The sequence below is a fragment of the Mesonia profundi genome (assembly GCF_031085155.1).
Classification (GTDB): domain Bacteria; phylum Bacteroidota; class Bacteroidia; order Flavobacteriales; family Flavobacteriaceae; genus Mesonia; species Mesonia profundi.
The window spans coordinates 57672-115342 of record NZ_JAVHUL010000002.1; the positions used below are offsets into that span (position 1 = coordinate 57672).

Consider the following 57671-nt stretch of genomic DNA (forward strand, 5'->3'; position numbering starts at 1 on the left):
GATAATAGAGCTGCTTTTTATTAAATCTTAAAAAGACTCTCTAAACAATAAAGACCGCTATTTTAGCGGTCTTTATTGTTTTACTGTAGGTATAGAAATATTCTTAACCTGAATTCGACCTAAGAAAATCGAACTGACAGTATTTGAACTTTATTAGGTCGAACTCAGGTTCTTAGTACTTGCGTTTGGAGGAAAATATCATTTCGGAAAAAGGAATGACGGTAGTATAACCTAAGTCTTTAAAATAAGACATCATTTCTTGCGTTCCTGTGGCTAAAACGAAATCTCCTCCCCAACCGCCTAGGCTTTTAATACTGTCCTTATAATCGCTAAATAGCTGCTTTTTGATGCTGGGAGTTTGTAAAACTTTAGAAAGAACCTCTTCGTGTCTATTGATTTGTGTTTCAAATTCAGATAAACTGAGGTTCGGCTTTAATAAAGAAGTTGTAATCTGATTTATTTCTGCTATGGAAGATGCTTTTTTTATCGCTTCCAAAGAACGATAATGCCGAATCGCTTCTCGGCTATTTTTCTTCTGATTTAAATAAACAAAAAACAATTGATCGCTGAAGTTAGGCTGAAAATTCACCGGAGCTATTTTTGGGTCTAGCTTGTTTCTTTCATAAATAATAGGAGTGTCAAATTCCGCGCAAGCGATATCATAACCGCTACCGCCAAAAGTTTTTTCTAGCAATTGGTACGGATTGATTTGCGCCCACTGAGATAAATTCTGAATTAAAGTAGAAGAGGAACCCAGTCCCCAATTTCTTGGAAACTCCAAAAAAGAATTGATTTCATAACCTTGTTGAAAATCTAAATGGAAAGAAAGCGTAGCCACTTCTTGTAAAATTTCAGCCAGATTTTTTACAACTTCTTCATTCGTATTATTTTTCTCCTCAAGTTGGTAGCCAATTTTTTCTTCAGTAAAAACAAATTCCTGCGAAAACCATAAACTGCCATCAGCTAAAAAGCTGCTCCATTTAATTACGGGATCTCCAATTTCTTTTACCGTCATTTTTTGACCAAATTTCGTGGGTATCGCTAAAGCTTTGGCTCCATCGAGCACCACATATTCTGCGGTGAGTAATAATTTTCCGTGAGCGTAATAGTTTTTAGGCATTTCTCAATTGTTCTAGAACTTCTACTACAGCGCTATGGGTTACGGTATGTGTTTTAAAATGTGCTTTCACCGTTTCTTTCTCGCTGGGGGTGGCCTTAAATTGATTGAGGATATTCATGAGGTGCATTTTCATATGGCCTTCTTGAATTCCTGTGGTGACCAAAGATTTTATAGCGGCAAAATTTTGCGCCAATCCCGCTACAGCCACAATTTTCATCAAGTCTTTTGCAGTAGGATTTCCTAACATTTCCATCGCCAATTTTACTAAGGGATGTAAGTTCGTAAGTCCGCCAACGGTTCCTAATGCTAGGGGAACTTCGATAGAAAACGTAAACTGACCGTCTTCCACTTTAGCTGAAGTCAGGCTACTGTATTGTCCGTTTCTCGCGGCATAGGCGTGTATTCCAGCTTCCACGGCTCTAAAATCGTTTCCGGTGGCCAAAACCACCGCATCGATGCCGTTCATAATTCCTTTATTGTGCGTCACGGCTCGGTAAGGTTCTACTTTGGCGATATTCACAGCTTCCACAAACTTGTGGGCAAAATGTTCGGCTTCCGCAGTATTGGGAAGCAAATCTTTTACGGGGCAAGATACTTCCGCTTTAGCGAGGCAATTAGGAACATAATTAGAAAGTATGCTCATAATCACTTCTAGCGGTTGATGTGTTTCGGAAAAATTAAAATAAGTTGCAGCTTCTTGTTTTAAGCCTAGAGCGATTTCTTCTAAGCAAGAGTTGATAAAATTGGCGCCCATCGCGTCTAAGGTTTCAAATTCTACGTGAATTTGATAATAGTTCGCTAAAGCGGAAGTCTTATCTCGAAGTTCTAGACTTAAAATTCCGCCGCCTCTTTTTTCCATATTTTTGGTAAGCGGTTGAAGGCGTTCTAAGAGCAAAGTCTTCGTTTTACGGAAGAATTCCTCTAATTTAGAAAAGCCTTCGGTAAATAAAAAGTGTACTTGACCTACTTTTCTGGTATCAATCACTTCGGCTTTAAAACCACCTTTGTCTCCCCAAAATTTTGCAGCATTACTCGCCGCAGCAATTACCGAACTTTCTTCGATTGCCATAGGAATGACATAAATTTCTCCGTTAATATTAAAGTTGGGAGCTATCCCAAAAGGCAAGTAGTAGTTAGAAATGGTATTTTCTGTAAACTCATCGTGGAGTTTTTGTAGCTTCTCGTCGGGATTCCAATAGTTTTGTAATAACTGGGCTGCTTCCTCCCTGTTTTGAAAATAGTTTTGGGTAAGCCAAGCTATTTTTTCATCTTTATTGAGTTTAGAAAATCCTAAAATTTGCTTCATGGGTTGTAATATCAACCGCAAATATACGATACTGATTTTTTAATCTGTCACTGCTTCTGTAATTCCGTAAAGTAAGAGTAGAAATTAGGATTTAGATGAAGGTATAATCAAAATAAGGAGTCATAAAAATCCCACCCGATTCCATGAGGCTTTTGTTTCGGTAACTTTGAGTGGTGAGATATTAACTTGTTCTTAGTATTTAACACTAAAGAGACCCTGTTTTTAAGGATTTTTTAGTAAACTTGAAACTCTAAAAATTCGATTTCCGAAACCTATGAAAATTTTCAAATTTGCCTTGGTAGTTTTTCTAACTACTACTAGTATATTAAGCGCTCAAGACAAGCAAGTTACCTTAGATGAAATATGGGGCGGAGCCTTCCGTCAAGAGTACTTACAAGCCTTACGTTCTTTAAATAACGGAGAGGAATATGTGGTGCAAGATTACGATCGCAGCGCAAAAACGATGAACGTTGATGTTTACAGTTATAAGACTGGAAAAAAAACCAGAACTTTAATTTCTTCTTCCGCGATTGGTGGATTAGACATTTTTCAAACCTATTCTTTAAATGATACTGAAGAAAAAGCAATTTTAGGAACCAATATCGAGGGTATTTTTAGAAGATCTACCAAAGGTATTTTCTATGTGTATGATTTAGGTTCTAAAAAACTGGTTCAGATTTCTGAAGATAAAATACAAGAACCTACACTTTCTCCAAATGGGAACCAAGTAGCTTATGTATTTGAAAATAATATCTACACGAAAGATTTAGCATCAGGAAAAGTTACCCAAGTAACCAAGGATGGTGTCGATAATGAAATAATTAATGGGGTAACCGATTGGGTGTATGAAGAGGAATTTATGTTTGTGCAGGCATACCAATGGAATAAAGACGGAAGCAAAATTGCTTTCTTAAGATTTGATGAAACGCAGGTGCCAGAATTTTCTATGGATTTGTATGGAACCTACGGAAAGCAGCTTTACCCAACTCAAGAAGTGTTTAAGTATCCTAAAGCAGGAGAAAATAACTCGGATGTGAGTTTGCATATGTATGATGTGAAATCAGGAAAGACTTCTGCAGTAGATTTAAAGAAAGAATATGAGTATTTACCAAGAATCAAATGGAGCAATGATGCAAATATTCTAACGGTTCAGGCGATGAATAGACATCAAAACAATTTAGATCTTATTGCCGTAAATGCTACGAATAATGAAGCTAGTGTGATTTTAAACGAGCAAGACGACGCGTATATTGATGTGACCGATAATCTTACTTTCTTAAATGACAATAGCTTTATTTGGACGAGCGAGAAAAATGGATGGAACCATATTTACCATTACAATAAAAACGGAAAGTTAATCGACCAAGTAACCGATGGGAAATGGGAAGTAACCGATTATTATGGTTTTGATCCCAAAACGGGAAGAATCTACTTTCAAAGTACAGAAAACGGAAGTATTAATAGAGACGTATTCTCTATTCGTTCTAACGGAAAAAATAAAGTGCAGTTAACGCAAAAAAGAGGAACCAATAGCGCCGATTTTAGTACAGACTTCACTTACTTTATCAATACGTATAGTAGCGCAACGACGCCTAGTGAGTTTACGTTGCATCAAGCTAAAAACGGAAAAAAGCTAAGAGATATCAAAGACAACAAGCAGTTGTTAGAACAATTAGAACCTTATAATTTTTCTGAAAAGGAATTTTCTACCATTTCCGTTAACGGAAATGATTTGAATATGTGGATGATCAAACCTTCTAATTTTGATCCTAATAAAGAGTATCCTTTATTTATGTATCAATATTCTGGACCAGGTTCACAATCGGTTTCCAATACATTTTCTGGAAGCAACGATTACTGGTACCAACTCTTAGCAGATGAAGGGTATATCATTGCTTGTGTTGATGGTAGAGGAACTGGATTTAAAGGTGCCGAGTTTAAGAAAGTAACTCAAAACGAATTAGGAAAATACGAAGTAGAAGATCAAATTGATGCTGCAAAACTTTTGGGAGATAGAGACTATGTAAATGCTGATAGAATTGGTATTTGGGGATGGAGTTATGGAGGTTTTATGTCTTCTAATGCGCTTTTAAAAGGAAACGATACCTTTAAAATGGCGATTGCAGTGGCTCCGGTAACCAGCTGGCGTTTTTACGATAGTATTTATACAGAGCGTTATATGACAACGCCTCAAGAAAACGCTTCGGGATATGATGAAAACTCTCCTATTAACCACGTAGATAAACTTAAAGGAGCTTACCTTTTAGTTCACGGCGGAGGAGATGATAATGTACACGTACAAAATTCAATGCAAATGATAGAAGCCTTGGTTCAAGCTAACAAACAGTTTGATTGGGCGATTTATCCAGATAAAGATCACGGTATCTATGGCGGAAATACAAGGCTTCACTTGTATACCAAAATGACCAATTTTATTAAAGAAAATTTATAAATAAGTATAACAATCCCTAATATATGGCAACAGTAATCAGAGAAAGAAGAGAATTATTTGGACACCCAGTAGGTCTTTTTATTTTGTTTTTCACCGAGATGTGGGAGCGTTTTTCCTACTACGGAATGCGTGGAATTTTAACCCTATACATCGCCGCATCGGCCACAGCTGTAGATCCTGGTTTAGGATGGAGCAATAAAGATGCCATTTGGCTTTACGGTTGGTATACCATGTTGGTGTACGTAGCTTCCATTCCTGGAGGTTGGATTGCCGATAAATTTTTAGGTCAGAAGAAAACAGTACTATGGGGTGGAATTCTTCTCTGTTTAGGTCACGGTATTTTGGCCATTCCTCAAGATTGGGCATTTTTCACCGGATTGATTCTTATTATTTTAGGAGTTGGTGGTTTAAAGCCTAACATTTCTACGATGGTAGGTGGTTTATACGAAGACGGAGATATTCGTCGGGATAGTGGATTTACTATTTTCTATATCGGGATAAATGTTGGAGCTTTCCTTGCGAGTATTTCGGTAGGTTTAGTAGCCTATTACTACGGATGGCATTACGGATTTGGTCTTGCAGGAATAGGAATGTTACTAGGACAAGCGGTTTACATTTGGGGACAAAAATTCTTGAAAGGTATTGGAGAATTTACTGGAGGTGCTATGGTAAGTGCCGAAGAGAAAGAAGCTGCTAAGAAACCACTTAGCAAGATTGAAAAAGATAGAATCGTTGTGTTACTGATTTCTTTCTTAATCGTTATCGTCTTTTGGGGCGCATTTGAACAAGCCGGTGGGTTAATGAACCTATACACCGATGCTAAAATTGATAGAACTATTGGATTAAGCTGGTTAGAAGAAATTCCTGCAGCTGTATTCCAATCGCTTAACGCAGCATACATCATTATTTTTGGAACTATCATTGGTGGTTTCTGGATCTGGTGGAAAAAGAAAGGAAGAGAATCTTCTTCTTTATTTAAAATGGCTATAGGAACCATTATTATGGGACTTGGGTATGTATTTATGATGTATGCTTCTCAAGAAGCTAGCTCAGAAACCTTTGGGAAAGCAGCGATGTATTGGATTTTCTTAGCATACTTATTCCACACCTTGGGAGAGTTGTGTACTTCACCGGTGGCTTTATCTTTTATTACCAAGTTAGCGCCGTTAAAATATGCTTCTATCATGATGGGAGTCTTTTTTGCAGCCACAGGTTTTGGGAACAAATTGGCAGGTAGTATTGGCGAGTCAGCTCAATTAGAACCTTATAATGGAGAGATGCTTTATACAAAACAGCAGGTGATTCCATTTATGGAAAAAGACAGTATCGAGTTTAAGAATGATCAAAAACAGATTGAAACAACGTATGATTACCCTATCAATGAGGATAAAAACTTCTCTATAAAAACAACTGTATTTGTAGATGGAGGAGATTTGGTATTTAAACGTTATGAGTCTGATGAAATACTGAATCCAATTTTCAGCTTAGATACAAAAGCAGAAGAGGGTTTAAAAGCTACTTTGAAAGAGGAAGGAGTTACTCCAGAGAAACCATTTCATGCTAACTTGACTTTTGAAAAAGATGCAGATGCAGCTCAGGATATTGCTAATAAAGGAGATGGGAAGAATTACGGAGTTTCTTTTGTGCTTTCTGAAGAGCAAAACGAACAAGAGTATCAAACCTTTTTATGGTTGACTATCTTTACCGTTGCTTTTGGATTCCTAGTGCTTCTTTTCTTAAAGAAATTAAAGAAACTAACCCACGGAGCTGAAGATCATGAGGTAGATAAAATGGAACAAGAAGGTTATGAAATAGCCGATGAGAATATTAAAGATTAATTACAGAAGATAGAATATGTCAACAGTTAGTTCAACTCAGCATGATGAGTTTTTCAAGAGTAAAGTTTTAGGGCATCCCGCCGGATTATTTGTTTTATTTTTTACTGAAATGTGGGAGCGCTTTTCATTCTATGGAATGCGTGTATTGCTTATCAATTTCCTAACCATGGCCGCCGTAGGTTACAACCCGGGTTGGGAATGGACTACAGAAAATGCGGGAGCTCTCTTTGGGACCTATGCTATGTTGCTCTATATTACGCCGATTATTGGAGGATTGATAGCTGATAAGCTCACTGGTTACCGTTGGGCAGTTGTTATTGGGGCCGTAATTATGACCTTAGGACACGCGGCTATGGCTGTAGAGACAGAGTTTTGGTTGTATATGGGCTTGGGATTATTGGTAATAGGTACAGGCTTTTTTAAGCCTACCATGACTTCTATTATTTCTGAAATGTATAAGGACGTTCCTAAAAAGAAAGATGGGGCATATACCATTTTCTATATGGGCGTAAATGCAGGAGCTTTCTTTGGAATGATGCTTTGTGGTTATCTAGCAGAGCGTATTGGTTGGTCTTGGGGATTTGGCCTTGCAGGAGTTTTTATGCTTTTAGGAACACTACAGTTCTGGTTGGCTAAACCCTTATTTGGTAAAATAGGAGATGTTCCTTCTAAAAGGGATGAACAAGAGCAAGAAATCAATGAAAATAATGAAAAAGAGGATATTAAGTACAATCCATTTACCTCTTTAGATAAGATTTTAATTGTAATTACCTCAATCATAGGATTGGCTTATGCTATAAATGATCCTTTATCTAAAATCGCTAACTTTAATTTATTCCCATTTGAATTTCAGGGTATTGAAGGGCAATATGTGGTAGTTCTTTTTGGGTTAATTCTTTTCTTGTATCTAGTTCTTAGTCGGATTAATCGCTACGCATCTGTAGTTAGAAATAGAATGTACGCTGTTATTGTTTTTGCTTTTTTTACGGTGTTGTTTTTCCTTGGATTCGAGCAAGGAGCAACCTCATTGGTTTTATTTGCTAGAGATTATATAGATAGAGAGCTTATAGGAAATGCTGCCGTTATATTTAATATTGTAAATGCCCTATTAACCGTTGTTCCCTTGGGGATTGTTTCTTACGTACTATATCTTTTAGCAAAGAAAACTTATGGGAGGATACCTGGTTCTAATATTATTCTAGCGATTTGTTTTATAGGGATATGGGCCGTAGTGATTTATATGTTAAACAGAGACTTTAATACTACAGCCTATGAAGTAGAATTTGACGCTCAAAAAGTGGCAGTAATAGATCAAGATACAGGAGAACAACGTGTTTCTAAAAATGGTGATTTAATTTTCTTAGATACCCCAATTTCTGAGCAACAAGATGTGAACCAACTAAAGAATGAGTCGTTCAAGAAAAAAATGATAATAGGAGAGGCTTTTAGTGATTTTAAAGAAGGTCAAGAGATTAATATTATTACTAAAGATAAAGGCTTTAACAAATTTGGCTACCTTACTCCAGAAAGATTGAAAGATGCCAAAGAAAATGCAGCTAGTCTAGGAATAGATAATGGTGTAATTAAAGCTAAGGTAACCGAGGTGAAAAACCACTGGGTGGAGATTACGGCTTCTTGGTTTAGCATTCTAAACTCGTTCTTCATCATTGCTTTTGCCAGTTTATTTTCTAAATGGTGGGAAAGTAAATACAACCCTTCGGCGCCACAAAAATACGGAATTGGTCTTATTTTATTAGCACTTGGTTTTGGAATGCTTGCATTTGGAAGCTTTGGTGTAGCTGATGGCGTTAAAGTAAGTATGATTTGGCTAATATTAGCTTATCTGTTTCATACTTTTGGAGAACTTTGTATATCACCCGTTGGCTTATCTTATGTAAGTAAATTGGTGCCAGCACGTATGATTGCTTTTATGTTTGGAATGTGGTATTTAGCGATTGCTATTGGGAATAAATTTGCCGCAGTATTAGGAGGACAGTTAGAAAATATACGAGAAGAATATTCACTTTCTACATTCTTCTTAATTTTTACAGTGGTGCCTATTATTGCTGGTTTGCTGATTATAGCTGTAAATAGACCTATAAAAAAACTTATGAAGGGCGTAGAATAATGAAGCTGAATCTTTTGGAACAATGTTTGTATAAATGATGATTATGAAAAATATTTTAAGCTTGTGTATTCTGTTTATTGGTTGGAGTGCTTCGGCGCAAGAGATTCAATGGATGAGTATGAATGAAGCTTTAGAAGCTCAAGAAAAAGAACCTAAGAAGATTTTTATGGATGTGTACACCACTTGGTGTGGCCCCTGTAAACTATTAGATAAAAATACTTTTGCGAATAAAGATGTAGCCAACTATATCAATAAGCACTTTTATGCGGTAAAATTTAATGCCGAAGGAAAGGGAGAGGTACACTATAAAGATTTTACCTACACCAATCCAAAATATAAGGAAGGGCGTAAAGGTAGAAATAGTCAGCATTTGTTTGCTCATGCGTTAAAGGTTTCGGCTTATCCTACCATGGTGTTTTTTGATGAAAATTCAGAGGTTATTTCTCCGATATTGGGTTATCATACGCCAGAGCAATTAGAGCTTTACTTAAAGATGATGGTGAGTGATGAGTATAAAAAGCTCACCACGGCAGAAGCTCGGCAAAAGTATCAAAAAAACTTTAAAGGAACATTTAAAAATTAAAATTGATGAGCTTAATCTGTTAAGATGCTCAATAATCAATTACGAGAGTCCCTTTTTTACCAGTATGGTGAAAAGGGATTTTCTTTTTTAAGGCCGTTTCTCTCCAACGCTTTATGTACGAATAGTAATTACTTCCGTCTGCAATAATTAGTTGGGGTTGAAGCACGTTGATCACTTGTTCTAAATTTACTTTGGGAGAATTTTCTAGAAGTAAATAATGAATGGGAGCTATTTCTGGTATTTGATAGATTCCCATACTATCAATCATAAATAGGCTTTCGCCGAAAATAGCATAGTAATTTTTCTTCTGATTTTTAATCTGAAGAGCTTTCAGGTGTTGTTTAATTTCTAAACCCTCATAGTTTTTTATCCGTAAAGAATCTGAAGTGACCAATGTGAGTTTGCCATGCTGCTGAAACCCAATCACACTTTTTTTATGCTCATGAAAAACATAGAAGCGTTTTTGCTTCCGTAAAGTATCCGTTTCGTAGAGATAAACTACTTCCATTAAAAATAGACTGCCGCTAAATAGCCATAAGTACATCCATTTTTTCTGATATATAAAAAAGACAAACATCAGTAAAGCTATTAAAGAAAGAACGAGCATGTTGGGAGAGAAATAAACCTTTTCTAGGATGAATTGATCTTGAGAAGCTACAAGATGCACAAAGTCTAAAACAAGCTCTATAATAGCTTCAAATACATTTTTAAATAGATTAGGAATAGGAGTTATGGAACTCCAAATAATACTAAGAAGACAAGCTCCCAATATCAATAGTAGAAAGGGAAGAAGCAGTAAATTAGTAAGTAGAAACAGACCCGGAACTTGATGAAAATAATAGAGCGAAAGTGGGAAAACCCCAAGTTGAGCCGTTAAGGTCACACAAAAAATACTCCATGCTTTTTTAGAAACTACATACTTAAAATAAATTTTCTCGTGCAAAATGGGGTAGAGCGTTACAATAGAAAATACCGCGGCATAACTTAGCTGAAAGCCTATTTGGTAGATGAAACAAGGATTGTAGATCAATAAAACCACGGCCGAAAGAAAGAGCAAACTTAGGCTGCTGCTGTCGCGTTTAGAGATTCTGGCAAAAGACAAAAAGCTAAACATCGTAACCGCCCTAATAATGGAGGGCGTAAACCCAACGAGAAAAGCATATCCCCACAAGATCATTACAATGCAAATGCTGCTGAATATTTTTCCAGTCTTACTTTTTGATATAGGTTTAAAAAGAAATAGTAGAATAAGTAATATAAGTCCTACGTGTAATCCCGAAACGGCTAAGACATGCAAGACTCCAGCTTTAGAAAAATCTTGATACGTGTCTTTAGAGAGTAAGTCTTTTTTACCCAAGACGAGCGATTCTATAAACGCAATATGCTTGGATTCAAAACCAGACTGGTATAAATTTCTCCTAATTTTTTGCTTGAGCTCTACAGAATACTGTGTCCAAGAAACCTCTGCAGAGGGGATAGTGACTATCTCGTTTCGGTTAAAAATAATCTTTCCGTAAACATGCTGGTGCTCTAAAAATTCTCTGTAATTAAATTGATACGGAATTTTAGGCGCATTCACCAATTCGATTTTCTCCTGAATAAACACCTGATCGCCTATGCGTAAATGTGGCAACAACGAATCGCCATGAAACTCGGTGAGAAGAATCTTAAAAGCAGGAGTATTTCGGTGACCCGAAATTACTTCCGCAATATAATTATGTGTAAACGGATTGGGTTTTAATGTCTTTTTAATCTTTAATTGAAGCTGACTTTCTTCCTCAAATAAATTTGAATTAATTTGGTGATGGTCTAAAACATGCCATCCAGAAATAGAAAAGCCAAGTCCTGCAAAACTAACCGCAGCGACCACCATAAAAGGATACGAAGTGATCAGCTGCTTTTTAGTATACAGAAAAGTGAGACTTAGAACAACTCCAGAAAGAACCGCTATGAGTACTAATGTGTGTTCAGAAACCGGAAAGAATAAACCTAAAACAATTCCTATAATAAGGAATAAACAGGTGATAATCAAAGGGGTATTGAGTAACTTCATGATTAAAGTTACTCAAAAAAAAGAGTTTATACCAATTTAAACACGTTAGGTCGTATTAGAATAGTCTTCGAGCCATCACGTAAGCAGAATTCCAATATTTTTCATTGAGAGAAGAGACGATAACACCCCTAGAGGTGGTAGAATGTATAAAACTCACTTTACCAGGAATTATTTCTACGACCAATCCCACATGATTGATGGATCTCTTGCGTTTGTTGGTCTTAAAGAAGAGCAAATCGCCTACATTCACTTGGTTAGTATGTATTTTATAACCCTCTTTAGCCATCTCTCTAGATACCCGTGGTAGTTCAATATCCTCTTGCATAAAAGAAGTGTAAATTAAACCAGAACAATCCATTCCTCTCTTATTGGTTCCTCCATATTTATAACGCGTTCCTTGAAAACCTAAAGCATAATCGGCAATACGGCTCGCTTCAGGGACAGGATCATATTTATAAGAGTTACTGTTTTTAACTTGACCGCTGGCTGCTTTTCGACTAGAGCCACACGAAGCTATACTTGCTATGAATACTAGGAATAAAAGTTTTTTAATCATGGGATGGGTTTAGTTTTTCATAAATCAAAGCGGCAGTTTTATCGCTAGCGCCAATTCCGCCAAGCTTCTTTTTAAGCTCAATATATGCATTTAAAATGTTTTCTCTCTTCGGATTCTTTAAAATAAGATCGAGTTCCTCTTGAAGCTTCTTTGGATTAAATTCTCCTTGAATCAATTCTTTCACCACTTCTTTATCCATAATCAAGTTGACTAAAGAAATGTAATCTAAGTTAATGATGCGTTTTGCGATTTGGTAAGAAATAGAACTTCCTTTATAACATACCACTTCGGGCACGTTAAAAAGAGCAGTTTCTAAAGTTGCGGTTCCAGAAGTTACCAAAGCGGCGGTAGAAACACTCAGTAAATTATAGGTTTTATTGCTGATAAGAAAAACCTGATTCTTCTTTAAAAATTGCTGATAGTATTCTTCATCTTGGCTAGGTGCGCCCGCAATAACAAATTGATAAGCGGGGTAATGCGGCGTGATGCTTAGCATAGTTTCTAGCATTTTAGAAATCTCCTGCTCCCTGCTGCCTGGTAATAATGCAATAATGGGTTTGTTGGGAAGCTTATTGGTTTCTATAAATTGCTCAAAAGAAATCTCTTCTCGTTGGTCAATTGCGTCCAATAGAGGATGCCCCACAAAATGAACGGGAAATTGATGCTTCTTCTCGTAAAAATCTTTTTCGAAAGGAAGAATGACATACATTTCATCTACATCACGTTTTATGGCTTTAATGCGGTTTTCTTTCCACGCCCAAATCTGGGGAGAAATATAGTAATGCGTAGGGAAACCTTGTTGCTTTGCCCATTTAGCAATACGGAAATTAAAACCAGGATAGTCTATAAAAATAATGACATCGGGTTGATACGCTAAAATGTCTTTTTTGCAGATCGAAATATTCTTAAAGATGGTTCTTAGGTTGGCCACCACTTCGGCAAACCCCATAAAAGCGAGTTCACGGTAATGTTTTACTAAAGTACCACCTGCCACTTGCATTAAATCACCTCCCCAAAACCTAAAATCTGCCTCCGCATCTTTTTCTTTGAGGGACTTCATCAGGTTAGAGGCGTGTAAATCTCCAGAAGCTTCGCCAGCAATAAGGTAATATTTCATAAGCTATAAAATTTTTCCAATCACGTTAAAATTTATCAGTGCGATTAAGACCCCTGTAAGAATGGTAAAAAGAATCACTCCTCTTGCTCTGTAAATTTTATCCTTCTTTAAAAAAATAAAGAACGGAAGAAAATTAAGAAGGGCACCCAAAGCCATGACACTTCCTAAACGATCATTGGCTTGAGCTATTTTTAAAGACTTCATAAAATCGTCGCCTAAAAAAAGGGTGGAGTATAAAAATATTCCTGCGCTAGTCGCCAATAATGCCACTAAAAAACCTATTAAAATTTCTTTTTTAATCATCGAGTTTCCAGTCGTTTAAATCTTGTATCACATGATGCGCGGTTAAGTCAAACTGTACGGGAACTACAGAGACGTATCCATTTTCCAAAGCCCACTCATCGGTGTCTTCCCCACTATCTTCGTTGATAAACTCGCCAGAAAGCCAGTAGTAATCTCTTCCTTGCGGATTCATTCTCTTGTCAAATTTCTCTTGCCAATTTGCTTTTGCTTGTCGGCATACCTTAATTCCTTTTATTTCTTTTGCCGAAAGTCTAGGGATATTAACATTAAGAACTACTCCCTTGGGGAGTCCATTTTTAATCACATTTTTAGTGATGGTTTCAATAAATTTCGTGGTGTGCTCAAAGTTGGCGGTAAGCGAATAGTCTAACAAAGAAAATCCAATTGCAGGAATTCCTTGGGTTCCCGCTTCTACAGCCGCACTCATCGTACCAGAATAAATCACATTAATAGAAGAGTTAGAACCATGGTTAATGCCACTCACACATAAATCTGGTTTTCGTTTTAAAATCTCTTGGGTGCCAATTTTCACACAATCTGCAGGCGTACCAGAACAACTAAACTCTAGTTGACTTTCGCTTTGATCTAATTTTACAGGATCACAATATAGATTGTCGTTAATGGTGATGGCGTGACCCATTCCGCTTTGCGGGCGATCTGGAGCAACCACGACCACTTCTCCAATTTTTTTCATAATAGAAATAAGATGACGTATTCCAGGAGCGGTAATACCATCGTCATTGGTCACTAAAATAAGAGGTTTCTTTTGGGGCATATAAAATTTTTACGCTAAAATACGGAAATTTGAACACTTTTTATGCCTAAGAAATGCAGCATCTATTAATTTAGTTGCGAAGTCTTTTTCATAAAATGAACAAGTTTGGGTGTTAGTTTTTAGGCTTATATGGTTGTAAAAGGAACTTAACACGAATTTGGGTCGGTGGCTATAAAAAAAATATTAATTTAGGTCGTTCTTTGCAGAAGATAAATAAATGTAGAAATTAATGATAAATGGCATACTTTTTAATGCTATACTGATAGAATGCTAATGAAAATAAAAAGATTTATGAAAAGGAATTATAAGATTTTCTTGTTAGGCTTATTATTGGCAGTTGCCTCTTGCAGTTTTACAACGAATAAAATTGATACCGATCAAGATTCAGATAGGGATCAGGTTTTAATCGAACTAATCTCTCTGGTTTTAACTCGCGGTCACTATAGTCCAAAGGATATTAATGATAATTTCTCTCAGGAAGTTTATAAGGATTACCTTAACGGAATTGATTCGCGTAAGCGTTACTTCCTAGAGAGCGATCTAAAGGATTTTGAATCTTTTGAGCATGAAATAGACGATGAAATTTTAGGACATAAAATAGATTTCTTTAATCTAACCTACGATAGATTACAAGAGCGTATGGAAGATACAAAAGGTTTCTATGAAGAATTGTTAGAAAAGCCTTTTGATTTTTCAAAAGATGAAAGCATCAATACCAAGTATGATGAGTTAGAGTATGCAGCCAATAAAAAGGAGCTAAAACAAAGATGGAGAAGTCAGCTTAAATTTTCTGCGCTATCTACCTATTACGATTTAAAAGAACAGGAAGAAAAGAAGCAGGAAGAAGATAAGTCTTATGAGCCTAAAAGTGATGTAGCCTTAGAGCAAGAAGCAAGAGAAACCACTAAAAAATCTATGGACGAATTTTATAGTCTTAATAATGATTTAGAAAGAAAAGATTGGTTTACAATTTACATTAATTCAATTGTAGAAGTTTTTGATCCTCATACCTTTTATTTCGCGCCAGAAGATAAGGAGCGTTTTGATATTCAAATGTCGGGTAGCTTAGAGGGAATCGGAGCACGTCTTCAAAAGAGGATGGACGAAATTAAAATTGTGGATGTGATTTCTGGAGGTCCGGCTTGGAGAGGAGAGGAGCTGGAAGTAGGTGATGTAATCCAAAAAGTAAGACAAGAAGATGAGAAAGAATCTGTAAGTCTTATAGGAATGCCATTAGACGATGCAGTAAGTTTAATCAAGGGGCCAAAAGGAACCAAAGTGATATTAACCGTAAAAAAAGTAAGTGGTTCTATAGAAGAGATTGTTATTATTAGAGATGTAGTAGAGATTGAAGAGACCTATGCTAAAAGCTCTATGGTAGAAAAAGAAGGAAAAAGCTACGGAGTGATTAACCTTCCGAAGTTCTATTTTGATATGGAAAACAGCAACAATAGAAATGCTGCTACAGATATTGAAAAAGAAATTATCGCCCTCAAGAAAGAAAATATGGAAGGCTTGGTAGTCGATTTAAGAAACAATGGAGGAGGTTCGCTATCTTCCGTAGTAGATATTGCGGGATTGTTTATTAAGGAAGGACCTATAGTTCAAGTACGTTCTGGAGATAATAAAGTAGAGATTTTACCAGATACAGATGATTCTATTCTTTGGGACGGTCCTCTAGTGATTTTGGTGAATGAATTATCGGCCTCTGCTTCAGAAATTTTAGCTGCAGCGATGCAAGATTACAAGCGTGCTATCATTATAGGAAGCAAGCAAACCTACGGGAAAGGAACCGTACAAGGCGTTGTAGACCTTAACCGATGGATGAGAAATAGCGAACTAGGAGATATGGGAGCTTTAAAAATCACCAGACAAAAATTCTACAGAGTAAACGGTGGTTCTACGCAGTTAGAAGGTGTGAAGAGTGATGTGGTCGTGCCAGACCGTTATAGCTATATTGATTTAGGAGAAAAGGATATGAATAATCCATTGCCTTGGGACCAAATAGACTCGGCAGATTATGACGTTTGGGAAGGTTACATCGATTTTGATGAAACCATTAAAAGCAGTAAAGAGCGCATGGCCAAAAACGAGCAATTAAAGATAATTGATGAGAGTGCACGTTGGATCAAAGAACAAAGAGGAGTAGATACTTTTAGTTTAAACTACGAAGAATATAAAACTCAACTTAAGAAAAGCGAGAAAACAGCAGAACGTTTTGATGCGATTAACGATTATAACAGCAACCTTACTTTTACGTCGCTGCCTTACGAGGAAGAGTTATTTAAAACGGATTCTACCTTAGCGGAAAAAAGAGTGCGTTGGCACGAGAATTTAAGCAAAGATGTATATGTAGAGGAAGCCATTCATGTCTTGGAAGATTTAAAACTGAACAATTTTAAAAAGTCTAAGGTCGCGACCATTAAAGACTAGTTTTACATGAATAAGCAGAAATCCAATTCATTAACTCAATTAGCGCTCCAAAAGTTTAAAAAGAACTTTTGGGGCGTTTTAAGTTTCTGGTTTGTAGTTTTTTGTTTTTTCTTAGCGGTTTTCGCTTATGTTGTAGCTCCAGATGACACCCAGAATTCCAATCAAATGCATTTGGCAATTCACTCCAAGAACCCTGGATTTTCGGTGAAGATGCTGAGTTTTCCGATACAGAAATCCTCACAAAGTGGGTTTTCTTCTTTTTTCTTCGGAAATAAAATCTCTTCCGCAGAAATTCCTATCAGTAGCTATAAGATTGCAAAAGATACGCTTTATGCCAATCCTTATACGGGAGAAGGAATAGAAGGGCTTATCAAGACATACACTTTAGCTAAAGATTTTGAAGGAGTGGGAAGTTGGGAAGAAGTAGAAAAAGAATTCCTTCAGCAAAAAACCTTTTATCTAGGAACTGATAAATACGGAAGAGATATGCTTAGCCGGATGTTGGTGGGGATTCGTATTTCCTTATCTATTGGATTTGTGGCGGTGTTTATTTCTTTGGTGATTGGAATTTCCTTAGGAGCCATTGCAGGTTATTATGGCGGAAAAGTAGATCAAGCCATTATGTGGCTCATCAATGTCACCTGGTCTATTCCTACCTTATTGTTGGTGATTGCGATTACGCTCGCGTTGGGAAAAGGCTTTTGGCAAGTGTTTATAGCAGTAGGTTTAACGATGTGGGTAGAAGTCGCCAGAGTGGTGCGCGGACAAGTGATGGGCGTGAAAAAATTGGCTTATGTAACCGCCGCAAAAGCGTTGGGATTTAGCAATTTCAGGATTATTCAAAAACATATTATTCCCAATATTATCGCACCGGTAATTGTGATTTCGGCCGCTAATTTTGCCGCAGCAATTTTGGTAGAAAGCGGCCTTAGTTTTTTGGGAATAGGAGCACAACCCCCCACGCCTAGTTGGGGCGGAATGATTAAAGACCATTACAGTTACATTATCTTAGGAAAACCCTATCTAGCCATTATTCCTGGGCTTGCCATTATGAGTTTGGTGATGGCGTTTATGTTGATAGGGAATGCATTGAGAGACGCGTTAGATGTAAGAACCTAAACTTCATTGAAGGTTTAAAATTCTAAATTTTTATGGTTCAGCTTAATCTCCAGTGAAATAATTAACTTCTTTATGCGCTGCTTTTCAACATAGATAGAAGATCCTCATCGGATTTGCTTTTTAATTTGCTTTTTATAGTTTAGATTTAAAATTGATTACTGATTTAGTCTTTCATCTAAAGTCTAGTAGTCTTACGGTCTAATTTCTAATCCTATACAACTCACCTTTAAAACAAAAAACATATGCCTACTTTATTCACAAAAATAATTAACGGAGAACTGCCTGCTTACAAAGTAGCAGAAAACGATGAATTTCTAGCCTTTTTGGATATCAACCCTAATGCTAAAGGACATACCCTTTGTATTCCTAAAAAGGAAGTCAATAAGCTGTTCGATTTAGATGAAGAAACCTATGATAGGCTGATGAAGTTCTCTAGAAAAGTAGCTTTGGCTTTACGGAAAACAATTCCGTGTAAACGCATAGGAATGGCGGTAGTTGGCTTAGAAGTGCCTCACGTTCACGTGCATTTAATTCCCTTACACGAGATGGACGACATGCGTTTTGAGCGAAAAGTAAAAGTAAGTGATGAGGAGATGGAAGAATTAACTCAACGAATTCAAGCTAATTTTTTTTAAACCTCTCGAGAGGTTATAACGCTTGGTATCAAAGGATTAATATTTTTGTAGCTTACAGTCTTCTAAGTTGCCAGAATTGTTCGGTCGAAATTTCTATTTTCTAAGAACCTTCCACTCTCTTTTGAAGCTTAATCTCGAATGTGGTGCCTTGATTGATTTCACTTTTTAAGACCTTAATTTTGCCTTCGTGGTAGGTTTCAATAATTCGCTTGGCGAGGGAAAGTCCGAGTCCCCAGCCTCTTTTTTTAGACGTTACTCCAGGAGAAAATATCTTTTTAAACTGACTTTTCGGAATTCCTTTTCCGTTATCGGTAATTAAAATGTGCACCCATTTAGCCTCTTCATACATTTCAATTTTAATATCTCCTTTTCCTTTTAAAGCATCGATGGCATTTTTAACCAAATTTTCAATCGTCCAGCTATAAAGTTCTTCGTTGAGGTCTACGATAATCTCATGGGAGGGAAGATTAATCTCAAAATTTATAAGCCTAGAAGAACGGGCCTTAAGGTAATCGTAGGAATCTTGTGTGGCTTTGATGATGTTGGTAGGCTCTAGCTTGGGCAAAGATCCTATTTTAGAAAAGCGCTCGGTGATGGTTTGCAGTCGGCTTACATCTTTTTCAATCTCAATCAAATAATCTGGATTTACGTTTTCACTGCGTAAAATTTCTGTCCATCCTACCAAGGAAGAAAGCGGAGTTCCTATTTGGTGCGCTGTTTCTTTAGCCATTCCTGCCCACAACTGACTTTGTTCATGAGATTTTGAAGTAGAAAAGAAATAATAGATGACCCCTAGAAATAAAAGAATAATGAGAATGATGATGATGGGGAAGTACTTTAGGCGTATTAGTAAGTCTGAATAGCCATAATAAACAATACTCACCATCGTCTCTCCGTCATAAACTTCTATGGGGTCGTATTGGGTTTTAAAATCTTCGATGAGACTGAGTTTCTTGTCTAGCGAATCTATGTCTTCATCGGGAATATTCCTAGAACTATAACTTTCATCATTTACTCCATACACAATCATTGGCGTGGTGCTGTTAGAAGATAAGATTTCTACAATCACATCATTGATGTTGTCGTCGTTGTCACTTCTAGAAATTTCGGAATAAGCACTTCCTAAAATTTCCATTTTATTACGCTCTTCCTCCTTTATCTTATCAAAAAAGATAGAGACATTCCATAAGAATAAACCTATAATGACCAGCGAAGAGAAAGTGATGAACCACCTAAAAAAAGTACGCTCTTTCGAGTAAAACATATATCAACCTATAAAGATGTTGAAATATAATCTTTTTTATAAAACTAAGCTCATTTTTTCATTGGTCATAAGATTAATTATCTTTGCCGAAAAGAAATATACATGCTCACAATAGATCCTCAAAAAGTACCGGTTAAAAAAACCTACGGACTCATGACAAGCGCTGTTGGTCCTAGACCTATAGCCTTCGCAAGTACTGTAAATGAAAAAGGAGAGCCTAATTTGGCCCCTTTTAGTTTTTTCAATGTATTTAGCGCTAATCCTCCCATTTTGGTTTTCTCTCCTTTGTTAAGAATTACAGATGGTTCTAGAAAACACACTTTAGAAAATGTAGAAAACAATAAAGAGGTGGTGATCAATATTGTAAATTACGATATGGTACAGCAAATGTCTTTAGCAAGTACAGGTTATGGCGACGGTGTAAATGAATTTAAAAAGGCAGGATTTAGTATGTTAGAATCTGAAGTGGTGAAACCTTTTAGAGTAAAAGAATCGCCTGTTCAGTTTGAATGTAAGGTAAAGGAAGTTAAATCGCTAGGAAAGGAAGGCGGAGCTGGTAATTTGATATTTTGTGAAGTGGTGAGAATTCATGTGGGAGAAGATGTGCTTGCAGAAGGAGAGAAAATAGATCAGCATAAGTTAGATCCAGTAGCAAGAATGGGCGGTAATTTATACTCCAGAGCCAATATGGGAATTTTTGAAATTCCGAAACCACAAACCACTTTGGGAATGGGTGTAGATTGTATTCCTAAAGAAATTAGAATTAGTAGAGTGTTGACTGGTAATGATTTGGGGAAATTGGGGAATGTTGAAAGTTTACCAAGCGATCAAGAGGTAAAAGATTTTTTATCTAAAAATAAATTGGTAGATTACGTTAAAGAAAGTTCAGAAGAGAAAATACATGCGATAGCTCAAGAATACCTAAAAAAAGAAGAGGTAATGAGCGCATGGAAAATATTATTAGCAAAAAATAAATAAGAGAAATGGAAATTGAAGGAAAAATTAAAAAGATTGATGAGACTAAAACCTACGGGAGTAATGGTTTTAGAAAAAGAGAAGTGGTAATTACTACAGAGGAGCAGTATCCTCAACATATTTTGGTAGAATTTATTCAAGATAAATGCGATTTATTAAATTCTTATCAAGAAGGACAGCCTGTAAAAATAGGCATCAATATTAGAGGAAGAGAATGGGTAAGCCCTCAAGGGGAAACCAAATATTTTAATTCTTTAAATGGTTGGAGAATTGAGAATTTACAAGCAGGAGGAAGTACTTCAAATGCTGCCCCAATTCCTCCAGCAGATCAATTTGAACCTGCAACGAATTTTAAAGACGAAGAACACGACGATCTTCCTTTTTAAAACAGAAAACAGCATTGTTTTTAGCAGAAAATCCGACTTAAAAAGTCGGATTTTCTTATTGTGATCGTTTTGATCTTCTGAAAAACAAATTCAAAAAAAAAGCAATGATGAACAAAAATTTATCTCAAAAGATCATTTCAAATATCGTTAAAATTTTGAAAACGAGCAATTTAAATTCAGAATAAATGATTAATTTTTCTTTTCTATGATAATTCTACGCGACCAAGAACCTTTTCCTCCAATCCATAAAACGGATGAAGGCGGATTATTAGCCATGGGCGGAAGTTTAACACAGCAACGTTTATGGGAAGCCTACAATTCGGGAATATTTCCTTGGTATGAAGAAGAGGGGCCTGTGTTGTGGTGGAGTCCAGATCCAAGAATGGTACTTTTTCCTCAAGATCTTAAGGTTTCTAAAAGCATGAAACAACTTTTTAAAAAGCAAGCTTTTAAAGTAACCTACAATCAAAATTTTGAAGACGTTATGAGAAACTGTGCTCAAATGTATAGAGAAGGACAAGACGGCACTTGGATCACCAATGAAATGGTATTGGCTTACATCAAACTTCATCAATCGGGCCATGCGGTATCTGTTGAGGTTTGGCAAGAGAATAATTTGGTAGGCGGCTTATACGGAGTTTACCTTAAAGAGAAACAGGTTTTTTGCGGAGAAAGCATGTTTGCTAAAGTTAGTAATGCTTCCAAATATGGTTTTATTTCTTTGGTAAGAGAATTAGCCAAAGAGCAGGTGAAACTCATAGATTGCCAAGTGTATACCGCACATTTAGAAAGTTTGGGCGCTAAAGAAATAGATCGGGAAGTCTTCTTGAGTTATCTAAAAACTTAGATAGAAATCTTTACGCCGCTAATAAGGTTTAATTCCACATAGGGGTTGATGTTATACGCACGGTAACGATACTCTAATCCGAAGTCTAAGCGTGTATTTTTAAATAGTTCATAACTAATTTGTGTAGAAGCACGTTGCCCCAAACTTGGCTTTTCATTTTTTCCAAATTCCAAAACGGCTTCAGTGGAAGCGACCAAAGAAAGTTCTTTGGAGGTTACTTCTTCTTCTTGTAGTGGAAATTCCATTTTAAAACGATAGCGCGTTCTAAAGGAGGTACGCTCTCTAAACCGTTGCGAAAATCGAACCCGATGATCTATTTTATTACGGTTCACTTTTTTAGCATACGCATATTGTTGTACAAGTCGGGTTTCATCTTGTTTCCCTGTAAAGGTTTCTTTAAAACGGTACCGAATTCCTGCACTTATTTTGCCATGAGTACCAATTTTTCTATTGGTGTAGTGACTTAACTCTAGGTATTCGCCTTCAACATTGAACTTATTATTAAAGCCACTTTCTTTTTTAAAATCGGTGTAGACCACATTTTTATGTGATATTCCAAAGGAATAAGACCAAGGAGTGTCATTTTTAATACTCAAGGTGACTTCAGGGTTGATGTAGCCTTTAAAATTGGTTTGAGAAAAGGAAATACTAGTGATCAATAAGAACACAACGCAGGTAAAATTTCCAGAAAACGAAATGTTTAAATAGCGCTTGGTTAAGCTTCTTTTAAAAGCTTTCGTGGGCATGGTATAAAATTTCATAGTATAAATTAACTTGCTTTAAATGGCCTGTAAACTAGGTTTAAAATAATGTCTTTTATGGTATTTTTTCTCTAGAAATAAGCGCTGTAATTTCTTATTACTTTAAAGCTGCAATAGTACTCAAACTAACTATGATAATGAAAAGATAATAAAGATTTTACAACTAGATTTAAGAGACTTGAACCTCTTGATGTCTAAAACAAGAAACTTCATGATCATTAACCATGCCTACCGCCTGCATATAGGCATAGATAACCGTAGGGCCCACAAATTTAAAGCCTCGTTTTTTTAAATCTTTGCTCATCTTTTCACTTAGCGGAGTCGTAGGAGGTGCGGTAGTGTAATCTTCTACTTTATTCTGTATGGCCTTGTGATTTACATAATTCCAGATGAATTTACTGAAGCTTCCATATTCTTTTTGAATTTCTATAAAAGCTTGAGCATTACTAACTGCAGATCTTACCTTGAGTTTATTTCTTATAATGCCTGGGTTTTGAAGTAGCTCCTGGATTTTTTCTTCAGAATAGTGAGCTACTTTTTCTACCTCAAAATGATCAAAGGCTTTACGGAAGTGTTCTCGTTTTTTTAGAATGGTAATCCAACTGAGTCCTGCCTGAAAACTCTCTAGAATAAGAAACTCAAACAAGGTTTTATCATCATAAACCGGAACTCCCCATTCTAGATCGTGATATTTCTCATATAATGCATCTCCTACGCACCAAGGGCATTGTTTCTTGCTCATAATTGCTTAAATTTGGAATGAATGTAATACAAATAATTAAAATTTCCTGAAAAGGACAAAATAAAAAAGAATGGATACTACAACAGTTTTAAATACAGAAATCACCGATGCGCTTCAAAAAAGCATGACTTACCAAGATTTTCTTGATAAGGTCACTACACTTCACGAGGAAGGAAAAGTAACAGGAGATACACAATCTGAAGATTTACTAAACTATACCAACCTTAATTTAAGACGTCTTAAACGTTGGAACAAAACCTTAAAAGTGAGTGATGACGTAAAAGAGACCATTGCAAACTATTCTAAGAAAGTACATTGGATTGTGGTTGCCGAAGGTTGGTGTGGAGATGTTGCTCATATTTTACCGGTGATTCATAAAGCCGCAGAACTCAATGATAACATTAATTTACGAATCGTGTTACGCGATCAAAACGTAGCTTTTATGGATCACTTTTTAACCAACGGGGCTCGTTCTATTCCTAAATTAGTGATGGTAGATCAAGAGACTTTAGAGGTTCTTCATGTTTGGGGAGAGCGTCCTGCCCCTGCTATAAAACTGATTAAAGATTATAAAGAGGAGCATGGGATAGTAGATGAGACCGTAAAAGAAGAGCTACAGCATTGGTATAATTCAGATAAAGGTCAAACTACCTTAAAAGAATTGACAGCTTTGTTATAGATTTTCTGTTCTAAATGGAATAATAAACGACTAAAACCAACTATAAGTATAATGACTGATCTATAATAATTTAATAAATATTCAAAATGAAAAAATTTGCAATTGCGCTCCACGGGGGTGCCGGAACCCTATTAAAGGAAAATATGACGTCATCTCAAGAAAAAGCGTACAAAGAAACGCTTTCTGGGGCATTGCAAAAAGGATTTGATATTTTAGAGAAGAAGGGAAGTGCCATCAATGCGGTGCAAGAAGCTGTAATGCATATGGAGAATTCCTCCTTATTTAATGCAGGCAAAGGCAGTGTTTTTTCTGCTAGCGGAACCCATGAAATGGAAGCTGCAATTATGGAAGGGAAAAAACGCAAAGCCGGATCGGTGGCATTACTAACGGGAATTAAAAACCCCATTGCCTTGGCTAGAGATGTGATGGAAAAAAGTCCGCATGTTTTTATGATAGGCCAAGGCGCTTTAGATTTTGCTCAATCTTTAGGATATGGTTTAGAGAAACCCGATTATTTTTATGATGAGTTAAGATACAAGCAATGGCAAGAGATTAAAGATTCTAGCAAGTTTCAATTGGATCACAGTGCAACTAAGAACTCAAAATTTGGTACGGTAGGCGCAGTAGCTTGTGATGGTTTTGGTAATCTTGCGGCGGCTACTTCTACTGGAGGAATGACCAATAAAATATCTGGCAGACTTGGAGATAGTTCAGTTCCTGGCGCGGGAAATTATGCACATAACAAAACATGCGCCGTGAGTTGTACGGGGAGCGGAGAATATTTTTTAAGAGGTGTAGTGGCTTATGATGTCGCTTGTCTTATGGAAATGAAGAACAAGCGCTTAAAAGAAGCCGCAGAAGAAGTGATTCATCATCGCATTTTAGAAATTGGCGGTGATGGTGGTCTCATAGCAGTTGATGCCCAAGGAAATATCACGTTGCCTTTTAATACAGAAGGTATGTATAGAGCATATCAAACCTCTACGGGAGAGAAATTAATCGCTATATACAAAGACTAGTTAAGTTGCTTTTTCTTTTTATCAATAGGAATAACTCGAATATTTCTTTTTTCAATATCGAATTGATAGCCATTGGCAAGTACATGAGTTTTTAAATGTGCGATAGTCATAGGGTTACCTACCTCTGTAGTAGCTTGATTATTATAGGATAATTCACTAGCATCAAAAATCACAACCATCCCAGAACCTATAATTTCAAAGGAATTACAATTTTTAATGATCAATCCAGTGTCTTCGGCTAAACCAATGCCAATCAAATCTGTAAATCGGGCTGTCGCTTCTGCCAAACGGCCAAACCTACCGCGACGTATAAAATGAGAATCAATAATAAGATCTGGCATAAATCCTAAACCTTCTCCCATACGAACGGCTCCCTTATTAAAAAACTCTTTTCCACCCCCGCCAGTAATCATTTCTTTAGACATACACATGGCTCCGGCGCTGGTACCTGCAATAACAAAATTGCCCTCTTGATATTTTCTCATTAAAATTTTGTGAATACTACTTCCGCCAATTTTATGCGTTATTTTGGATTGACTTCCACCAGAAAATAAAACACAATCAGCATCTTCTACCAATTCAATATTTTCTGTACTTTCAGCATCATCTCGATTTCGGATATCAGCAATACTAATATTTTCACAACTTAAGGTTTTAAAACTGTCAATATAATTGTCTGCGACCTCAAGGGGTATTCTTGAGGCGGTAGGAATAATAACAATATTAGCTTGAGTACCTCCACTTTCTTTCACGAGTCTAGCTAAAACGCTGGTCTCTATAAATTCTAAATGATCTCGTTCATTCGTGTCTATTCCTTTGTCTTCATTCCCCCCTATAAGAATCAAAATCCCTTTTGCACTCATGATCTTTATGTTATTTGTTTACTAAATTACGTTTAATATTAAGGATAATAACTACTTTTAAGACAAATACTTATAAAGAGTAAAAACCCTTAATAATGAGAATTAAAGAGATAAATGTGCTGCGCGGCCCCAATTATTGGTCTATAAGACGACATAAGTTAATTGTCATGGTATTGGATTTGGAAGAAATGGAAGAAAGACCCTCTCATATCATAGAGGGGTTTTATGAACGATTAAAAAAATTACTTCCAAGCCTTAACAGTCATAGATGTTCTGAAGGTCATGAAGGAGGTTTTTTTGAACGCGTAAAAGATGGAACTTGAATGGGGCACATCATTGAGCATATTGCTTTAGAGATTCAAACTTTGGCAGGAATGGAAACGGGCTTCGGAAGAACTCGCGGGTATGGAGAAGATGGAGTTTATCAAGTAGTATTTTCTTATCTAGAGGAGAACGCAGGTAAGTTTGCGGCAGAATCTGCTGTGGCGATTTGTGAAGCTTTAATAGCCAATAAACCGTATGATTTGGAGGCAGATATTCAAGAGATGCGAGAAATTAGAGATAATTATCGTCTAGGACCAAGTACGGGCGCTATTATTTTTGAAGCGGAAGAAAGAGGAATTCCTTGGATGCGTCTCAATGAACATTCGCTATGTCAATTAGGCTATGGCTCTAAGCAAAAGCGCATACAGGCTACCGTGACGAGCGAAACCAGTTGCATAGGTGTAGAATTAGCGGGAGACAAGAAGGAGACGAAATACATGCTGAAAAAAGCTGGTATTAAAGTTCCAGAAGGTTTAATTGTTTCCAAAATAGAAGATCTCGAAAGAATAGGAGAAGAACTTGGTTATCCCGTAGTAGTAAAACCTATTGATGGAAATCATGGAAGAGGAATAAGTATAGGTGTAAATTCTTTGGCAGAAGTAAAAAAGGCTTTTGAAGAAGCCAAAAAAGTATCTTATCAGGTTATTATTGAGAGACAAATTTTTGGTTTTGATTATCGCTTATTGGCTATTAGCAATCAGTTTGTAGCGGCTTCTAAAAGAACTCCGGCGCACGTGGTAGGAGATGGGAAATTGACTGTAAAACAATTAATCGATCAAGAAAATAAAGATCCGCGTAGAGGTTATGGGCATGAAAATGTGCTCACGTTAATAAGCATCAACCGACTTACAAAAAGAATTATCGCCGATAGTGGTTATAGTTTGAAATCTGTATTAAAGAAAGGAGAGCTGTTGGTGTTAAAAGATACGGCAAATTTGAGTACAGGAGGAACGGCAGAAGATGTAACCGATATGGTGCATCCAGAAAATATTAATTTAGCTGAACGCATTTCTCGAATCATTGATCTAGACATCTGCGGAATTGATTTAATGATTGAAGATATTAGCAAGCCACTTTCCACAAGTAACGGAGGCGTAATTGAAGTAAATGCTGGTCCTGGCTTTAGAATGCATCTAGCTCCCACCGTGGGAAAAGCTAGAAATGTTGCTGCCCTAGTGGTAGATGGATTGTTTCCGCAGAAAACCGATACAGGTAAGATTCCTATCATTGCTGTAACGGGAACCAACGGTAAAACAACCACTACGCGCTTAATTGCGCACATGGCCAAAATGAACGGTTGTCGCGTGGGTTACACCACAAGCGATGGCATTTATATTCAAAACCAATTGTTGCAGGGCGGAGATTGTACGGGACCAGATAGCGCTAATTTTGTACTAAGAGATCCTGAGGTTAACTTCGCCGTTTTAGAATGTGCGCGTGGCGGTTTATTACGCGCAGGATTAGCTTTTTCTAGCTGTGATGTGGGTATAGTGACTAATGTAAGCGAAGATCACCTTGGCTTAAAAGGAATACACAATATCAAACAGTTGGCACGAGCGAAAGCGGTTATTCCAGAGGTGGTTACTTCAGAGGGTTATGCTATTTTAAACGCCGATGATGATTTAGTTTATGCTATGCGAGAAGGACTTTCGTCGAATGTAGCTCTTTTTTCTATGGAAGAAAACAATCCAAGAATTTTGGAACTGCAAGCGGAAGGTGGAATTACTGCAGTTTATGAAAACGGATACATCACGCTTTTTAAAGGAGGTGGAAAAATGCGTATCATCAAAGCAGAAAATGTTCCTTTAACTTTTGGCGGAAAAGCTAGTTTTATGATTCAGAATATTTTGCCAGCAGTGATTGCAGCGCACGTGCAGCATATTTCTATACAAGATATTAGGGCGGCTTTAGGAACTTTTGTTCCTTCTGCCTTGCAAACTCCTGGCCGACTCAATTTTTATCAATTTAAAAACTTTAAAGTTCTCATAGATTATGCTCATAACCGTGCAGGAATGATGGCTTTAAAGAATTTAACAGATAATATAGATGCCTCTACCAAACTGGGTATTGTAGCTCCTATTGGCGATCGAAGAGATGAAGATAATATAGAAATGGGAAAATTGGCTGCGGAAATGTTTGATGAAATAATTATCCGTTTTGATAAAGATTTGCGAGGACAAACCGAAGATCAACTCATAAGCATTATTAAGAAGGGAATAAGTTCGGTTAAACCGGAATTAAAACCAGAAGTAATTTTTTCTGAAACGGAAGCTTTAACGCAAGCAATAAAAAATGCAAAGAAAGACGCATTAATCGTACTTTTTTGTGACGATGTTTTGGCGGCTACTCAAGTCGTAAAAGACCTAAAAAGTCAAGAAGAAAATAACGTAGATAAATGAATTGAATAGAGCCGAGGTATTTTTCTCTTTAAGAAATACCTTCTGGTAATGTGGCGATAAAGCTTTCTAAAGTATAGGCATCATCTATATTATAATCTCCAATCTTTGTTCTTCGGAGTCCAGAAAGATGCGCGCCGCTATCTACCGCTTTTCCAAAATCATGCGCCAAACTTCTTATGTAAGTCCCTTTGCTGCAACTTACTTTAAAGTCTACTTCGGGGACATTTATCCGCGTAAGCGAAAAAGAAGATATGCTGACTTTTCTAGGGTCTATTTTTACCTCTTCTCCTTTACGAGCATATTCATACAAGCGTTTTCCATCTTTTTTTAAGGCAGAAAAAATGGGAGGGTATTGTTCTATTTCTCCTAAAAATTGCGGAATGGCGTTTTCTAAAATTTCTTCGGAAAGATGCTCGGTAGAAAAAGTCTCATCAATTTCGGTTTCTAGATCGTAAGAAGGCGTGGTGCTACCAAGGGTAAACGTGCCGGTATATTCTTTTTCTAAACCTTGCAATTCTTGAATGCGTTTGGTAAATTTCCCCGTGCAAATAATGAGCAGTCCAGTCGCCAACGGATCTAAAGTGCCTGCGTGACCTACTTTTATCTTTTTGATGCCATAATTTTGCCTAATAAGCCATCGCACTTTATTTACCAGTTGAAAGGAAGTCCATTCCAAGGGTTTGTCGAAAAGTAGAACTTGTCCGTTTTTAAAATCTTCGTCGGTCATACTAAACACTTAAAGGCATTACGAAATAGTGAATAACGAAAATGGCGATTCCAATAGCAATTCGGTAATAACCAAAAACTTTAAATCCGTGTTTGGTAAGGTATCCAATAAAAGATTTTATAGCGAAAATGGCTACGATAAAGCCTATTACATTTCCAAGAATGAGTAAATTGATTTGGTTGTCACTTAGCACAAAGCCTTCTTGGTAATAATCCCATGTTTTTTTTACGGTTGCTCCAAACATGGTAGGAACCGCTAAGAAGAAAGAAAATTCTGCGGCAGTGGTTCTAGAAAGTTTCTGGCTCATTCCTCCCACAATAGAAGCGCCACTTCGGGAAACTCCTGGAATCATAGCGATACATTGGAAAAAACCAATTTTTAAAGCCGTGAGGTAAGAAATTTCTTCGTCTTCAGAGCCATTAAACCAATCGTCTACTTTTAAGAGAATAAAACCACCAATAATAAGCGAAATAGCTACAATTAAGGGACTCTCTAAAAGCTCATCAATAAAGTCATTTAGCAATAAGCCAAGGAAGACAGCTGGAAGAAAAGCAACAAATAGTTTTTTATAAAAATCGACACTTTGTAAAAACCTTTTCCAGTATAATACCAATACGGAGAGAATGGTACCAAATTGTATAACAATCGTAAAAAGTTTGGTGAAATCGTCGCCGGCAATGCCAAACAAAGAAGAAACAATAATCATGTGTCCTGTAGAAGAAACAGGAAGAAACTCGGTTAGACCTTCGATGATGGCCAACACAATAGCATTAAATAAATCCATTACTTTTTATTCGGGTTTAATAGAATGGCATAAACTTCGATTCCAAAACCGAGTAATACCAACATAGGAGCTAGACGAATTCTGCGCCAGCTAAAAATTTCTGGATTAAAAACTTCGGGATCATCGCTGCCTCCGCCCGTCATTAAAAGAAAACCTAAAGCGATGACCCCCAATCCGATGGCCATCATCACAAAATTCTTTTTTTCAAAAATAAAGTAAGGTTGGTTTTTCACCTCTTTCGTAACCTCACGTCTTTTTTTCTCGCCCATATTCAATCGTAATTAAGTTTGCAAAAGTAGGAAAAAAACCTTCTCTTTCTAGATTTAATAATAGAGTTCGTCTGTTTTCAGGTTTAAGAAGCGCTGGGTAGCAAAGAATGTACTCAACCAAGAAATGATGATTCCCAACAGTAAAACACCTATAAAAAGAGCTCCTAAAATCAGTTCATCTTTAAGTAATTCCAGTTCTGGGAAAGTTTTATCGATATAATATAAAACCGCAGCCATTCCTAAAAGAGCCACAACAGCACCTACAATTCCTAACTTTACACTTTTCCAAATAAAAGGGCGGCGTATAAATCCTTTGGTAGCACCAACCATTTGCATGGTTTTAATGGTAAACCGTTTAGAATATACCGAGAGACGAATGGAGCTATTAATTAATAAGACAGCTATAAACGTAAATAAACCACTAATCACTAAAATCCAAAAACTAATTCGCTTTACATTATCGTTTAATAAGGCGATAAGTGGCTTGTCATAAACGACTTCATCAACAAAATCTTTCTCGTTGAGGTCACGAGAAATTTCGGCAATTTGAGTTTCTGAAACATAATCGGCGTTAAAGTAAACATCAATCGAGTTTTGTAACGGATTGTAACCTAGAAAGTCCATAAAATTCTCTCCAATCTCTTCACTATGCGCTTTGGCAGCATCTTCTTTAGAGACAAAATTGGTAGATTTGGTATATTCGGCTAAAGCCAAACTTTTTTCAAGCTGATTGATTTCTACTTCTTTGGCGGTATCTTTAAGGTAGACCGTTAAAGCGATTTGTTCCTTAAAATGATCTGCTACTTTTTTGGTATTCAAGACCAATAAGCCTAATAAACCCAATAGAAATAGGACTAGCGAGATGCTAATGACAACAGAAAAATAAGACGAAATCAAGCGTCTTTTTTGATATCTTTCAAAAGAAGAACTCATAAATTAACTGGTTGTTTTTGTGTAAAAATAAGAAAGTAATTGAAACTCCTTTCTTTAAAACGTTCAAACTTTTCACTTTCGTACATTAATGGTACTTTTGCGACTTCAATTTGAGTAATCGCAACGACGATAAATATAAAAGATGAGCTACAATTTTAACGAGATCGAAGCCAAATGGCAAAAATATTGGGAAAAAAACCAAACTTTTAAAGCCGCTAACGACAGTGAAAAACCTAAGTTTTATGGTTTAGATATGTTTCCTTATCCTTCGGGAGCTGGTTTGCACGTGGGGCATCCCTTAGGCTATATTGCAAGTGATATTGTGGCGAGATTTAAGCGGCATCAAGGCTTTAATGTATTGCATCCGCAAGGCTATGATTCTTTTGGTTTACCGGCAGAGCAGTATGCGATACAAACCGGTCAGCATCCTGCAAATACTACCAAAGTAAACATCGAAGGTTGTTTAGATAAGCAAGGTAATATTTTAGCAGAATATGTTAATGATGATGGTAGTATAAAAAATGAAGTAGTATTATCTAAGAATAATAAAGGTTTCCCTCCTTATTCTTTTGATGATGATTATAGAGATTATGTAATAAAAGGCTACCGCAATCAATTAGATAAAATTGGTTTTTCTTTTGATTGGAGTCGGGAAGTGAGAACCAGTGATCCTAATTACTATAAATGGACGCAGTGGATTTTTATTCAGCTTTTTGAAAGTTGGTATGATAAAGAAAGTGATAAAGCCCGACCTATTTCTGATTTAATCGAGCTTTTTAATCAAGACGGGAATACGAAAGTAAACGCGGTTTGTGATGAAGGAGTTGCAAATTTTTCCGCGGAAGCGTGGCAAAACCTGAGCGACAAAGAACAGCAGGAAATTTTATTACAATACAGACTGACTTATTTAGCCGAAACCGAAGTCAACTGGTGTCCAGAATTAGGAACTGTATTGGCGAATGACGAGATTGTAAACGGCGTGTCTGAGCGTGGTGGTTATCCCGTAGTGAGAAAGAAAATGAAACAATGGAGCATGCGTATTTCTGCTTACGCGGAACGCTTGCTGCAAGGTTTAGAAAGTTTAGATTGGACCGAAAGTCTTAAAGAAACCCAACGCAACTGGATTGGAAAATCGGTGGGGGCAATAGTTGAATTCCCCATCCTAACCTTCCCCGAAGGGGAAGAGAAAGCACGCCCAAAATATATGACTGGCGGGAATAATTCACAGTTGCTTATTAAAAAAGCTCAGGAAAATAGAGATAAGCCTACAGAAGCTGAAGCGGCTCTTTGGTCACAGTTAAGGAATAAAAATATTGGTTATAAATTTAGGCAACAGCACCTTATTGGAGACTTTATAGTTGATTTTGTTTGTTTGCGTAGAAAATTGGTTATCGAAGTTGATGGAGGAATTCACGATACCACCAAAGAATATGACCAGGAGAGAACCAAAATCTTAAATGAAAAAGGCTTCGACGTAATTCGTTTTAAAAATGAAGAAGTTCTAGGTAATACAGAAGCAGTTTTAGATAAAATAAGTAAAGAGTTGGAAAGTCAAGTCTTCCCCTTGGGGGAGTCCCGACGCTTCGGGATAGATGGGGATGTTCCCCCTTCGGGGGCTAGGGGGATTTCTGTCTTCACTACCCGTCCTGACACCATTTTTGGCGTGACTTTTATGACCTTGGCGCCAGAGCATGAATTGGTTTCAAAAATCACCACCTCCGCGCAAAAAGAAGCTGTAGAAAGTTATGTGAAAGCGACAGCAAAACGCAGCGAACGTGAACGTATGGCCGATGTGAAAACCATCTCGGGTGTATTTACTGGCGCTTATGCCGAGCATCCGTTTACGAAAGAAGCGGTGCCCATTTGGATTGGAGATTATGTTTTGGCAGGTTATGGAACCGGAGCGGTGATGGCGGTACCTTGCGGAGATCAGCGGGATTATGATTTTGCAAAACACTTTAATATCCCCATTAAAAATATTTTTAAAGATGTCGATATTTCTGAAGCAGCACACGCTGGCAAAGAGGGAACGCTGATTAATAACTCAGATTTTTTAAATGATCTTCCTTATAAAAAAGCCCTTAAGACAGCGATTTATGAATTAGAAAAAATAGGACAAGGGGAAGGAAAAACCAATTACCGCTTGCGCGATGCTGTATTTAGCCGCCAGCGTTATTGGGGAGAACCCTTTCCCGTATATTATGTAAACGGAATGCCACAAATGATAGACGCCGAGCATTTGCCTATTCGTTTACCCGAAATAGAAAAATACCTACCTACCAAAGAAGGCGAGCCGCCTTTAGGTCGCGCCGAGAATTGGGCTTGGGATACGCAAAAAAATGAAGTGGTAAGCAACGAATTGATTGATGATGCCACGGTGTTTAAATTAGAATTGAATACGATGCCAGGATGGGCAGGAAGCTCGTGGTATTTCTTCAGGTATATGGAGGATAAGAAGCTAGATGAGGTTTTCGCTTCCGCGGAAGCGATGCAGTATTGGCAGAATGTAGATTTGTATATTGGAGGAAGCGAACACGGAACCGGGCATTTATTGTACGCTCGTTTTTGGACCAAATTTTTAAAAGACCGCGGACTTGTACCCGTAGAAGAGCCTTTTAAAAAGCTCATCAACCAAGGAATGATTTTGGGAGAGAGTGCGCTTGTGTATAGAGTTGAAGGAAAAAGTACGTTTGTGTCTAAAGATTTGAAAGATCAATATGAGACACAAGCTATTCACGCAGATGTTTCTTTGGTCAACACTTCTAATGAATTAAATATCGAAGCTTTTAAAAATTGGCGAGAAGAGTTTAAGGATGCCGAGTTTATTACCGAAGAAAACGGAAAATACATCGTAGGTCGTGAAGTTGAAAAAATGTCGAAATCTAAGTACAACGTGGTAAATCCAGATGATATTTGTGATGAATATGGGGCAGATACTTTACGGATGTACGAGATGTTTTTAGGTCCGTTAGAGCAAGCCAAACCTTGGAATACGGCAGGAATCACGGGAGTACACAATTTCTTAAAGAAGCTATGGAAATTATACCATAGCGGAGAAGAGTTTTTGGTTAGCGATGAAAAAGCAAGTCCGGAGAGCTTAAAAATCCTACATAAAACCATCAAAAAAGTAACCGAAGATATTGAAGATTTTAGTTTTAATACATCAGTATCTACGTTTATGATTTGCGTAAATGAGCTGGCGGCTCAAAAGTGTAGCAGCAGAGAGGTGTTAGAACCACTTGCGATTTTAGTTTCTCCTTATGCGCCACATATCGCCGAAGAGCTTTGGAGTTTTATGGGGCATCAAGAAAGTATTGCTACGGCAGCTTATCCTCAGTTGGAAGAGAAGTTCTTGGTAGAAAGCAACAAAACATACCCCGTTTCTTTTAATGGTAAAATGCGTTTTACCTTAGATTTATCGTTGGACTTGTCTAAAGAGGAAATTGAAAAAGCGGTAATGGCAGATGAAAGAACTCAAAAACAATTGGAGGGTAGAACGCCTAAGAAGGTGATTATTGTTCCTGGTAAGATTGTAAATATTGTGGGGTAGGGATTTATATATAAATGGTAAGATATAAAAAAAGCGGTCTAAGAATGTTGGACCGCTTTTTTTAGCTATTTATTTTACTTTTTCAACTTCATCCAAGTAAGGAACTCTTAGTACTTGTCCTGGATATATTTTATCTGGATCTGTAAGCATAGGCTTGTTGGCTTCAAAAATAACAGGATACTTCATCGCATCTCCATATACTTCTTTAGCCACCTTACTTAAAGTGTCTCCGCTTTTTACGGTGTGAAATCTAGATTCTCTTACCGGTTCGCAATCTTCTTCTTCTGGCATTGGCGCCACAGTCATTTTGTCGTCTACTTTGGCAATTCCTTCAGAGTTTCCTATCACTAAGACCACTTTTTCTTTGGTCGCTTGGTCTGCTGCTTCTCCCCAAACCATGGCTTTGTCATCGTCTAATTCGATTTTTAAGTCGTTCACTTTTAAGTCTAAGCTATTAACGGTTCTCTTTAGTTTTCCAATGGCGTCGTCTTTCTTTTCGGCGGTTGTTTTTCCGCCAAATATTTTAGCTCCGGCATCTTTAATAAATGAAAATAATCCCATAGTTTTTTAAATTTTAAGTTCTTGTCAAGATAATACTAAAGAAGATGTCTAAGAAATTTTGAAATTTAAAAACTTGTTAAAGTTTGCTTTTTAAGGTAAGCTAAATGATTTGGTGCTATTTTTGTTATCAACTCTTAAAACAAAAGCTATGATGGGATATTATATACTTATTGGTGCAATTATGCTGGTAAGTTGGTACGTGGGACATAAATTAAAAACTAAGTTTAAAAAATACTCGAAAGTACATTTAGAAAACGGAATGAGTGGTGCCGAGATCGCTCGTAAAATGTTAGAGGATAATGGAATTTATGACGTAAAAGTGATTTCTACTCCGGGTCAGCTGACAGATCATTACGATCCGCAAAAGAAGACCGTTAATTTAAGTGAATCGGTTTACGCGCAACGCAATGCAGCAGCTGCGGCGGTAGCGGCTCACGAATGTGGTCACGCCGTGCAGCACGCAAAAGCCTATAGCTGGTTAAAAATGAGAAGTAATTTGGTGCCTATGGTGAGCATCGCTTCAAAATACAGTCAATTTGTAATTATGGGAGGTATCATCTTAATGGTGATGAATTTAGCTGGCGTAGGACAAACGGTTTTATTGGTAGGAATTGTGATGTTTGGATTGGGGACCTTGTTTAGTTTTATTACCCTTCCTGTGGAATATGATGCGAGTAACCGAGCTTTAGCTTGGTTAAAAACCGAAAACATTGTAACGCCTCAAGAATACGAAGGTTCTAAGGATTCGCTCAAATGGGCCGCGAGAACGTACGTAGTAGCTGCAGTTGGATCTCTGGCAACTTTGCTTTATTTTGTAGGGATATTTTTAGGGAGAGATTAAAAATTATAGATAAAAATTTTGATAAATTTTACATTAAAACGCTTCTACTTAGAGGCGTTTTTTTATTTTTAGAACATGAAGACTTTTATAGAAGAAACCCTAGATCATTTACTTTCCAATCCCTCTTTCGACTTTAGTAAAACCACATTTATTTTACCGAGTAAAAGAGCGGGGAATTTTTTAAAGCAGGTGATTAAAGCTAAAGTGCATACCACTATTTTTATGCCCGAGGTTTTAAGTACCGAAGATTTTATTGCGCAGATCACTGGACTTATTCCGTTGGACAATACGAGCAGTATTTTTAAGCTCTACCAAACCTATAAGAAGACCATAGATAAAGAGCATCAAGAGTCTTTTGATAGTTTTTACGCTTGGGCACAAACCCTAATCTATGATTTTAATGAAATAGATCGTTACCTCATTGATGCCGATCATTTCTTTAGTTACCTCTCCAGAATTCAAGACATCAACCATTGGTCTAAGGGAGAAAATCAAACCGATTTGGTGAAAAACTACCTGTGGTTTTGGAAGCAGTTGCCGCAGTTGTATAAAAATTTCACTCAGCATATTTTAGAAGAAGGCAAAGCCTATCAAGGTTTAATGTACCGAGAAGCTTCAGAAAAAATAGGAAATTACGTAAAGCAAACGGATCAAAATTATATTTTTATAGGCTTTAATGCCCTGAATACTGCAGAACAGCAACTGATTCAGCATGTGTTAAAAGAAGAACGCGGAGAGATATTTTGGGATGTAGACCATGCTTTTTATCATAATCCTAACCACGAAGCTTCTTTATTTATAAGAAACTATGTAAAGAATTGGGATTACTTTAAAGAGAATCCGCTGCAGGATCTTCCTAAAAACTATGAGCAACCTAAACAAATTGAACTTATAGGAATTCCCAAAAATGTAGGTCAGGCTAAATATATTGCTCAAATTTTAAAGGAACTACCGCCAGAAGAAATCAGTCAAACGGCCGTAGTGCTTAATGACGAAGGTTTATTGCCGGTTTTATTAAACTCTTTGCCAGAGAATGTAGAGAAAATCAACATTACGATGGGGCTTCCTTTGGGCGATACGCCGCTGGCTTCTTTGTTTGAAAGCTTATTTAAAATACAAGAACGAGAGGAAGATCAGCTTTATTTTAAATGGGTGTTGGAGGTGTTGAAACATCCTTTTGTACTACAAATTTTTTCTTCGGAAAGTGAACAACTTCAGAAGAAAATTATCGAATCTAATTTGGTGTTTATCGCTTTAGATACCATTAAAGACACCAAAAATGCTGAATTTAATGAATTTCTAGAACTCGCTTTTCATTTGCATGCCAGTACCCAAAGTTTTATAGATGCAATGATTCAGCTGATTCAAATTTTACGAGGCAAAGAGATGAAAGACTACGCGCTAGAGACCGAATATTTATTCCACTTTAATAAGCTTTTTGTTCAGTTAAAAAACATCTTGCAAGAGCAAAGTCCGGTAGACCATATTAAAGTGCTTTATAAAATATATAGAGACAGTCTGAGTTCACAGTCCTTAGATTTTGCCGGTTCTCCGTTTGACGGTTTGCAATTGATGGGAATGTTAGAAACGCGGGTAATCGATTATAAAAATGTTATCTTAACCTCGGTTAATGAAGGGGTTTTACCTGCCGGAAAGAGCAACAATTCTTTTATTCCTTACGATCTAAAGAAAGAATACGGTTTACCTACGTATAAAGAAAAAGATGCGGTGTACACCTATCACTTCTACCGATTGATGCAACGTGCCGAGAATATTCATATCTTGTACAATACAGAGCAAGACGGACTTAATGCCGGAGAAAAGAGTAGGTTTATCACCCAGTTGGAAGTGGAAAGAAAGTTAACTTCAGCTTTTGTGAATCCTAAAGTGCCTTCTATCTCGCATCAATTAATAGAGATTGCTAAGACGCCAGAAGTAATTCAGAAATTGGAAAAACTGGCCGCATACGGCTTTTCACCTTCGGCATTGACGACTTATATTCGGAATCCTTTAGATTTTTATAAACGTTATGTGTTAGGCATTAAAGACGAGCAGGCCGTAGAAGAAACCGTTGCCGCCAATACTTTGGGAACGATTATTCACGATAGTCTAGAACATTTATTTCTTCCTTATGTGGGGAAAGAAATCCGTAAAGAAGATATAGATCAGCTTTTTAAATTAAGTGATCAAGAAGTCTTGACGCAGTTTAAAAACGTGTATAAAAATGCCCCCATTCATAAAGGAAAAAATTTATTGATTCACGAAGTCGCTAAACGTTATTTGTATAATTTCTTACAGTCTGAAAAGAAAGAATTGGAGGGACATTCGGTAAAAATCATCAGTTTAGAAGCCGAAGAGAAAATAGCATTGAACATCCCTCAACTTCAGGTACTGGTTAGCATCAAAGGAAAAGTAGATCGTTTGGATTCTTTTGACGGAATTACACGAATTATAGATTATAAAACCGGGAAAGTAATGGCAAGTGACGTTTCCATAAAAGATTGGGATTTGCTAGGTACCGACTATAAGTATAGCAAAGCTTTTCAAGTTTTGTGTTACGCTAAAATGATCTTAAAAGAAGAAGATTATGATAAAGCTCAAGGCGGAATTATTTCGTTTAAGAATTTAAAATCGGGATTTTTAGCTTTAAAAGAAGGGAAAGAAACCTTGATTACCGCTGAAACGATGCGTAAATTTGATGAGGTTTTAAATAATGTAATCATTGAGATTTTAAATCCTGATATTCCATTTAAAGAAAAAGAAGTATGATACGAGAAAAGAATTTTACCCTAACGGGAAGCAATGGATTACCTATTGTCACCGATGTGTTTTTTAAGCCCAACCAACGCCTGAAGCCGATCGTTATTTTTTGTCACGGTTATAAAGGCTTTAAAGATTGGGGCGCATGGGATTTGGTAGCCGAGGAATTTGCCGAAAACGATTTCTTTTTTATCAAATTTAATTTTTCCCACAATGGAGGAACAGCAGAAAATCCCATAGATTTTCCTAATCTGGAAGCTTTTGGGCAAGATAATTACACCAAGCAGTTAAACGACTTGCAAACGGTGATTGATTGGATGATGATTACCAAAGAATTTGCTAAAAACGCTAACGTACAGCAAGTGCATTTAATTGGTCATAGTAGGGGAGGCGGAATTGTAATGCTAAAAGCTAACGAAGAAAATAAAATTAAAACGGTGACCACTTGGGCGGGAGTAAGCGATTTTGCTTCTCGTTTCCCTTCCGGAGAAAAATTGGCCAAATGGAAAAAAGATAAAGTTTATTATGTAGAAAATGGAAGAACCAAGCAGCAAATGCCGCATGATATTCAGTTTTATGAAGATTTTTTAGCGTATAGGGAGTGCCTAGACATTGCTCAAGCGGTGAAGCATTTAAAAATTCCGCAACTTATCATTCATGCCAAGGGAGATACTTCTGTAAATGTAGATGAAGCCAGGCAAATAAAGGAGTGGAATCCTAAAAGTAAACTCTTTTTATTGGAAGGAAGCAACCACGTTTTTGACACGCAGCATCCTTGGAAATCTGATAAAATGAGCGAAAGCTTAAGGCAAGTGACTCATGAAACAATACAATTTATAAAAAATAATTAATGGAGTCACAATTGATTATTCTTATAGGATCGTTATTGCTTCTTATGAGTATTCTGGCGGGTAAAACTTCCTATAAATTTGGAGTGCCTACCTTGGTGTTATTTCTTACGGTAGGAATGTTGGCGGGCTCTGAAGGAATATTGGGCATCGAATTTAATAGTCCCACCCTTGCTCAATTTATAGGGATTATAGCACTTAACGTGATTCTCTTTTCTGGTGGTTTAGATACGCGCTGGAAAGCTGTGCAGCCCGTAGCCATCAAGGGACTTTTGTTGTCTACGCTAGGTGTTTTTATCACTGCAGGCGCCGTGGGAGGTTTTACGTATTATCTGTTAGACTTTACACTCATTGAGGCCTTTTTATTAGGTGCAATTGTTTCCTCTACTGATGCTGCGGCAGTTTTCTCCATTTTAAGGTCTAATAATATCAATTTAAAATATGGGATTCGCCCCATGTTAGAATTAGAAAGTGGAAGTAATGACCCTATGGCCTATTTTCTAACGACATTGTTCACGGGGATGGTAGTTGCTCAAGAATTTTCTTTGACCGCTTCGGTTTTAGATTTGGTGTTGCAACTTGCTATAGGTGGGGTTGCTGGATACTTTTTAGGAAAAGCAAGTAAGTGGCTCATCAATAAAATAGCTTTAGATTTTGAAGGTTTATATCCTGTTTTGGGCCTAGCCTTAAGTTTTATTATTTATTCCTTTACGGAAGTGATTCACGGAAATGGATTTTTGGCGGTGTATGTCTCTTCGGTACTTTTGGCTAATAGTAAATTGGTGAAAAAGTATGCTTTGCGTCAGTTTTTTGATGGTTTTGCTTGGTTGATGCAAATTATTTTGTTCCTAACTTTGGGCTTATTGGTCTTCCCATCTCGCGTAATAGAAATCTTGCCTATAGGTTTGGCGATTGCTTTATTTTTAATACTTGTGGCGCGACCCTTAAGTGTTTTTATCAGCTTGGCGTTCTTTAAGGTGAATATAAGAAGTAAATTATTTATTTCTTGGGTAGGCTTACGAGGGGCAGTTCCCATTGTTTTTGCCACCTTCCCGATGGTAATGGGCTTAGAAAACGCCGACTTGATTTTTAATATCGTTTTCTTAATCACGCTGGTTTCTATTTTAGTACAAGGGACGACGATTAACAAAATGGCGCAATGGTTAGGGGTTCAAGATGATGACGTAAAGACCTTAAAAAAAGCAAGAGCCTTCGAGTTTTCTGAAGATTCTAAAACGGAGAGTGCCGAGATTTATATTTCTGCAAATAGTAAAGTGATTGGGAAAAAGATCCATGAATTAGACTTGCCTAAAGACAGTCTTATTGTGATGGTCGTAAGAGAAGCCAACTATTTTGTTCCTTCGGGAGAGACCGAATTGAAGTATGGTGATACTTTACAGGTGATTTCAACAACTTCAAAAGATTTAACAAAAATGGCTCAAGATTTTGGATAATTGTTTATTTTAGCCTTTCGTTTGGGGGATTAGCTCAGTTGGCTAGAGCGTTTGGCTGGCAGCCAAAAGGTCATCGGTTCGACTCCGATATTCTCCACACTCCAACCCCGCATTAGCGGGGTTTTTTCTTTTCAACAATTTTCTTTCCCAATAATAAAGTATTGACGCCATTAACAGCCTCTAGTTTTTCAAAGGAAATAAGCGGAGCTATTTTTTCTATCAAGATATCGATTGCTGCCTGGTGGGCGTTTTTAATACCGGCATTAAAAATGATGACTGCATGGGGTTGAAGTAAATTTTCAACATGCTGCCAAAAGTCAATCTCTAGAAATAGAGTTGGGATTTGAGTGCCGATAAACAGATCTACGATGAGGGTTTCATAAAAATGAGTATCTGTTTGTACAAAGTCAGTAGCATCTTGACAAACCACTTGTAAAGGTTCATATTGCTGAATCTTAAATTCATCTTTTGCGATTTCAATAATTTTAGCATCTATTTCTACGGCAGTGATGCTTCCGGTAAAACTAAAATTCTTCCGAAGTAATTCTAAAATACTACCTCCGCCAAGACCTAAAACCAAGACTTTTCCGGCTCTATTAGGATAGGTTTTCTCTAATCCTATTTTTAAGATTTCGTGTAATGCACCGTAAGAGTAGTTGGCTTGTTGAGTATTTAGTATTTTCCTTCCGTTAAGCCAAGTGATCTCTAACATCCCGCTGTAATCAGATTTTATCTTCTTATTCAACATAGAAAGTGGATTCAGGTTATTTTTCATGTAAAACGAGCCTAATTTTTAAGGAGTTGCTGAGTAAAGTCACCTTCAGAAGTATGAATTCTGACAAAATAAATTCCGTTAGGTAAATTTTCTATGTGATATTCTTGTTCCGCTAAAATAATAGAATTAATGACCACATCAGTTTTTACTTGAAAACTGCTTTGGACAGGGTTGGGAAATAAAGAAAAATTACTTTTTGTAACTTCTTTTATAGAAAGTGTTTTATTGTTGTAATAAGCTTTGTCTCCGTTGTTTTTTTTCAATAATCAGCTGGTAAGAAGTACTGGATAGATTATTTATAGTATAACTGAAAGTATTATTATTATCAGATTGAAAATAATCCCAATAAAAATCTTCAGGATAAACACTAGAAATATTAAACAAGAGAGAACTCTTTTCTTGCGGGTTGGTTTTTTTTATCGTAATTACCTTCCCCCATGTTTAAAAAATAAAAAGAGTTAGTGTTGTTTATAAAAACAGTTTCAGCTTCATATAGTTCTAGGTTAAAATAAATTGTAGTAAAACTAAAGGTAGGGAATATTTGAAAGAAAAGTAGGTATTCACCCCCTGTATTAAGATATTCATCACTGTCAACGATAACCTTGTCTAACTCCCATGTATATTGGTTTAGTTCGGTTTCTTGGGAAAAACTTAAAGAACTAATCAGTAAAAATAAAAAAAGTGTAATTTTTTGAAACATAACACACAGGTTTGTGTCTCTTTAAAATTACACTTTTTATTTAAAAGACAGTGGTTTAGCCTACAATATTATCTTCATTGTAACCTAAAAACTTCACATCTTTTTCGGTGAATTTGATCCCGTTTTCGGCTAATTCTGCCAAAATAGGTTCATATACTTCTTTGCTAATAGGTCTTAAAACTCCCGGCGTCTTAATCTCTTTATTTAAGATTTTTATGGTGGCAATCGCTACGGGTAAACCTACGGTTTTTGCCATCGCGGTATAGGTTTGGTCTTCTCCAATATGAACCATAGTGGAATCGATTTGCTTTTTCTCGCCCTTAAGCTCATATCCAAATTTATGATACATTACGATCATATCTTTATCGTCTGGCGCTAAAGTCCATTTCTCTTCCAATATTTTTTGTAAAGCTTGTGCTGGTGTTGCTCCTTTAATCCCAATTTTCTTTTCGTTGTTAAAAATATCGAGTTCCAATAACTTCTCCCACATCAAATCATCTTGATCTATTTTAAGAGAATAGCGCATTTTAAGCTCTACAGAATCTGTTGGAGAATAGGGTAAAAATGAATTTACAAACTCTCGGTAACTCATGTTTTCAGAATCTTCCATGCTGTAAGTATCATCGGTTAAGCCTAATTGAACAAACATATTCCAAGCTTTACTAAAGCCTACTCTTCGAAGGGTTCCACGGTATAAAGTTTGAATATTATCAAGTCCGTACACACTTTGGTAAGCCAAGGAGTTCCTATTAGCAAGGCCTTCAAATTTACCATAGCCTTCTACTTCCAAAAATTCGGTTCTTCTAAAAAGACGGTGGTAAGGAATGTACTTAAATTGACCTTCTTGCATAAATTCTGCTGCTCCTCCTTGACCCGCTACCACCACGTTTCTAGGGTTCCAAGTAAATTTATAGTTCCATAGATTGGTGTCGCTCTCTGGAGCTACCAAACCACCGGTGAAAGATTCAAACAGCAATAATTTACCTCCGTTATCTCTAATTTTATCAATCACTTGCATGGCACTCATATGATCGATTCCTGGATCTACTCCAATTTCGTTCATAAAGACAAGGCCTTTTTCTTTTACATCATCATTTAAGGCTTCCATCTCTTTGCTTACGTAAGAAGCAGTTACCATGTTTTTTCCAAATTCTATACAGTCTTTGGCCACTTCTATGTGAAATCTTGCCGGAAGCATAGAAATAACAATATCGGCATTTTTTACAGCCTCTTTGCGTTCCTTTTCTTTAAAGACATCTAAGCAAATTGCTTTGGTGTTTTCGTGGTCTCCAGCAAACTTTTGGGCATTGTCTAAGGACAAATCTCCAATCGTAAGAAAGAGTTTTTCTGAAGTTGATTTTTCTTTTAAATATTTAATGAGGGAGGAGGTAGATTTCCCCGCTCCGATAATTAATATGTTTCGCATCTTAAATTAGTTATTTAAATTTGCAGTTATTCTTCAAAGTAATTAATTTAATCTGGGTTAAAAAAAATATTATGCATAGAAAGTTGTTAATTTTAGGAAGTTCAAGTGGTTTTTTAGCAGTCGTTTTGGGCGCTTTTGCAAGTCATGGTTTAGAAAAAGTTTTAACTTTAGACCAGTTAAACACCTTTGAAACGGGCGTTCGTTACCAGTTTTATCACGCTTTATTTGCAATTCTATGCGGAAGTATTTCCGCGTTAAGCGAAAAAAGTAAGAACCTCTTATTTTATATGCTCTTGGTGGGGATGATTTTATTTTCGGGTTCTATTTACGGACTTGCTACCAACGAGTTGTCATCTTTTGACTTTAAAAGCATTGCTTTATTGACTCCTTTAGGGGGGGTCTTTTTAATTTTCAGTTGGTTAGTACTGCTTTTTAATGTGCTCAAAATGAAAAAGAAATAATAAATCAGCTTAATCCTGTGTTTGTTTAGTATTATTTATATTTTTGTCCTAAAGAACACAACAACTTATTTTTATGGTGGAAAATAATAAAACCACGAAAGCGTTTTCATTAGAAAACTACGGAATAAAAGATGCACAAGCTCATTATCAACTGTCTTCAGAGGAGCTTCATAACCTTGCAGTAGAAAAAGGACAGGGCGTTCAAGTAAATTCTGGGGCACTAGCTGTCAATACAGGAGAGTTTACGGGAAGATCCCCTAAAGACCGTTTTATTGTAAAAGATGAGGTGACTAAAGACGAAATATGGTGGGGCGATGTGAATATCCCTTTCGATCCAGAAAAATTTGATCGACTTTACGATAAAGTAACTGAATATCTTTCTGGAAAGGATTTATATGTAAGAGATTCATATGCCTGCGCGGACAAGGATTATCAATTGAATATTCGTGTAATCACCGAATATCCTTGGAGTAATATGTTTGCTCACAATATGTTTTTAAGACCTACGGAAGAGGAATTGAAAGATTTTTCTCCTGAATGGACGGTGATTAATGCACCAGAGTTTATGGCAGATCCAGAAGTGGATGGCACGAGACAACACAACTTTGCAATTTTAAACTTCACTAAGAAGATAGCTTTAATTGGAGGAACTGGTTATACTGGTGAAATCAAAAAAGGAATTTTCTCTGCGTTAAACTTTATTCTTCCGGTAGATAAGAATACGCTTTCTATGCACTGTTCTGCCAATGTGGGAGATGATGGGGATACAGCAATATTTTTTGGATTATCTGGAACGGGGAAAACAACTTTATCTGCAGATCCAGAACGTAAGTTAATTGGAGATGATGAGCACGGTTGGACAGAAGACAACAAAGTATTTAACTTTGAAGGAGGTTGTTACGCAAAAGTGATTAATCTTTCTCAAGAGAATGAACCAGATATCTTCAACGCGATTAGACCTGGTGCTATTTTAGAGAATGTGATCATCGATGATCAAGGCGCAGTAGATTTTGAAGATACTTCTATTACACAAAATACAAGGGTGAGTTATCCTATTTACCATATTAATAATATTCAGCAGCCGTCTGTAGGGGAGAATCCTAAGAACATTTTCTTTTTAACGGCAGATGCTTTTGGAGTATTGCCTCCTATTAGTAAATTAACTCCTGGCCAAGCAGCGTATCACTTTATTAGTGGATACACCGCAAAAGTGGCAGGAACCGAGGCTGGTATTACCGAGCCTGTTCCAAGTTTTTCAGCTTGTTTTGGAGCACCATTTATGCCACTTCACCCTACACGCTATGCAGAGATGTTAAGTAAGAAAATGCAAGATGCAGAAGTGAATGTATGGTTGGTAAACACAGGTTGGACTGGAGGTCCTTACGGAGTTGGTTCTAGAATGAAATTAAAATATACGAGAGAAATGATCTCTTCTGCTTTAGAAGGGAAGTTAGATAAGGTAGAATATCATACGCATCCTATTTTCGGATTAGAGATGCCCAAAGATTGTCTTAACGTACCTAGTGAGGTTCTTGATCCAAGAAAAACATGGAGTGACAAAGAGGCTTATGATATCAAGGCTAAGAAGTTGGCTACGTTCTTTAAAAATAACTTTAAGAAGTTTGAAGATAATGCAAGTGATGATATCTTAAAAGGAGGTCCTATTGTTTAGGTTTCCTTTTTGATATCTCTAAAAAATCCAGTTGAATGATTTCAACTGGATTTTTTTTGTCAAAAAAACAACCTCCTTATTTTTAAAATGAGGAGGTTTGTTTTAAAATATAATTTACTTTAAAAATGTGTGCTTAGGTTACTTCTTATTTTCTTTCTTAACGTATTTCTCTAAAGCCATGGTCATAGAGGGAGTCTCTGGTGCAGGGGCTTTAATATTCACGACTAAACCATGTTCTTTTGCTGCTTTAATCGTAGAGTTTCCAAATACGGCAATTCGAGTATCTTTCTGTTGAAAGTCTGGGAAGTTCTCAAAAAGAGATTTAATTCCGCTAGGACTAAAGAAGACCACGATATCATAAAAAACTTTCTCTAAGTGAGATAAGTCACTTACTACGGTTCTGTAAAAAACACCTTTAGTCCAATCGACACCTATTTTGTTGAGTTGTTTAGGAATCTCTGGTTTTAACATATCAGAAGAAGGAAGTAAAAACTTCTCTGTCTTATATTTTTTTATGATAGGGGTTAACTCTGGAAAGGTTCTTTTTCCAACATATATTTTCCTTTTTCTATAAACTACATATTTTTGTAGGTAGTAAGCAACAGCTTCACTCTGGCAAAAATACTTTAAAGAATCTGGCACTTTGTAGCGCATTTCTTCGGCAATTCTAAAAAAGTGGTCTACAGCGTTTCTACTCGTAAGAATAATTGCAGTATATTGACTTAAGTCAATTTTTTGCTGTCTTACATTTTTAGAGGAAACTCCTTCAACGTGAATAAATGGTATGAAATCAATTTTCACTTTTAATTTTTCTTCCAGTTCAGAGTAAGGAGAGTTTTCAACCTTGGGCTCGGGCTGGGAAATTAAAATTGTTTTCACTTTCATAAGCATGCAAATTTAAGGGTGAGCGTTAGCAATTACGTAATTACTTTATATAAAATAATATACGGAGCTATTTCAAGGCTGCAAAGGTACAAAATAAAGTAAAACGAAAACTTATAAATAAGTTTTTGATGTTTTGCATAGTATTTCAGCAACACAAGAAGATTAAGTGCAAGGTATAAAACTGTGATTAAAATAAGAATATTCATACTTGGTTCCCAAGTATAGATGACAATTAACAATACTGGATACAAAGAAAAAGCTAACAAATTCTTGTAAGTAATCTTATAGAAAATGTAGTTATCGATCACGTTGTCCATAGAGAAAATAGAAGCTATGATTTTTTCAAAGAGGTACTTTATTCCGATAAGGATATTTAAAATAATAAAAATTTGGAGGTAGAAGATAAAATCATATGCTACATCAAAAATAGCCCTTGTCTTAAATAATATAAATAAAGCAAGTGAAAGCGTAAAGCCGTGTGCTAGATAGAGTATAAAGCTAAAGAGGTTAAATACGGAAGGTTTCTTTTGATGTGAAGTAAAGTATTTCCCAGAAGAAAATATCTTTTTAAACTCCGTAAATTTTTCAGGGAATAATTTATTGCCAATTAAAATGATGACCAAAATAACGACTAGGATTAGAGTAATCCAATTGTAAGACTCCATATTTCTAGCAATCACTTCCAATGTATATAATTTTGGACAAAGTTAAAAATTAAATAGCTAGTATTTGCTAAAATTTTGAGGTTAAAAATAGTTACATTTGTCAAAAAAAGAGAATGGCCCAACGGCTAGTAATTATACCTACCTATAATGAAATTGAAAATATAGAGCGTATTGTTCGTAATGTATTTTCTCAAAAGCATGAGTTTCATATATTGGTGGTAGATGATAACTCTCCAGATGGTACTGCAAGCCTGGTTTCTTCCTTAAAAGAGGAGTTTGAAGGAAAGCTTTTTTTAGAATTAAGAAAAGCTAAATCAGGATTGGGAGTCGCATATATTCACGGTTTTAAATGGGCTCTAGAGAGAGATTACGAGTTTGTTTTTGAGATGGATGCCGATTTTTCTCATAATCCAAACGACTTAATACGATTGTACAATGCCTGTGTAAAAGATAAGGCAGATGTAGCTATTGGGTCTAGGTATGTGACAGGAGTGAATGTCGTTAATTGGCCTATGAAAAGAGTATTGATGTCTTATATGGCGTCAAAATACGTGAAAGCGATTACCAGAATGCCCATTCAAGATACTACGGCAGGCTTTGTGTGCTACCGAAGAGAGGTATTAGAGCGAATCAAGCTTGATTCGATTCAGTTTGTAGGTTATGCCTTCCAAATTGAAATGAAATATAAAGCCTACCTATTAAAATTTAATATCGTAGAAGTCCCTGTTATTTTTACGGATAGAACGCGGGGGGAATCAAAATTAAGCAGTAATATTATTTCTGAAGCTGTTTTTGGGGTGATTAAAATGAAGTTTAAAAGTCTATTTGGAAAAGAAGTATGAGAAAGATATTGATTAAAAACGCGAAGCTTGTTAATGAAGGCGTTGTAAAAGATGGAGAAGTTTACATTGAGGACGATCTTATTAAAGAAGTAGCAGATATTATAAGTGTAAAATCTCATGATGTAAAAGTCATCGATGCCGAAGGACAATTCTTATTGCCAGGCGTAATAGATGATCAAGTTCACTTTAGAGAGCCAGGACTTACTCATAAAGAAGATATTGCATTTGGATCGCGAGCTGCGGTTGCTGGAGGAATAACTTCCTTTATAGAAATGCCTAATACCAATCCACAAACTGTTACGATAGAATTGTTAGAAGAAAAGTTTGACCTTGCTAAAGAAAGTTCGGTAGCAAACTATTCGTTTATGTTTGGCGGTACCAATGACAATCTAGAAGAAATAAAAAAAATAAATCCGAAGAATACTCCGGCCTTAAAATTATTTCTAGGTTCTTCTACAGGAAATATGTTAGTAGATGATGAAAAGGTATTGGAAGAAATTTTTAAAAACTCCCCCGTTCTCATTGCGGTGCATTGTGAAGATGAACAGACCATAAAAGACAACCTGGCAAAATATAAGAAAGATTTTGGAGATGATATTCCTATGGTGTATCATCCAAAAATTAGAAGTGTAGAAGCATGTTACTTATCTTCTTCTAAAGCCGTGAAACTAGCTAAGAAAACAGGAGCCAAACTACATGTTTTTCATGTAAGTACGGCAAAAGAGTTAAGTCTTTTTGAGGGTAAAAAAGCTTTAAAAGACAAAAAGATAACTGCAGAGGTTTGTATTCATCATCTTTGGTTTAATGATACAGACTACGAGAAAAAAGGAACCCGAATTAAATGGAATCCTGCGGTAAAAACGGAGAAAGATCAGAAGGCTTTATTCAAGGCACTCTTAGATAATAAATTAGATGTCATTGCAACAGATCATGCGCCGCATACCAAAGAAGAAAAGGATCAGGCATATACTAAAGCACCTAGTGGCGGACCTTTAGTGCAACACGCTTTGCCAGCCATGTTAGAATTTTACCATAAAGGTCAAATAAGCCTTCCGAAGATTGTAGAGAAAATGTGTCATAATCCCGCTATTTTATTTCAAATAGAGAAAAGAGGTTACATTAGAGAAGGCTATAAAGCAGATCTTGTTTTGGTAGATCCAAACGCGCCATGGACTGTACAAAAAGATAATATTTTGTATAAATGTGGTTGGTCTCCATTTGAAAAAACTACTTTTAAATCTAGAATCACGCATACTTTTGTAAATGGGAAGCTAGTGTATAAAAACTTTAAAGTTTTGGATGTGAAAAATGGAGAACGTTTAATGTTTGATCGGTAATGAAAATTAAGATAGTCTTTCTGTTATTGCTTGTTTTAGGAGCTTGTCAGGATGTGAATATTGCACCCAAGCCCAAAAATCTTATTCCAGAAGGTAAGATGGTGGATCTCTTGGTTGACCTTCAAAAAATGGAGGCAGTTATTAGTAAAAATAAAAATAGTTTTGAACTAAGAAAGGTAAAGGTTAAGAATTTAATTTATGAAAAATACCAAGTAGATAGTCTGCAAGTCGTAGAAAGCAGCAATTATTATGCTGAAGACTTTACTACAAACGCAAGAATTTACGAAAAAGTAATTGTGAAGCTTGAAGCTCAAAAAAAAGTGATTGATAGTCTTTACGACGAAGAGATTAAAGCAACACAAGACGCAAAGATAAAAAGTAAAAAACAGGCAGATAGCCTCTAGGCTTCGTTTTCTACATAGTTTCTACCGACTCTCGTTATGGTCTTTTTAATGGGATTAAATTTAAAATTCAATGACTTTTCAATTTTAGCGGAACTATAAACAGTGGTGTTGAAAGCTGCTTTTATAGAGAGTTTAGTTATTTCTTGATTGGTTCCGAAAAGTATCCTTCCAAGCCATTGAAAAATCCACCCTATTTTTACCATCCAGGGTTGAAGTCTCTTTTTAGGAGGAGTACAACCCATCTCTTTTGCTATCTGTTGAAGCACTTCTTTAAAAGAGATACTTTCTGATACCAAGATAAAACGTTCTTGCTTTATGGAAGAATGCATTAATAAAATCATTGCTTTTGCCACATCTCGCACGTCTACAAAGCCTGTTACTAACGGAATGTAATAACGCAATCCCTTTTTTATTTTAGAAAAAAGCAAGCCGCTACCAGTTTCCCAAAATCCAACTCCAATGATCACACCAGGGTTGACAATTACCACGTTTAAACCTTCTTGGGACGCTCTCCAAACCTCCATTTCTCCTCCATACTTGGTAATCGAGTAGTTATCGAATTTATTTTCATGGTTACGCGGGGATTCTTCATCTACTATTTTTTGCTTCAGCTCACTTCCTAGAGTAGCAATAGAACTCACGTGGCAAAATTTCTTTACGGAATGACTCAGTGCTAGATTCACCATATTCGAGGTGCCTTCAATATTTATCTTTCGCAGCTTTTTGTATTCCTTATCAGAAGAATTATAGGAGACGTAACCTGCACAATGATAGACTTCTTGTACGCCTTGGAAAGCGTCAGAAAGTTGAGGTATATCTTCTAAGTGTGCTTCTACCCATTCAATGCGACTCCATTGAGAAGAAGTGAGCTTGGGATAACATGAAAGTAGCAATTCTTTGGTGTAAGTCACTTTCTTTTCTTGCCTATAAATAGCTCTTATAGGTTGGTCTAAATCTAAAAGTTGGGCAAGAAGATGACTTCCTACCAAACCTGTGGCTCCGCTAACTAAAATCATGCGGTAAATATAGCGAAATCCTAATAGGAAAATTTTCAGTTTCTCATATCTTTGTCTTTCGGTAAAACTAAATTACAAAACCATGACCAAAAACTTTGTACAAGAATTAACTTGGAGAGGAATGCTGCATGATGCCATGCCAGGAACAGAAGAACATTTACAAGAAAAGATGCGTGCTGCTTATGTGGGAATAGATCCTACGGCAGATTCTTTACATATTGGTCATTTGGTGGGCGTAATGATGTTAAGACACTTTCAATTGTCTGGACATAAGCCTTTTGCTTTAATAGGAGGAGCAACGGGAATGATAGGAGATCCTTCTGGGAAGTCTAAAGAAAGAAATTTATTAGATGAAAAAGCTTTAGCCCATAACCAAGCAGCCATTAAAGCGCAGTTAGAGCGATTTCTAGATTTCTCTCAGCAAGAAGAAAACGGTGCGGTATTGGTGAATAATTATGACTGGATGAAAGATTTCAGTTTCTTAGAATTTGCTAGAGATGTAGGAAAACACATTACCGTAAATTATATGATGGCAAAAGATTCGGTTAAGAAAAGACTTTCTTCGGAATCTAAAGAAGGAATGAGCTTTACGGAATTTACGTACCAATTGCTTCAAGGATATGATTTTTTGCATTTATTCAATAAGCATGAGTGTAGTTTACAAATGGGAGGAAGTGACCAGTGGGGAAATATCACTACTGGAACCGAACTGATAAGAAGAATAGGAAATGGGAAAGGCTTTGCAATTACCTGTCCGTTGATTACAAAAGCAGACGGAACCAAATTCGGGAAAACCGAAGGAGGAAACATCTGGCTAGATGCCGAAAGAACTTCGCCTTACAAGTTTTATCAATACTGGTTAAATACAAGTGATGAGGATGCGGCAAAATACATTAAGATTTTTACGTTTTTATCTCAAGAAGAAATAGAGAACCTTGTCAAAGCGCATCACGAAGCACCACACGCAAGGCAATTACAAAAGAAACTCGCCGAAGAAGTAACCACGATGGTACATTCTAAAGAAGAGCTGGAGAATGTCATTAAAGCTTCCCAAGTGTTATTTGGGAAAAGTACCGCTAGCGATTTAAGAGACTTAGATCAAAAGACCTTCTTAGATATTTTTGAAGGCGTACCTCAAGCTGAAGTAAAGCGTCAATTTATTGAAGGTGGTTTAGATATGATTGCAGCTTTGGCAGCCGAGACGAATTTTTTAAAGAGTAATGGAGAGGCTAGAAGAGCTCTAAAAGAAAATGCTATCTCGGTAAATAAAGAGAAAGTGAAAGAAGATTATTTGATTACCAAAGAGGATCTTATTAATGATACCTACGTGATTTTAAATAAAGGAAAGAAAAATACTTATATTTTAAAAGCGGTGTAAGTTATTAAAAAACGGAAACCCCAAGCATTGCGCTTGGGGTTTCCTACTAACTAACCAATCTATTATGAAATAACTTTCATCTTAGCTCTTATTAAGACGTAATAAAAATAGCTTAATTACAGGCTTTGGAGAACTTTAACATAATTATAATACCATAAGGTTACAGCCTCTTACATCGCTTGCGTCAAACCTTCCTAGAATCTCAAATTCATTACTTCCTACTTGCTTTCCTAAATCTTGCGTCGCTATAAACGAGCAAGAGTGAAGGTTGGCTAAATCAATCACATTAATGCCTCCTGTTTTTTGCTGCGGAAGAAAACTCAGCGCATCTTCAGGATCGCGAATAAGCAGGTGCATGTGACTAGGGCAAGAAAATATTCCTTGGCCCTTAGAATAGGCTTGAGATAATAACTCAGTCATTCCATATTCGCTATGAATATGATCCACCTCAAATGCTTCTGCCAGGATCTCGTGTAATTCTGTGCGAATCATTTCTTTTCTTCTTCCTTTCATTCCGCCGGTTTCCATAAGGATGGTATTTTTCAGCTGAAGCTGAAACTCTTCCGCTAAATCTAATAAGGCAAAGGAGACACCAATAAGTAAAGTTTTGATCTTTCTCTTTTCCAGAGATTGAAGAGTCTGGGAAAGTTCCTTTAAGTTATTCAGATAAAAACCACTTTCTGGGTACTTGCTTTTTTTGATAAAATCATTCGCCATATAAACCAAAGACGATCCTTTTCTATCTAGGTAGGCGGGGAGCAGAGCCAAAACGGCATAATCTTCTAATGCGCCATAAAATTGATCAAATCCGTTTAGGAAAGATTTTTCGTAGAGGCGTAGGTCTTTTACGTAATGCTTACTCACTTGACTGCCTGAAGTGCCACTGCTGGTGAAGATGTCCTCATGCGTTGCATCTCGATCAAGAATTTTCTTTGACTTAAAAAACTCAATAGGTAAAAAGGGAATATCCTTTAAAGCTTTAATTGTAGCGGCATCTTTCTTTAAATAAGTACAAAACTCATGATAAACAGCATTGTTTTGATACTGATATTGAAAAACCTCTAGAGCTACTTTTTCGAAGTCTTGTTGGTTCTTAATGGAAAAAATACGTTGTTGTAAGGCCATTTGATGTTGAGATCAAGTACAAAAATAAAAAAAGCGCCTCTTAAAAGAGACGCTTTGATTGTGAATTAAGTGAAAGATTATTTAATCACTAATTTTTTAGTAGCTGTTTTTCCTTCAACAGAAACTTTTACTAGATAAACCCCGCTAGCTAAACTAGAAACATTTAAAGTAGAATTCGTTAAAGTTTGAGCGATTACCTGCTTTCCTAAAAGGTTGTAAACTTCGATAGAAGCCGCTTCAGACGAAGTTGTTCCAATGGTTACGAAACCAGTATTTGTTGGGTTTGGATATAAGCTTACGTTGGTTAACGCATGATTGTTTACCGACAAGTCTGCTTCAAAATCAGCTAAGCTCCTTGGGAAGATTTGCGGAGTAACCGTGGTTCCATCATCAAAACGAGCCGCAATTCCAACAAGGTTGGTTAATTGTGTGTTAGGAATAATTTCACCAATGTAATCTGCATCATAAAACTGTGTTCTCATAGTTACCATTTCACCTCCGTTAGAGATATTATATTCTGTTCCTACATCAAAAGTAGCTGTCCCGTCACCATCTACAAAAGTAATGTTGGTGAAAGCGATTAATTCAGACTCGTAGCTTTGAGGACTTGCGATATAATCTGCCATAGTTACTACTTGCGGAGATAAAGCGTTTCCGTTAGAGGTTGCAGCACCAGGATCAGACTCTGGTATAAATTGCATAGTTCCGTTATATTCGTTTAACTCTCCTGTAATTCCTGTAATTCCGTCAGCAATCGTGTAGGTAGTAGTGATGTTTCCTGCAATATCATCAATTAAGATGGCACCTGTAGCATCTTCAATATACTTCTGACCTCTAAAAGATTGTTGGTAAGTTAACAACACTTCTCCAGTAAGCGTATAGATTGCATTTAGAGGACTTTGTCTTAAGGTAGCAATATCTGAAACATTGGTTGTTGGCTCACAAGAAGCAGAAGGCACTGTTCCTTGAAGGTTACAGTTAGCACTTGTAATGGTATAAGTTAAGTCTGTTCCTTCAGGAATGTTGGTCACGACAATACTTCCTGTAGCCATAGTAGAAGGATCATCTGGGCTAGTTACAGTTCCTGCATTGATTGTAAAGGTATAGGTTTCTGTTCCTCCCCCTGTAAAAGTAGCGGTAGCTGTATACGTGTCTGAAGTTGCTCCTTCAGTTTCTGAATCACAAACGACAGAATCTACAATAACCACTAAAGGGCAAGATGATGTTCCCGGTGTAAATGTTCCAATCTCAATGATGTTTTCGAATCCAGTTGTTCCACATTGTCCGTCTAAATCACTGTTAAAGTAGTTCCAATCTGCTACATTAAATGTTCCATTGGCAGTTGTTCCATTCGCTCTTTTAGCGTATCCGTCTTTGTACTCCCAAGCTTCTCCAGTACCGTCTAGACCCTCTACACCAAATTGATCAATGACAGAAGAATCTGCATCTAAAACAATTCTCATTCTATCATCTCCATTAAAGCTCATTACGCTTGATGAAGTTGCTAATGTATTCGTAGCACTAGGAAATTCTGTTGCAAAAGCAGGATCATCTGCATAGATGTATGCAAACTCATCGGTTAGCGTTCCTAAATCAGCAAGATTAAGGGCATTACCCCAAGTAGTGTTGGTATTGGTTTGATTCTCCAAGGAATACATAGAAAAATCTACCGTTCCGTCCGCATAAACCTCTAGCACTTTTGGATTTCCTCCAGCACAATCGCCATCGGCGATCATAGTGATAATTGGTGTTTGAGCCATAGATGTAAATGCTATAAACATCAATGACATGAATAGAGTAATTTTTTTCATAATAAAAAGGTGTTTTTTTAAACGTACCCAAAGATACAAATATGTCCACTTAATTCTTATAATTTTCTTAAAACTTTGTTTTCTTTGGGTATAATTAACTGTAATTGTGTGTTTTAATTTTACTTTTTAATAGTAAGATATAAATGCATTTTTAGTTGAATGCCCAAGAAAATGCAGGAGCTTCTACCGTTGCAGGAAGACTGTAATCCATCAAGAGGCTTGCATCTTCACCTTCAATTTGAACGTTTGATAAAGGTCCATCGTCAGCCATATCTATAGTTGTGTCGTATCCTGTTAAAGATAAACCTGTAATAGTTGCTCCAGATTGTGCTTTAAACTGTAATGCTTTACCACCAGCTTGAGAAACAGCAGTAAAGTTAGTAATAGTTGGATTGTTGTTATCTCCATCTGCTTCTAATGCGGTTGAGAAATTGCTTTCTGTATGTAATACATAAGTATTGGTTAATGTACCATTCCACCCTTCTGTCCAGTCAATAGCATCATCTTGTAAGTCTTTTACGTAAACATTTGTTGCGTTAACAGAACCTCCAAAAAACTCGATTCCATCATCTTCTCCACCTATAAAAGCAACGTTATTGATTGTTGTTCCTGAACCAACCGCATAAAGCGTCAACCCATTATATTGAGAATCAGCGTTAATTTGTGCTCCCGATTGCTTAATGATTAAATATTCAATAGAACCAGAGTTATCTGTACTGTCATCACCACCATAGATAAGGCCTCCTACTTCTGCAGTTACATTTGTTCCTGCAGCAGTTACAGCGTTTCCTAATAACAACAAACCTCCCCAAGTTCCTTCTGAAGATGGAGCCATTACTACCGGGTTAGATTCGGTTCCTTCGATAAAAATTTGACCTCCTTTTTGAACAGCGATATAAACATCTGTTCCTGTTCCTGTTTCGATAGTTGTTCCTGCAGGGATTGTTAGAGAAGCTCCATTTTCAATACTTAAAATACCTTGTAAGTTATAAGTTACTGAAGCATCTAAAGTCCTATCAGAAGTAATAGATCCGTTAAGTAAGTTGTCACTTCCAGCATTAGCTACCCAAGCAAAGTCTTCTATGTTTACGGTTGCCGGACCAGTATAAGCATTAGCTAAATCTGCTATTTCTCCATTGATATAAACATTAGCTAAAGGACCACCATCAGAAAAATCTAAAGTAGTGTCATAACCATTTAAAGATAAACCAGTAATAGTTGCTCCAGATTGTGCTTTAAATTGTAAAGCTTTTCCACCTGTTTGAGAAACAGCCGTAAAGTTTACGATTTGAGGATCGTTGTTTACACCGTCAGCTTCAATTGCCGTAGAGAAGTCACCTTCACTATGTAAAACATACGTATTGGTTAAGATTCCGTTCCATCCTTCAGTCCAATCAATCGCATCATCTTCTAAGTTTTCTACATAAACGTTAGAAGCATTTACTGATCCACCAAAAAATTCGATACCGTCATCAGTTCCGTTAAGGATAGCTATATTGCTAATGTTCGTTCCAGATCCTACTGCGTAAAGTGTTAATCCGTTGTATTGAGAGTCTGCGTTAATTTGAGCTCCCGACTGCTCGATGATTAAATATTCGATAGAACCAGAGTCATCAGAACTGTTGTTACCACCATAAATAAGCCCTCCAACTTCTGCAGTAGCATTTGTACCAGCAGTAGTTTGTGCATCACCTAAGATTACTACTCCTCCCCATTCTCCGGCAGTAGTAGGTCCCATTTTTACAGGCGCACTAGCAGTACCTTGAATAT

50 protein-coding genes, 1 tRNA gene and 1 pseudogene (2 of these 52 cut by a window edge) are annotated in these 57671 nt (G+C 36.7%); 26 read left to right on the plus strand and 26 right to left on the minus strand.

The genetic code is table 11. From position 1 onward, the window contains the following. Window positions 1-24 carry the end of a peptidylprolyl isomerase gene (locus RBU60_RS01330; RefSeq protein ID WP_308862814.1) on the plus strand. 2088 nt of this gene lie to the left of the window's left edge, so 24 of the gene's 2112 nt are visible here — the last part of the coding sequence; its start codon lies beyond the left edge, outside the window; the stop codon is at window positions 22-24. 148 nt (window positions 25-172) lie between these two features. Here RBU60_RS01330 and RBU60_RS01335 read toward each other — a convergent pair whose 3' ends face one another. Next, complete coding sequence (locus RBU60_RS01335; protein ID WP_308862815.1) at window positions 173-1120, minus strand: GYDIA family GHMP kinase; 948 nt, start codon at window positions 1118-1120, stop codon at window positions 173-175. Next, window positions 1113-2426, minus strand: a complete 1314-nt coding sequence (locus tag RBU60_RS01340) for a hydroxymethylglutaryl-CoA reductase, degradative (protein ID WP_308862816.1) — start codon at window positions 2424-2426, stop codon at window positions 1113-1115. The genes RBU60_RS01335 and RBU60_RS01340 overlap by 8 nt, the downstream gene beginning before the upstream one ends. Before the next feature lie 274 nt (window positions 2427-2700). Here RBU60_RS01340 and RBU60_RS01345 point away from each other — a divergent pair, with 274 nt between their 5' ends. Genes RBU60_RS01345 through RBU60_RS01360 form a run of 4 tightly spaced genes read left to right on the plus strand, consistent with a single transcriptional unit; the run spans window position 2701 to window position 9427 of the window. Next, window positions 2701-4878 carry a S9 family peptidase gene (locus RBU60_RS01345; protein WP_308862817.1) on the plus strand — a complete coding sequence of 726 codons (2178 nt, stop codon included), beginning with the start codon at window positions 2701-2703 and terminating at the stop codon, window positions 4876-4878. A 23-nt stretch (window positions 4879-4901) separates the two neighbouring features. Then, window positions 4902-6716 carry a peptide MFS transporter gene (locus tag RBU60_RS01350; RefSeq protein WP_308862818.1) on the plus strand — a complete coding sequence of 605 codons (1815 nt, stop codon included), beginning with the start codon at window positions 4902-4904 and terminating at the stop codon, window positions 6714-6716. 16 nt (window positions 6717-6732) lie between these two features. After that, window positions 6733-8844 carry a peptide MFS transporter gene (locus tag RBU60_RS01355; RefSeq protein WP_308862819.1) on the plus strand — a complete coding sequence of 704 codons (2112 nt, stop codon included), beginning with the start codon at window positions 6733-6735 and terminating at the stop codon, window positions 8842-8844. A 43-nt stretch (window positions 8845-8887) separates the two neighbouring features. After that, complete coding sequence (locus RBU60_RS01360; protein ID WP_308862820.1) at window positions 8888-9427, plus strand: thioredoxin family protein; 540 nt, start codon at window positions 8888-8890, stop codon at window positions 9425-9427. 28 nt (window positions 9428-9455) lie between these two features. Here RBU60_RS01360 and RBU60_RS01365 read toward each other — a convergent pair whose 3' ends face one another. The 5 genes from RBU60_RS01365 to surE are packed head-to-tail and all read right to left on the minus strand — an operon-like array spanning window position 9456 to window position 14231. Continuing rightward, window positions 9456-11480, minus strand: coding sequence for a ComEC/Rec2 family competence protein (locus tag RBU60_RS01365; protein ID WP_308862821.1), 2025 nt, complete (start codon window positions 11478-11480; stop codon window positions 9456-9458). 55 nt (window positions 11481-11535) lie between these two features. Further along, window positions 11536-12036, minus strand: a complete 501-nt coding sequence (locus tag RBU60_RS01370) for a C40 family peptidase (protein WP_308862822.1) — start codon at window positions 12034-12036, stop codon at window positions 11536-11538. After that, entirely contained in the window at window positions 12029-13153 is a 1125-nt protein-coding gene (lpxB, locus tag RBU60_RS01375) for a lipid-A-disaccharide synthase (RefSeq protein ID WP_308862823.1), read from the minus strand. Before lpxB ends, RBU60_RS01370 begins: the two co-directional genes overlap by 8 nt. 3 nt (window positions 13154-13156) lie before the next feature. Then, window positions 13157-13456, minus strand: coding sequence for a hypothetical protein (locus RBU60_RS01380; protein WP_308862824.1), 300 nt, complete (start codon window positions 13454-13456; stop codon window positions 13157-13159). After that, on the minus strand, window positions 13449-14231 hold the full coding sequence (surE, locus tag RBU60_RS01385; RefSeq protein WP_308862825.1) for a 5'/3'-nucleotidase SurE: 783 nt from the start codon (window positions 14229-14231) through the stop codon (window positions 13449-13451). The genes RBU60_RS01380 and surE overlap by 8 nt, the downstream gene beginning before the upstream one ends. A gap of 291 nt (window positions 14232-14522) precedes the next feature. Here surE and RBU60_RS01390 point away from each other — a divergent pair, with 291 nt between their 5' ends. The 3 genes from RBU60_RS01390 to RBU60_RS01400 all read left to right on the plus strand — a co-directional run bounded on the left by RBU60_RS01390 (window position 14523) and on the right by RBU60_RS01400 (window position 18418). Next, the gene (locus tag RBU60_RS01390; RefSeq protein ID WP_308862826.1) at window positions 14523-16664 is read left to right on the plus strand and encodes a carboxy terminal-processing peptidase; all 2142 of its coding nucleotides are present in this window, start codon (window positions 14523-14525) and stop codon (window positions 16662-16664) included. Between the two features lie 6 nt (window positions 16665-16670). Then, entirely contained in the window at window positions 16671-17783 is a 1113-nt protein-coding gene (locus RBU60_RS01395; RefSeq protein WP_308862827.1) for an ABC transporter permease, read from the plus strand. 242 nt (window positions 17784-18025) lie between these two features. After that, entirely contained in the window at window positions 18026-18418 is a 393-nt protein-coding gene (locus RBU60_RS01400; protein WP_308862828.1) for an HIT family protein, read from the plus strand. A gap of 100 nt (window positions 18419-18518) precedes the next feature. On the opposite strand, the gene RBU60_RS01405 is transcribed toward RBU60_RS01400, so the two are convergent. Further along, window positions 18519-19682 (minus strand): sensor histidine kinase, encoded by a 1164-nt coding sequence (locus RBU60_RS01405; protein WP_308862829.1) that lies wholly within the window; start codon window positions 19680-19682, stop codon window positions 18519-18521. A 102-nt stretch (window positions 19683-19784) separates the two neighbouring features. On the opposite strand from RBU60_RS01405, the gene RBU60_RS01410 reads away from it, so the two are divergent. From RBU60_RS01410 to aat, 3 genes are all read left to right on the plus strand, one after another. Then, on the plus strand, window positions 19785-20660 hold the full coding sequence (locus RBU60_RS01410; RefSeq protein WP_308862830.1) for a flavin reductase family protein: 876 nt from the start codon (window positions 19785-19787) through the stop codon (window positions 20658-20660). A 5-nt stretch (window positions 20661-20665) separates the two neighbouring features. Further along, a complete protein-coding gene (locus RBU60_RS01415) occupies window positions 20666-21043 on the plus strand; it encodes a DUF3127 domain-containing protein (RefSeq protein WP_308862831.1) in 378 nt (125 codons plus the stop codon). 205 nt (window positions 21044-21248) lie between these two features. Then, the gene (gene aat / locus RBU60_RS01420; protein WP_308862832.1) at window positions 21249-21890 is read left to right on the plus strand and encodes a leucyl/phenylalanyl-tRNA--protein transferase; all 642 of its coding nucleotides are present in this window, start codon (window positions 21249-21251) and stop codon (window positions 21888-21890) included. On the opposite strand, the gene RBU60_RS01425 is transcribed toward aat, so the two are convergent. Both RBU60_RS01425 and RBU60_RS01430 read right to left on the minus strand, forming a co-directional pair. After that, a complete protein-coding gene (locus RBU60_RS01425) occupies window positions 21887-22651 on the minus strand; it encodes a DUF2490 domain-containing protein (RefSeq protein ID WP_308862834.1) in 765 nt (254 codons plus the stop codon). The two genes, aat and RBU60_RS01425, sit on opposite strands and share 4 nt — an antisense overlap. Window positions 22652-22820: 169 nt before the next feature. Continuing rightward, a complete protein-coding gene (locus RBU60_RS01430; protein ID WP_308862835.1) occupies window positions 22821-23393 on the minus strand; it encodes a DNA-3-methyladenine glycosylase I in 573 nt (190 codons plus the stop codon). Window positions 23394-23463: 70 nt separating this feature from the next. On the opposite strand from RBU60_RS01430, the gene RBU60_RS01435 reads away from it, so the two are divergent. Further along, entirely contained in the window at window positions 23464-24072 is a 609-nt protein-coding gene (locus RBU60_RS01435) for a thioredoxin family protein (RefSeq protein ID WP_308862836.1), read from the plus strand. A gap of 86 nt (window positions 24073-24158) precedes the next feature. Then, window positions 24159-25091: an isoaspartyl peptidase/L-asparaginase family protein gene (locus RBU60_RS01440; protein ID WP_308862837.1), complete on the plus strand. Its 933-nt coding sequence runs from the start codon at window positions 24159-24161 to the stop codon at window positions 25089-25091. Here the strand turns inward: RBU60_RS01440 and RBU60_RS01445 are convergent. Then, entirely contained in the window at window positions 25088-25954 is an 867-nt protein-coding gene (locus RBU60_RS01445) for a cyanophycinase (RefSeq protein ID WP_308862838.1), read from the minus strand. The two genes, RBU60_RS01440 and RBU60_RS01445, sit on opposite strands and share 4 nt — an antisense overlap. A gap of 167 nt (window positions 25955-26121) precedes the next feature. On the opposite strand from RBU60_RS01445, the pseudogene cphA reads away from it, so the two are divergent. Continuing rightward, window positions 26122-28677 (plus strand): annotated as a pseudogene (cphA, locus tag RBU60_RS01450) (cyanophycin synthetase). A gap of 28 nt (window positions 28678-28705) precedes the next feature. Here the strand turns inward: cphA and truB are convergent. The 4 genes from truB to RBU60_RS01470 are packed head-to-tail and all read right to left on the minus strand — an operon-like array spanning window position 28706 to window position 31390. Next, on the minus strand, window positions 28706-29404 hold the full coding sequence (gene truB, locus RBU60_RS01455; RefSeq protein WP_308862839.1) for a tRNA pseudouridine(55) synthase TruB: 699 nt from the start codon (window positions 29402-29404) through the stop codon (window positions 28706-28708). A 1-nt stretch (window position 29405) separates the two neighbouring features. Beyond that, window positions 29406-30188: an undecaprenyl-diphosphate phosphatase gene (locus tag RBU60_RS01460; protein ID WP_308862840.1), complete on the minus strand. Its 783-nt coding sequence runs from the start codon at window positions 30186-30188 to the stop codon at window positions 29406-29408. Next, window positions 30188-30457 carry a DUF3098 domain-containing protein gene (locus RBU60_RS01465; protein ID WP_308862841.1) on the minus strand — a complete coding sequence of 90 codons (270 nt, stop codon included), beginning with the start codon at window positions 30455-30457 and terminating at the stop codon, window positions 30188-30190. The genes RBU60_RS01460 and RBU60_RS01465 overlap by 1 nt, the downstream gene beginning before the upstream one ends. 54 nt (window positions 30458-30511) lie before the next feature. Continuing rightward, window positions 30512-31390 carry a cell division protein FtsX gene (locus RBU60_RS01470; protein ID WP_308862842.1) on the minus strand — a complete coding sequence of 293 codons (879 nt, stop codon included), beginning with the start codon at window positions 31388-31390 and terminating at the stop codon, window positions 30512-30514. A gap of 142 nt (window positions 31391-31532) precedes the next feature. Here RBU60_RS01470 and leuS point away from each other — a divergent pair, with 142 nt between their 5' ends. Next, on the plus strand, window positions 31533-34940 hold the full coding sequence (leuS, locus tag RBU60_RS01475; RefSeq protein ID WP_308862843.1) for a leucine--tRNA ligase: 3408 nt from the start codon (window positions 31533-31535) through the stop codon (window positions 34938-34940). Between the two features lie 69 nt (window positions 34941-35009). On the opposite strand, the gene lysM is transcribed toward leuS, so the two are convergent. Further along, a complete protein-coding gene (gene lysM, locus RBU60_RS01480; protein WP_308862844.1) occupies window positions 35010-35501 on the minus strand; it encodes a peptidoglycan-binding protein LysM in 492 nt (163 codons plus the stop codon). 148 nt (window positions 35502-35649) lie between these two features. Here lysM and RBU60_RS01485 point away from each other — a divergent pair, with 148 nt between their 5' ends. From RBU60_RS01485 to RBU60_RS01505, 5 genes are all read left to right on the plus strand, one after another. Beyond that, a complete protein-coding gene (locus RBU60_RS01485; protein ID WP_308862845.1) occupies window positions 35650-36342 on the plus strand; it encodes a zinc metallopeptidase in 693 nt (230 codons plus the stop codon). A 75-nt stretch (window positions 36343-36417) separates the two neighbouring features. Then, on the plus strand, window positions 36418-39111 hold the full coding sequence (locus tag RBU60_RS01490; RefSeq protein WP_308862846.1) for a PD-(D/E)XK nuclease family protein: 2694 nt from the start codon (window positions 36418-36420) through the stop codon (window positions 39109-39111). Then, on the plus strand, window positions 39108-39953 hold the full coding sequence (locus RBU60_RS01495; RefSeq protein ID WP_308862847.1) for an alpha/beta hydrolase family protein: 846 nt from the start codon (window positions 39108-39110) through the stop codon (window positions 39951-39953). The genes RBU60_RS01490 and RBU60_RS01495 overlap by 4 nt, the downstream gene beginning before the upstream one ends. Beyond that, the gene (locus RBU60_RS01500) at window positions 39953-41404 is read left to right on the plus strand and encodes a potassium/proton antiporter (RefSeq protein WP_308862848.1); all 1452 of its coding nucleotides are present in this window, start codon (window positions 39953-39955) and stop codon (window positions 41402-41404) included. Before RBU60_RS01495 ends, RBU60_RS01500 begins: the two co-directional genes overlap by 1 nt. Before the next feature lie 23 nt (window positions 41405-41427). Beyond that, window positions 41428-41501, plus strand: a tRNA-Ala gene (locus RBU60_RS01505). Window positions 41502-41516: 15 nt separating this feature from the next. On the opposite strand, the gene RBU60_RS01510 is transcribed toward RBU60_RS01505, so the two are convergent. The 4 genes from RBU60_RS01510 to RBU60_RS01525 all read right to left on the minus strand — a co-directional run bounded on the left by RBU60_RS01510 (window position 41517) and on the right by RBU60_RS01525 (window position 44305). Continuing rightward, window positions 41517-42179, minus strand: a complete 663-nt coding sequence (locus RBU60_RS01510) for a spermidine synthase (protein ID WP_308862849.1) — start codon at window positions 42177-42179, stop codon at window positions 41517-41519. 11 nt (window positions 42180-42190) lie between these two features. Continuing rightward, window positions 42191-42442: a T9SS type A sorting domain-containing protein gene (locus RBU60_RS01515; RefSeq protein ID WP_308862850.1), complete on the minus strand. Its 252-nt coding sequence runs from the start codon at window positions 42440-42442 to the stop codon at window positions 42191-42193. Window positions 42443-42555: 113 nt separating this feature from the next. Beyond that, on the minus strand, window positions 42556-42879 hold the full coding sequence (locus RBU60_RS01520; protein ID WP_308862851.1) for a hypothetical protein: 324 nt from the start codon (window positions 42877-42879) through the stop codon (window positions 42556-42558). Between the two features lie 55 nt (window positions 42880-42934). Then, window positions 42935-44305 carry a saccharopine dehydrogenase family protein gene (locus RBU60_RS01525; RefSeq protein ID WP_308862852.1) on the minus strand — a complete coding sequence of 457 codons (1371 nt, stop codon included), beginning with the start codon at window positions 44303-44305 and terminating at the stop codon, window positions 42935-42937. Window positions 44306-44376: 71 nt separating this feature from the next. Here RBU60_RS01525 and RBU60_RS01530 point away from each other — a divergent pair, with 71 nt between their 5' ends. Together RBU60_RS01530 and pckA are read left to right on the plus strand one after the other, a co-directional pair. Then, the gene (locus tag RBU60_RS01530) at window positions 44377-44766 is read left to right on the plus strand and encodes a DUF423 domain-containing protein (protein WP_308862853.1); all 390 of its coding nucleotides are present in this window, start codon (window positions 44377-44379) and stop codon (window positions 44764-44766) included. A gap of 73 nt (window positions 44767-44839) precedes the next feature. Further along, window positions 44840-46438, plus strand: coding sequence for a phosphoenolpyruvate carboxykinase (ATP) (gene pckA, locus RBU60_RS01535; protein WP_308862854.1), 1599 nt, complete (start codon window positions 44840-44842; stop codon window positions 46436-46438). 138 nt (window positions 46439-46576) lie between these two features. Here pckA and RBU60_RS01540 read toward each other — a convergent pair whose 3' ends face one another. Both RBU60_RS01540 and RBU60_RS01545 read right to left on the minus strand, forming a co-directional pair. Then, window positions 46577-47323 carry a uroporphyrinogen-III synthase gene (locus RBU60_RS01540; RefSeq protein ID WP_308862855.1) on the minus strand — a complete coding sequence of 249 codons (747 nt, stop codon included), beginning with the start codon at window positions 47321-47323 and terminating at the stop codon, window positions 46577-46579. A gap of 32 nt (window positions 47324-47355) precedes the next feature. Then, window positions 47356-48003, minus strand: coding sequence for a DUF4271 domain-containing protein (locus RBU60_RS01545; RefSeq protein WP_308862884.1), 648 nt, complete (start codon window positions 48001-48003; stop codon window positions 47356-47358). A gap of 98 nt (window positions 48004-48101) precedes the next feature. Between RBU60_RS01545 and RBU60_RS01550 the strand changes: the two genes are divergently transcribed. The 3 genes from RBU60_RS01550 to RBU60_RS01560 are packed head-to-tail and all read left to right on the plus strand — an operon-like array spanning window position 48102 to window position 50571. After that, complete coding sequence (locus RBU60_RS01550) at window positions 48102-48830, plus strand: polyprenol monophosphomannose synthase (protein ID WP_308862856.1); 729 nt, start codon at window positions 48102-48104, stop codon at window positions 48828-48830. Then, window positions 48827-50167 (plus strand): dihydroorotase, encoded by a 1341-nt coding sequence (locus RBU60_RS01555; protein WP_308862857.1) that lies wholly within the window; start codon window positions 48827-48829, stop codon window positions 50165-50167. Before RBU60_RS01550 ends, RBU60_RS01555 begins: the two co-directional genes overlap by 4 nt. After that, a complete protein-coding gene (locus RBU60_RS01560) occupies window positions 50167-50571 on the plus strand; it encodes a DUF4296 domain-containing protein (RefSeq protein ID WP_308862858.1) in 405 nt (134 codons plus the stop codon). Before RBU60_RS01555 ends, RBU60_RS01560 begins: the two co-directional genes overlap by 1 nt. Here the strand turns inward: RBU60_RS01560 and RBU60_RS01565 are convergent. Beyond that, window positions 50568-51587, minus strand: coding sequence for an NAD-dependent epimerase/dehydratase family protein (locus RBU60_RS01565; RefSeq protein WP_308862859.1), 1020 nt, complete (start codon window positions 51585-51587; stop codon window positions 50568-50570). The genes RBU60_RS01560 and RBU60_RS01565 overlap by 4 nt on opposite strands. An 82-nt stretch (window positions 51588-51669) precedes the next feature. Here RBU60_RS01565 and tyrS point away from each other — a divergent pair, with 82 nt between their 5' ends. Next, window positions 51670-52965 (plus strand): tyrosine--tRNA ligase, encoded by a 1296-nt coding sequence (gene tyrS / locus RBU60_RS01570; protein WP_308862860.1) that lies wholly within the window; start codon window positions 51670-51672, stop codon window positions 52963-52965. A 144-nt stretch (window positions 52966-53109) separates the two neighbouring features. Here tyrS and RBU60_RS01575 read toward each other — a convergent pair whose 3' ends face one another. From RBU60_RS01575 to RBU60_RS01585, 3 genes are all read right to left on the minus strand, one after another. Further along, complete coding sequence (locus RBU60_RS01575; RefSeq protein WP_308862861.1) at window positions 53110-54090, minus strand: LuxE/PaaK family acyltransferase; 981 nt, start codon at window positions 54088-54090, stop codon at window positions 53110-53112. Between the two features lie 77 nt (window positions 54091-54167). After that, a complete protein-coding gene (locus RBU60_RS01580; RefSeq protein WP_308862862.1) occupies window positions 54168-55901 on the minus strand; it encodes a T9SS type A sorting domain-containing protein in 1734 nt (577 codons plus the stop codon). A 151-nt stretch (window positions 55902-56052) separates the two neighbouring features. Further along, window positions 56053-57671 carry the 3' portion of a hypothetical protein gene (locus tag RBU60_RS01585; RefSeq protein WP_308862863.1) on the minus strand. 301 nt of this gene lie beyond the right edge of the window, so only the last 1619 of its 1920 coding nucleotides appear in the window; its start codon lies off the right edge, out of view — the gene reads right to left on this strand; it ends in the stop codon at window positions 56053-56055.

Coding starts and splice junctions, on each gene's coding strand:
- RBU60_RS01400 (WP_308862828.1), top strand. CDS start 18,026: ATGCCTACTTTATTCACAAAAATAATTAACGGAGAACTGCCTGCTTAC.
- RBU60_RS01500 (WP_308862848.1), top strand. CDS start 39,953: ATGGAGTCACAATTGATTATTCTTATAGGATCGTTATTGCTTCTTATG.
- aat (WP_308862832.1), top strand. CDS start 21,249: ATGATAATTCTACGCGACCAAGAACCTTTTCCTCCAATCCATAAAACG.
- RBU60_RS01405 (WP_308862829.1), bottom strand. CDS start 19,682: ATGTTTTACTCGAAAGAGCGTACTTTTTTTAGGTGGTTCATCACTTTC.
- RBU60_RS01360 (WP_308862820.1), top strand. CDS start 8,888: ATGAAAAATATTTTAAGCTTGTGTATTCTGTTTATTGGTTGGAGTGCT.
- RBU60_RS01435 (WP_308862836.1), top strand. CDS start 23,464: ATGGATACTACAACAGTTTTAAATACAGAAATCACCGATGCGCTTCAA.
- RBU60_RS01390 (WP_308862826.1), top strand. CDS start 14,523: ATGAAAAGGAATTATAAGATTTTCTTGTTAGGCTTATTATTGGCAGTT.
- RBU60_RS01485 (WP_308862845.1), top strand. CDS start 35,650: ATGATGGGATATTATATACTTATTGGTGCAATTATGCTGGTAAGTTGG.
- lpxB (WP_308862823.1), bottom strand. CDS start 13,153: ATGAAATATTACCTTATTGCTGGCGAAGCTTCTGGAGATTTACACGCC.
- RBU60_RS01425 (WP_308862834.1), bottom strand. CDS start 22,651: ATGAAATTTTATACCATGCCCACGAAAGCTTTTAAAAGAAGCTTAACC.
- lysM (WP_308862844.1), bottom strand. CDS start 35,501: ATGGGATTATTTTCATTTATTAAAGATGCCGGAGCTAAAATATTTGGC.
- RBU60_RS01565 (WP_308862859.1), bottom strand. CDS start 51,587: ATGATTTTAGTTAGCGGAGCCACAGGTTTGGTAGGAAGTCATCTTCTT.
- RBU60_RS01365 (WP_308862821.1), bottom strand. CDS start 11,480: ATGAAGTTACTCAATACCCCTTTGATTATCACCTGTTTATTCCTTATT.
- RBU60_RS01415 (WP_308862831.1), top strand. CDS start 20,666: ATGGAAATTGAAGGAAAAATTAAAAAGATTGATGAGACTAAAACCTAC.
- RBU60_RS01525 (WP_308862852.1), bottom strand. CDS start 44,305: ATGCGAAACATATTAATTATCGGAGCGGGGAAATCTACCTCCTCCCTC.
- RBU60_RS01350 (WP_308862818.1), top strand. CDS start 4,902: ATGGCAACAGTAATCAGAGAAAGAAGAGAATTATTTGGACACCCAGTA.
- RBU60_RS01540 (WP_308862855.1), bottom strand. CDS start 47,323: ATGAAAGTGAAAACAATTTTAATTTCCCAGCCCGAGCCCAAGGTTGAA.
- RBU60_RS01550 (WP_308862856.1), top strand. CDS start 48,102: ATGGCCCAACGGCTAGTAATTATACCTACCTATAATGAAATTGAAAAT.
- surE (WP_308862825.1), bottom strand. CDS start 14,231: ATGCCCCAAAAGAAACCTCTTATTTTAGTGACCAATGACGATGGTATT.
- RBU60_RS01440 (WP_308862837.1), top strand. CDS start 24,159: ATGAAAAAATTTGCAATTGCGCTCCACGGGGGTGCCGGAACCCTATTA.
- pckA (WP_308862854.1), top strand. CDS start 44,840: ATGGTGGAAAATAATAAAACCACGAAAGCGTTTTCATTAGAAAACTAC.
- RBU60_RS01510 (WP_308862849.1), bottom strand. CDS start 42,179: ATGAAAAATAACCTGAATCCACTTTCTATGTTGAATAAGAAGATAAAA.
- RBU60_RS01340 (WP_308862816.1), bottom strand. CDS start 2,426: ATGAAGCAAATTTTAGGATTTTCTAAACTCAATAAAGATGAAAAAATA.
- RBU60_RS01495 (WP_308862847.1), top strand. CDS start 39,108: ATGATACGAGAAAAGAATTTTACCCTAACGGGAAGCAATGGATTACCT.
- RBU60_RS01575 (WP_308862861.1), bottom strand. CDS start 54,090: ATGGCCTTACAACAACGTATTTTTTCCATTAAGAACCAACAAGACTTC.
- RBU60_RS01470 (WP_308862842.1), bottom strand. CDS start 31,390: ATGAGTTCTTCTTTTGAAAGATATCAAAAAAGACGCTTGATTTCGTCT.
- RBU60_RS01380 (WP_308862824.1), bottom strand. CDS start 13,456: ATGATTAAAAAAGAAATTTTAATAGGTTTTTTAGTGGCATTATTGGCG.
- leuS (WP_308862843.1), top strand. CDS start 31,533: ATGAGCTACAATTTTAACGAGATCGAAGCCAAATGGCAAAAATATTGG.
- RBU60_RS01555 (WP_308862857.1), top strand. CDS start 48,827: ATGAGAAAGATATTGATTAAAAACGCGAAGCTTGTTAATGAAGGCGTT.
- RBU60_RS01520 (WP_308862851.1), bottom strand. CDS start 42,879: ATGTTTCAAAAAATTACACTTTTTTTATTTTTACTGATTAGTTCTTTA.
- tyrS (WP_308862860.1), top strand. CDS start 51,670: ATGACCAAAAACTTTGTACAAGAATTAACTTGGAGAGGAATGCTGCAT.
- RBU60_RS01395 (WP_308862827.1), top strand. CDS start 16,671: ATGAATAAGCAGAAATCCAATTCATTAACTCAATTAGCGCTCCAAAAG.
- RBU60_RS01345 (WP_308862817.1), top strand. CDS start 2,701: ATGAAAATTTTCAAATTTGCCTTGGTAGTTTTTCTAACTACTACTAGT.
- RBU60_RS01560 (WP_308862858.1), top strand. CDS start 50,167: ATGAAAATTAAGATAGTCTTTCTGTTATTGCTTGTTTTAGGAGCTTGT.
- RBU60_RS01335 (WP_308862815.1), bottom strand. CDS start 1,120: ATGCCTAAAAACTATTACGCTCACGGAAAATTATTACTCACCGCAGAA.
- truB (WP_308862839.1), bottom strand. CDS start 29,404: ATGACCGACGAAGATTTTAAAAACGGACAAGTTCTACTTTTCGACAAA.
- RBU60_RS01430 (WP_308862835.1), bottom strand. CDS start 23,393: ATGAGCAAGAAACAATGCCCTTGGTGCGTAGGAGATGCATTATATGAG.
- RBU60_RS01460 (WP_308862840.1), bottom strand. CDS start 30,188: ATGGATTTATTTAATGCTATTGTGTTGGCCATCATCGAAGGTCTAACC.
- RBU60_RS01490 (WP_308862846.1), top strand. CDS start 36,418: ATGAAGACTTTTATAGAAGAAACCCTAGATCATTTACTTTCCAATCCC.
- RBU60_RS01580 (WP_308862862.1), bottom strand. CDS start 55,901: ATGAAAAAAATTACTCTATTCATGTCATTGATGTTTATAGCATTTACA.
- RBU60_RS01355 (WP_308862819.1), top strand. CDS start 6,733: ATGTCAACAGTTAGTTCAACTCAGCATGATGAGTTTTTCAAGAGTAAA.
- RBU60_RS01465 (WP_308862841.1), bottom strand. CDS start 30,457: ATGGGCGAGAAAAAAAGACGTGAGGTTACGAAAGAGGTGAAAAACCAA.
- RBU60_RS01530 (WP_308862853.1), top strand. CDS start 44,377: ATGCATAGAAAGTTGTTAATTTTAGGAAGTTCAAGTGGTTTTTTAGCA.
- RBU60_RS01445 (WP_308862838.1), bottom strand. CDS start 25,954: ATGAGTGCAAAAGGGATTTTGATTCTTATAGGGGGGAATGAAGACAAA.
- RBU60_RS01410 (WP_308862830.1), top strand. CDS start 19,785: ATGCTCACAATAGATCCTCAAAAAGTACCGGTTAAAAAAACCTACGGA.
- RBU60_RS01370 (WP_308862822.1), bottom strand. CDS start 12,036: ATGATTAAAAAACTTTTATTCCTAGTATTCATAGCAAGTATAGCTTCG.